This is a genomic window from Colwellia sp. TT2012, assembly GCF_001440345.1.
Classification (GTDB): domain Bacteria; phylum Pseudomonadota; class Gammaproteobacteria; order Enterobacterales; family Alteromonadaceae; genus Colwellia.
The window spans coordinates 230,686-288,356 of the sequence record NZ_LJYX01000006.1; the positions used below are offsets into that span (position 1 = coordinate 230,686).

General features: G+C 39.9%; 53 protein-coding genes and 1 pseudogene (1 of these 54 running past the window's edge). 19 read left to right on the forward strand and 35 right to left on the reverse strand.

Annotation, left to right across the window (positions count from 1 at the left end; all coding sequences use genetic code 11):
* Positions 1–1,001: 1,001 nt before the first annotated feature.
* The 6 genes from ASU03_RS02765 to ASU03_RS02790 all read right to left on the reverse strand — a co-directional run bounded on the left by ASU03_RS02765 (position 1,002) and on the right by ASU03_RS02790 (position 9,826).
* Positions 1,002–1,427: a GNAT family N-acetyltransferase gene (locus ASU03_RS02765; protein ID WP_197411181.1), complete on the reverse strand. Its 426-nt coding sequence runs from the start codon at positions 1,425–1,427 to the stop codon at positions 1,002–1,004.
* A 64-nt stretch (positions 1,428–1,491) separates the two neighbouring features.
* Positions 1,492–1,941, reverse strand: a complete 450-nt coding sequence (locus ASU03_RS02770; protein WP_057830369.1) for a hypothetical protein — start codon at positions 1,939–1,941, stop codon at positions 1,492–1,494.
* 93 nt (positions 1,942–2,034) lie between these two features.
* The gene (locus tag ASU03_RS02775; RefSeq protein ID WP_057830370.1) at positions 2,035–2,544 is read right to left on the reverse strand and encodes a hypothetical protein; all 510 of its coding nucleotides are present in this window, start codon (positions 2,542–2,544) and stop codon (positions 2,035–2,037) included.
* Between the two features lie 182 nt (positions 2,545–2,726).
* Positions 2,727–5,888 (reverse strand): ligand-binding sensor domain-containing protein, encoded by a 3,162-nt coding sequence (locus ASU03_RS02780; RefSeq protein ID WP_057830973.1) that lies wholly within the window; start codon positions 5,886–5,888, stop codon positions 2,727–2,729.
* Positions 5,889–5,979: 91 nt separating this feature from the next.
* A complete protein-coding gene (locus ASU03_RS02785) occupies positions 5,980–7,698 on the reverse strand; it encodes a S8 family peptidase (RefSeq protein ID WP_057830371.1) in 1,719 nt (572 codons plus the stop codon).
* Between the two features lie 289 nt (positions 7,699–7,987).
* A complete protein-coding gene (locus ASU03_RS02790) occupies positions 7,988–9,826 on the reverse strand; it encodes a S8 family serine peptidase (protein WP_057830372.1) in 1,839 nt (612 codons plus the stop codon).
* A 465-nt stretch (positions 9,827–10,291) separates the two neighbouring features.
* Here ASU03_RS02790 and ASU03_RS02795 point away from each other — a divergent pair, with 465 nt between their 5' ends.
* Positions 10,292–12,670: a S8 family serine peptidase gene (locus tag ASU03_RS02795; RefSeq protein ID WP_057830373.1), complete on the forward strand. Its 2,379-nt coding sequence runs from the start codon at positions 10,292–10,294 to the stop codon at positions 12,668–12,670.
* 220 nt (positions 12,671–12,890) lie between these two features.
* On the opposite strand, the gene ASU03_RS02800 is transcribed toward ASU03_RS02795, so the two are convergent.
* Positions 12,891–15,461, reverse strand: a complete 2,571-nt coding sequence (locus tag ASU03_RS02800; protein ID WP_057830374.1) for an LruC domain-containing protein — start codon at positions 15,459–15,461, stop codon at positions 12,891–12,893.
* Positions 15,462–15,466: 5 nt separating this feature from the next.
* Positions 15,467–15,952 carry a hypothetical protein gene (locus ASU03_RS02805; protein ID WP_057830375.1) on the reverse strand — a complete coding sequence of 162 codons (486 nt, stop codon included), beginning with the start codon at positions 15,950–15,952 and terminating at the stop codon, positions 15,467–15,469.
* A 501-nt stretch (positions 15,953–16,453) separates the two neighbouring features.
* Between ASU03_RS02805 and ASU03_RS02810 the strand changes: the two genes are divergently transcribed.
* Entirely contained in the window at positions 16,454–17,506 is a 1,053-nt protein-coding gene (locus tag ASU03_RS02810; RefSeq protein ID WP_057830376.1) for a hypothetical protein, read from the forward strand.
* A 77-nt stretch (positions 17,507–17,583) separates the two neighbouring features.
* Positions 17,584–18,642, forward strand: coding sequence for a hypothetical protein (locus ASU03_RS02815; RefSeq protein WP_057830377.1), 1,059 nt, complete (start codon positions 17,584–17,586; stop codon positions 18,640–18,642).
* A 181-nt stretch (positions 18,643–18,823) separates the two neighbouring features.
* Here ASU03_RS02815 and ASU03_RS02820 read toward each other — a convergent pair whose 3' ends face one another.
* On the reverse strand, positions 18,824–21,163 hold the full coding sequence (locus ASU03_RS02820) for an aminotransferase class V-fold PLP-dependent enzyme (protein WP_057830378.1): 2,340 nt from the start codon (positions 21,161–21,163) through the stop codon (positions 18,824–18,826).
* Positions 21,164–21,569: 406 nt separating this feature from the next.
* Between ASU03_RS02820 and ASU03_RS02825 the strand changes: the two genes are divergently transcribed.
* Positions 21,570–22,136, forward strand: a complete 567-nt coding sequence (locus tag ASU03_RS02825) for a YSC84-related protein (RefSeq protein WP_057830379.1) — start codon at positions 21,570–21,572, stop codon at positions 22,134–22,136.
* Between the two features lie 369 nt (positions 22,137–22,505).
* Here ASU03_RS02825 and ASU03_RS02830 read toward each other — a convergent pair whose 3' ends face one another.
* The 3 genes from ASU03_RS02830 to ASU03_RS02840 all read right to left on the reverse strand — a co-directional run bounded on the left by ASU03_RS02830 (position 22,506) and on the right by ASU03_RS02840 (position 24,625).
* Positions 22,506–22,895 (reverse strand): adenylyltransferase/cytidyltransferase family protein, encoded by a 390-nt coding sequence (locus tag ASU03_RS02830; protein ID WP_057830380.1) that lies wholly within the window; start codon positions 22,893–22,895, stop codon positions 22,506–22,508.
* 270 nt (positions 22,896–23,165) lie between these two features.
* Positions 23,166–23,819 carry a CDP-alcohol phosphatidyltransferase family protein gene (locus tag ASU03_RS02835; RefSeq protein ID WP_057830381.1) on the reverse strand — a complete coding sequence of 218 codons (654 nt, stop codon included), beginning with the start codon at positions 23,817–23,819 and terminating at the stop codon, positions 23,166–23,168.
* 524 nt (positions 23,820–24,343) lie between these two features.
* Entirely contained in the window at positions 24,344–24,625 is a 282-nt protein-coding gene (locus ASU03_RS02840) for an LrgB family protein (protein WP_057830382.1), read from the reverse strand.
* A gap of 70 nt (positions 24,626–24,695) precedes the next feature.
* On the opposite strand from ASU03_RS02840, the gene ASU03_RS02845 reads away from it, so the two are divergent.
* Positions 24,696–24,920 carry a hypothetical protein gene (locus ASU03_RS02845; RefSeq protein ID WP_057830383.1) on the forward strand — a complete coding sequence of 75 codons (225 nt, stop codon included), beginning with the start codon at positions 24,696–24,698 and terminating at the stop codon, positions 24,918–24,920.
* Between the two features lie 13 nt (positions 24,921–24,933).
* Positions 24,934–25,326, forward strand: coding sequence for a VOC family protein (locus tag ASU03_RS02850; protein ID WP_057830384.1), 393 nt, complete (start codon positions 24,934–24,936; stop codon positions 25,324–25,326).
* A 375-nt stretch (positions 25,327–25,701) separates the two neighbouring features.
* Here the strand turns inward: ASU03_RS02850 and ASU03_RS02855 are convergent, their stop codons facing one another.
* Positions 25,702–25,920: a hypothetical protein gene (locus tag ASU03_RS02855; protein ID WP_057179744.1), complete on the reverse strand. Its 219-nt coding sequence runs from the start codon at positions 25,918–25,920 to the stop codon at positions 25,702–25,704.
* Between the two features lie 140 nt (positions 25,921–26,060).
* Here ASU03_RS02855 and ASU03_RS02860 point away from each other — a divergent pair, with 140 nt between their 5' ends.
* Positions 26,061–26,273, forward strand: a complete 213-nt coding sequence (locus tag ASU03_RS02860; RefSeq protein WP_057179745.1) for a hypothetical protein — start codon at positions 26,061–26,063, stop codon at positions 26,271–26,273.
* A 108-nt stretch (positions 26,274–26,381) separates the two neighbouring features.
* On the opposite strand, the gene ppa is transcribed toward ASU03_RS02860, so the two are convergent.
* Positions 26,382–26,912 (reverse strand): inorganic diphosphatase, encoded by a 531-nt coding sequence (ppa, locus tag ASU03_RS02865; RefSeq protein WP_057830386.1) that lies wholly within the window; start codon positions 26,910–26,912, stop codon positions 26,382–26,384.
* A 1,335-nt stretch (positions 26,913–28,247) separates the two neighbouring features.
* Here ppa and ASU03_RS21030 point away from each other — a divergent pair.
* Together ASU03_RS21030 and ASU03_RS19705 are read left to right on the forward strand one after the other, a co-directional pair.
* A complete protein-coding gene (locus ASU03_RS21030) occupies positions 28,248–29,318 on the forward strand; it encodes a thrombospondin type 3 repeat-containing protein (RefSeq protein WP_057830387.1) in 1,071 nt (356 codons plus the stop codon).
* A gap of 799 nt (positions 29,319–30,117) precedes the next feature.
* Positions 30,118–30,363, forward strand: a pseudogene (locus ASU03_RS19705) (class 1 fructose-bisphosphatase); the annotation flags it as partial.
* 146 nt (positions 30,364–30,509) lie between these two features.
* On the opposite strand, the gene ASU03_RS02880 reads toward ASU03_RS19705, so the two are convergent.
* Positions 30,510–31,697, reverse strand: coding sequence for a hypothetical protein (locus ASU03_RS02880; RefSeq protein WP_057830389.1), 1,188 nt, complete (start codon positions 31,695–31,697; stop codon positions 30,510–30,512).
* A 672-nt stretch (positions 31,698–32,369) separates the two neighbouring features.
* Positions 32,370–32,513: a hypothetical protein gene (locus ASU03_RS20570; protein ID WP_197411182.1), complete on the reverse strand. Its 144-nt coding sequence runs from the start codon at positions 32,511–32,513 to the stop codon at positions 32,370–32,372.
* A gap of 265 nt (positions 32,514–32,778) precedes the next feature.
* Here ASU03_RS20570 and ASU03_RS02885 point away from each other — a divergent pair, with 265 nt between their 5' ends.
* Both ASU03_RS02885 and ASU03_RS21370 read left to right on the forward strand, forming a co-directional pair.
* Positions 32,779–33,387 (forward strand): hypothetical protein, encoded by a 609-nt coding sequence (locus tag ASU03_RS02885; RefSeq protein WP_231731470.1) that lies wholly within the window; start codon positions 32,779–32,781, stop codon positions 33,385–33,387.
* Between the two features lie 57 nt (positions 33,388–33,444).
* Positions 33,445–33,933, forward strand: a complete 489-nt coding sequence (locus ASU03_RS21370) for a transposase (protein WP_231731471.1) — start codon at positions 33,445–33,447, stop codon at positions 33,931–33,933.
* A 211-nt stretch (positions 33,934–34,144) separates the two neighbouring features.
* Here the strand turns inward: ASU03_RS21370 and hmpA are convergent, their stop codons facing one another.
* The 3 genes from hmpA to ASU03_RS02900 form a co-directional block, all read right to left on the reverse strand.
* The gene (hmpA, locus tag ASU03_RS02890) at positions 34,145–35,389 is read right to left on the reverse strand and encodes an NO-inducible flavohemoprotein (protein ID WP_331456659.1); all 1,245 of its coding nucleotides are present in this window, start codon (positions 35,387–35,389) and stop codon (positions 34,145–34,147) included.
* An 83-nt stretch (positions 35,390–35,472) separates the two neighbouring features.
* Positions 35,473–36,762 (reverse strand): NnrS family protein, encoded by a 1,290-nt coding sequence (locus tag ASU03_RS02895; RefSeq protein ID WP_057830391.1) that lies wholly within the window; start codon positions 36,760–36,762, stop codon positions 35,473–35,475.
* Position 36,763: 1 nt separating this feature from the next.
* Complete coding sequence (locus ASU03_RS02900) at positions 36,764–37,036, reverse strand: hypothetical protein (RefSeq protein WP_057830392.1); 273 nt, start codon at positions 37,034–37,036, stop codon at positions 36,764–36,766.
* A 223-nt stretch (positions 37,037–37,259) separates the two neighbouring features.
* Here ASU03_RS02900 and norR point away from each other — a divergent pair, with 223 nt between their 5' ends.
* Positions 37,260–38,846 (forward strand): nitric oxide reductase transcriptional regulator NorR, encoded by a 1,587-nt coding sequence (gene norR, locus ASU03_RS02905; RefSeq protein WP_057830393.1) that lies wholly within the window; start codon positions 37,260–37,262, stop codon positions 38,844–38,846.
* 158 nt (positions 38,847–39,004) lie between these two features.
* On the opposite strand, the gene ASU03_RS02910 is transcribed toward norR, so the two are convergent.
* The 14 genes from ASU03_RS02910 to ASU03_RS02975 all read right to left on the reverse strand — a co-directional run bounded on the left by ASU03_RS02910 (position 39,005) and on the right by ASU03_RS02975 (position 48,203).
* Positions 39,005–40,333, reverse strand: a complete 1,329-nt coding sequence (locus ASU03_RS02910; RefSeq protein ID WP_057830394.1) for an amidohydrolase — start codon at positions 40,331–40,333, stop codon at positions 39,005–39,007.
* Positions 40,334–40,574: 241 nt separating this feature from the next.
* Positions 40,575–40,826 (reverse strand): 30S ribosomal protein S17, encoded by a 252-nt coding sequence (gene rpsQ, locus ASU03_RS02915; protein WP_057830395.1) that lies wholly within the window; start codon positions 40,824–40,826, stop codon positions 40,575–40,577.
* Entirely contained in the window at positions 40,826–41,017 is a 192-nt protein-coding gene (gene rpmC / locus ASU03_RS02920; protein WP_019026504.1) for a 50S ribosomal protein L29, read from the reverse strand. Before rpmC ends, rpsQ begins: the two co-directional genes overlap by 1 nt.
* Positions 41,017–41,430 carry a 50S ribosomal protein L16 gene (gene rplP, locus ASU03_RS02925; protein WP_057179754.1) on the reverse strand — a complete coding sequence of 138 codons (414 nt, stop codon included), beginning with the start codon at positions 41,428–41,430 and terminating at the stop codon, positions 41,017–41,019. Before rplP ends, rpmC begins: the two co-directional genes overlap by 1 nt.
* A gap of 12 nt (positions 41,431–41,442) precedes the next feature.
* Positions 41,443–42,138, reverse strand: a complete 696-nt coding sequence (gene rpsC, locus ASU03_RS02930; RefSeq protein WP_057830396.1) for a 30S ribosomal protein S3 — start codon at positions 42,136–42,138, stop codon at positions 41,443–41,445.
* Positions 42,139–42,149: 11 nt separating this feature from the next.
* Entirely contained in the window at positions 42,150–42,482 is a 333-nt protein-coding gene (gene rplV / locus ASU03_RS02935) for a 50S ribosomal protein L22 (protein ID WP_057179756.1), read from the reverse strand.
* A gap of 10 nt (positions 42,483–42,492) precedes the next feature.
* Positions 42,493–42,768 (reverse strand): 30S ribosomal protein S19, encoded by a 276-nt coding sequence (gene rpsS / locus ASU03_RS02940; RefSeq protein WP_057179757.1) that lies wholly within the window; start codon positions 42,766–42,768, stop codon positions 42,493–42,495.
* Between the two features lie 83 nt (positions 42,769–42,851).
* Positions 42,852–43,676: a 50S ribosomal protein L2 gene (gene rplB, locus ASU03_RS02945; RefSeq protein ID WP_057830397.1), complete on the reverse strand. Its 825-nt coding sequence runs from the start codon at positions 43,674–43,676 to the stop codon at positions 42,852–42,854.
* Positions 43,677–43,688: 12 nt separating this feature from the next.
* On the reverse strand, positions 43,689–43,991 hold the full coding sequence (rplW, locus tag ASU03_RS02950) for a 50S ribosomal protein L23 (RefSeq protein ID WP_057830398.1): 303 nt from the start codon (positions 43,989–43,991) through the stop codon (positions 43,689–43,691).
* A complete protein-coding gene (gene rplD / locus ASU03_RS02955) occupies positions 43,988–44,593 on the reverse strand; it encodes a 50S ribosomal protein L4 (RefSeq protein WP_057830399.1) in 606 nt (201 codons plus the stop codon). Before rplD ends, rplW begins: the two co-directional genes overlap by 4 nt.
* A 16-nt stretch (positions 44,594–44,609) precedes the next feature.
* Positions 44,610–45,248: a 50S ribosomal protein L3 gene (rplC, locus tag ASU03_RS02960; RefSeq protein WP_057830400.1), complete on the reverse strand. Its 639-nt coding sequence runs from the start codon at positions 45,246–45,248 to the stop codon at positions 44,610–44,612.
* Positions 45,249–45,261: 13 nt separating this feature from the next.
* A complete protein-coding gene (rpsJ, locus tag ASU03_RS02965; RefSeq protein WP_057179762.1) occupies positions 45,262–45,573 on the reverse strand; it encodes a 30S ribosomal protein S10 in 312 nt (103 codons plus the stop codon).
* A 430-nt stretch (positions 45,574–46,003) separates the two neighbouring features.
* Positions 46,004–47,479, reverse strand: a complete 1,476-nt coding sequence (locus tag ASU03_RS02970; RefSeq protein WP_057830401.1) for a carbon starvation CstA family protein — start codon at positions 47,477–47,479, stop codon at positions 46,004–46,006.
* Between the two features lie 463 nt (positions 47,480–47,942).
* Positions 47,943–48,203, reverse strand: a complete 261-nt coding sequence (locus ASU03_RS02975) for an aldehyde dehydrogenase family protein (protein ID WP_057830402.1) — start codon at positions 48,201–48,203, stop codon at positions 47,943–47,945.
* 501 nt (positions 48,204–48,704) lie between these two features.
* Here ASU03_RS02975 and fusA point away from each other — a divergent pair.
* On the forward strand, positions 48,705–50,810 hold the full coding sequence (gene fusA / locus ASU03_RS02980; RefSeq protein WP_057830403.1) for an elongation factor G: 2,106 nt from the start codon (positions 48,705–48,707) through the stop codon (positions 50,808–50,810).
* A gap of 101 nt (positions 50,811–50,911) precedes the next feature.
* Here fusA and ASU03_RS02985 read toward each other — a convergent pair whose 3' ends face one another.
* Positions 50,912–51,673: a hypothetical protein gene (locus ASU03_RS02985; protein WP_057830404.1), complete on the reverse strand. Its 762-nt coding sequence runs from the start codon at positions 51,671–51,673 to the stop codon at positions 50,912–50,914.
* 40 nt (positions 51,674–51,713) lie between these two features.
* Between ASU03_RS02985 and ASU03_RS02990 the strand changes: the two genes are divergently transcribed.
* From ASU03_RS02990 to dusC, 5 genes are all read left to right on the forward strand, one after another.
* Positions 51,714–52,688, forward strand: a complete 975-nt coding sequence (locus tag ASU03_RS02990) for a bifunctional GNAT family N-acetyltransferase/hotdog fold thioesterase (protein ID WP_082627117.1) — start codon at positions 51,714–51,716, stop codon at positions 52,686–52,688.
* Between the two features lie 14 nt (positions 52,689–52,702).
* The gene (locus ASU03_RS02995) at positions 52,703–53,200 is read left to right on the forward strand and encodes a nuclear transport factor 2 family protein (RefSeq protein WP_057830405.1); all 498 of its coding nucleotides are present in this window, start codon (positions 52,703–52,705) and stop codon (positions 53,198–53,200) included.
* 65 nt (positions 53,201–53,265) lie between these two features.
* Positions 53,266–54,201 (forward strand): SDR family oxidoreductase, encoded by a 936-nt coding sequence (locus ASU03_RS03000; protein WP_082627118.1) that lies wholly within the window; start codon positions 53,266–53,268, stop codon positions 54,199–54,201.
* 155 nt (positions 54,202–54,356) lie between these two features.
* On the forward strand, positions 54,357–54,635 hold the full coding sequence (locus ASU03_RS03005) for a hypothetical protein (RefSeq protein WP_057830406.1): 279 nt from the start codon (positions 54,357–54,359) through the stop codon (positions 54,633–54,635).
* A complete protein-coding gene (dusC, locus tag ASU03_RS03010) occupies positions 54,635–55,567 on the forward strand; it encodes a tRNA dihydrouridine(16) synthase DusC (protein WP_057830407.1) in 933 nt (310 codons plus the stop codon). Before ASU03_RS03005 ends, dusC begins: the two co-directional genes overlap by 1 nt.
* On the opposite strand, the gene ASU03_RS03015 is transcribed toward dusC, so the two are convergent.
* Entirely contained in the window at positions 55,564–56,463 is a 900-nt protein-coding gene (locus tag ASU03_RS03015; RefSeq protein WP_057830408.1) for a LysR family transcriptional regulator, read from the reverse strand. The two genes, dusC and ASU03_RS03015, sit on opposite strands and share 4 nt — an antisense overlap.
* Before the next feature lie 135 nt (positions 56,464–56,598).
* On the opposite strand from ASU03_RS03015, the gene hutH reads away from it, so the two are divergent.
* A protein-coding gene (hutH, locus tag ASU03_RS03020) for a histidine ammonia-lyase (protein ID WP_057830409.1) crosses the window boundary here: on the forward strand, positions 56,599–57,671 show its 5' portion. The gene runs 445 nt beyond the window's last position; 1,073 of the gene's 1,518 nt are visible here — the first part of the coding sequence; it begins with the start codon at positions 56,599–56,601; its stop codon lies off the right edge, out of view.

A 57,671-nucleotide genomic window follows, 5' to 3' on the forward strand; every position in this document is an offset into this window, starting at 1 on the left:
AAATTGTAAGAGAAAATATATAGATCAAATGAGGTGAACCATTAAAATCACTATAATACGGCTGCAAAATAAACGGCTAGGGGGGATTAGGTTGATTATTATCCATTAGAAAATATATGGAAAAGTAATTAGAGCTAACGTCTCCAATGCGCACCAAGAAGTCATTAGCGCTGAGCGGTTTCTCATTGCTCATTGATTACGAACTAAGGCTCACTTTTACCACAAAGCCATCCTAATTATTAGAGCAAAAGACATTATAAGAATTTTTCTATGGCGCTTCCGCCCCAAAGCGAGATACCACTTACGATCACTAATACCACAGACCCATCTGTAGCATCAGCGTTCCTATCGAACTGTCTTTTGTACTTGTCGGCGAAAGTGAAATTTAATATTCAGATAGGATGTTATTTTCCAGAAATTTTATTGAAATCAGTCAGAACATTGTTTGCACTAAATTGTACGTAGAAAAAATGGTATAATCCCTGCAATTATTCAACAGAGATAGAGATAAGTAGTAATGCGGATCAAATTAACCCAAGACCTAATATGTGGCCATGACACTTTTTTAACTGGTGAAGAGTACGAGGCAGTCTTGATATTACCTCGATCAACAACTGTAGAGTTTGTTGCAAATTCGGGTAAAAAAATCAGAGCTTTTAGTTATGAATATGTGAAAGTAGTACCTGCAACAGACATCTAGCAAAATTAGTAATAGAATCTAAGCAAAACCACTGAAATTAATTTAGCTGATTAGTGAACTTCCCATAATATACTAGACATCTACAGTTTGACTTCTGTATCGATTTCCATTTATTGCTACATAAAAATCAGCTTGGTTTAATGTTGCTAACATTGAGCTCTGAGCCCCACAACGAATTAGAGCTAACCGTCAATTTTACCACATTGCGGACATTAGCATTTAATCAGTAGCGGTGATATGGATTAGATTTTGTATCGATAACGCCGCATTCAGTTGCGCAAAAATCGCGTAGCTTTTGGCATCAACTGGAATGCTTTGTTAAGTCTTTTGCTAGATAATAGCGCTGATGCTCACCTGAATAGTCGGCCAATGTTCCGACGACAGAATAACCTAGTTTTTGATAAAAATCAGGTGCCTGAAAACTAAATGTATCCAGTGTTGACCCAGTACAACCCCTATTTATAGCTTCGTTTTCGGCCGCGGCTATAAGTTGGCTTCCAAGTTTATTCCCACGTTGACTTTTGTGAACCCATAAATATTCAACATGCAGCCAATTCCAGAATGTTTTCCCGGTAAGACCAGCAATAATTTCTCCGCCTGAATCTCGCATATAAAGCGACATAAGCTTTACGTCTTTCTTGGCGAACTGAAGGTTATATTTCCGAGTTTCACTAATGATTTTCTCGTCATCAATTTCTTTCGGTGAGTCGGTAATTTCAATATTCATATTGGTACTGAGACTTAACACCCTGTTAAAAGCCAACTGTATTTTGTCCTTGTTTAACAGCTTGTTAGCCATTCATACCTCGAATACACGTACCTATATCACCATACGTTGTATTTTTAGTTACTAATTTTGATTTAGATATTTTAACAATTTTTGATATTACAACTTCATCTGGTTGCTGCATTTCAGATAATACGACAATAACCGCCTCTTTAGAATGAAAATCATCGTTTGAAACATACGTTACTTCTGTTTTGACAAGAGTCTCGGTTAAAATATCATTTTCGATTTTCCAAGGACCAGAGTAGTCAACAGAAAACCAAAAATCTTGAGGACCAGTAAACCGCCATATTTCGGTATCAATGGACGTACCATCTGATTTGTAATTGACCTTGTGAGTTACAGCAAACCCAAACTCAGTATCTCCTATGTCAAAAGGATCGCATGTCCAGACACCTAAAATTTCGTTTTCGCTTTCACTAGCAAATAAATTCAGCTGATTTAGTGCGTGCAACTAACGCCCCATTAAGAGGCTAAAATTGTTTGCTAAAATGTTGAGAAACGAAACAGCAAACTGTTTTTTGTCCTGCTTTAATGGCTTAAGTTACTAATACTCCAAACAATAAACACCTGATTCACTAGCCCATTGTTTGATTTTCGGTATGATTTTATCATCTTGAATGTAAAATATATTCGTATAATCCCAGCTTTCAAAATATACAGCAGAAAATTCGGGTAAAACTAACCTGCAAAATTTATCTGAGGAGCCATTATCACCGGCAGGATGTAAATAGTTATCCATAGATTCTTGAGAGCTGAACTTTCTAAAAGACGGGCAACAACGATCCCATTTACCTTTAAACTTAAAATTCAATATTTCAGTATTTTTAGACATAATCTTTGAAAAATCATGCAATAACTTGTTTCGGCGCAACCGCTCATTTTTATCAGGGCGATCATTTTGAAACTCTTCAAAAGTTAACCAGTGATCAAAAACAGTTATTTCCACTTTCTTATAGTGAGGAGTCTCATCTACACAATAAATTTTGAATAGATCAGGAAATTTAGCATTTAGCTCTATTTGCTTATTTTTACTTAAATTTATAAAATTACGCACATATTCCCCTAGTAACTTAACAGCTTATTATGGATACGTCTTAGTAACATTATGTGAATGATTCATTCATTAGCAAATATAGGGGGAAAAAATTATTGCTAATGTCGCCTTAGCGCACTTAGTTGTCAGTTTGGACTGCGCTTTATTATTTGACGGGTAAGATATAATACAGACTAATCCAACTAGCCCTGCTTTAATTTAACTAACTTGCTTAGCTCGCCAATATCTTGTTGTTGAATGACATCTAAGTAGTTGAAGGGTTGCACCTTAGGCGCATAAAAGCCTAACCAGCTTAATTTGTTATTGTGAGCAACTTTTAGGGCATGTTCGGTAAGAACACTCACTTGATCCCACGACAGTGCCATAGGTTGTTCAAAGTTGAAAGGGTAAAAGGCATAAGCCATGCCTGTTTTGATGTTGCTACCTAATACTTGTTCAAATTGACTGGTTAAGCGAGTTACTAGGTCACGGGTGTTATTATCTTTCTCATAACCAATAATAACAAAGGTATCATCAGCCCATCGAATAACTAAATCATCACTATTGCGGCTATAAAGTAATATGTCTGTAAGATTAACCAATTGGCTATTGCTTACTTGTGCTCTATTTTCTAGTTTTATCATCACCAGAGATAAACGTGGCAGTAAGCTGCGTTGCACGGGCAGAATATTCTCATGAATTTGAGACATTAAGCGGCTAGCTTGCTCGATATAAATATCTAAATAACGACGGCTTTTAACACCCGTCACTTTATCCACAGTAGCGGCATCTTCTAACTGCTGATTAGCCTGCTCAAGCTCAATATTTTTCAAATGAAACTCTTGTGTTTTCTCTTGGATTTGTTGTTCTAAATATTCTTTTTGTTGCTGTTCAACTAGTAGTTTTCGGTTTAAAAAACGCGAATAAGCCAGTAATAACAGTGCAATCAATGCCGCATAAAGTACATACGCCCACCAAGTATTCCATGGCGCGGGTTGTACTACTATATTAAGTGACAGACCAGGCTCACTCCAAATATTATCGCTATTACTCGCAATGATTTGTAGCTGATAACTACCTGAAGGTAAGTTGGTATAAGTGGCGCGTCGTGACTTACCGGCATCAATCCACTCTTCCTCAAAGCCTTTTAAGCGATATTTATAACGCGTTGACTCAGGAGCTGTATAGTTTAAACCGACATATTCGAATGAAATGATTTGATCCGTATATTCTAGCGTCAACTCAGTTAAATCTGATAACGTTGTGCCTAAAGCCATAGGTTCGTTAAGCTTTAAAATATTGGTCAAACGGACCTGTGGTGCATTGAAGTGACTATTTGATTTTTCAGGCGCTATACTGTTAAAACCTTTCCCTGCACCAAAATATAGGGTGTTATTCATTGAGCGAAACACAGAAGAATGGGTGTATTCTAGATCTACTAGGCCATGGCTAAGGTTGAAATGCTTAAAGGTTTTTTCACTCATAGAGTAACGAGAGATTCCTTTGTTAGTACTAAACCAAATATCTCCATAAGCATCTTGAGTAATACCATATATGGTCATGCTTTTCATACCATCTTTAGCACCAAGATGAGTAAATGAAAAGTTATTACTCTGACGATTTTCTCGGCTTAATATACTTAATCCGGCATCTTGAGTACCAAACCACAGGTTTTTGTTATTGTCTAGAAACATGATCCAGGAAAAGTCATCAGAGATACCGTTAGGGTTATTTTCTTCATGACGAAGATGAGTGAATTTTTCCTGCTCAGGGTCAAAACGACTAAGGCCACCACCAAAAGTAGCCAACCAAATAAAACCTTGATCGTCCTCCAGCAACTGTAAAATATTATTACTGCTGGGCCCTTTTTCACTGTTTGACTTATTCTTGATGAAACGTTTAAAAGTGCCATCTGTATTAAGGCGGTTTAGTCCTTGATGGAAAGTAGCAACCCAAATGTTACCGTGGCGATCTTTAATTATATCGGTAACACTATTTGCTGAAATAGAATTTTCATCAGTCATGTCGTGTTGGTAGGTAGTGATTTCATGGCTAATCATATTTACTGCATACAAACCAGATGCCCGAGTACCCACCCAAAGGGTATTGCCATCACTTAATAAGCTCATGATCCTGAGTTCAGTAAAAAAGTGATCGAACTCTATTGGGCTAATTTGTTTATCTATTGTCGATAATTGATAAATACCACCAGTATAGGTACTAAAAATCACTGAGTTTTCATCAAATTGAGTAAAACTGGTAATATTATTATTCTTCAGTTTAGGACTGGTATGAGAACTATACTGGCGAAATGTGGCCATATTAGGATCCCAACGATTAACTCCGGTAAATGTGCCGACCCACATTATGTTATTTGTATCTTCAAAAAACGTTAAAATGTAATCATTACTTAAGCTATAAGGGTTACTCGTTGAGTGGTTATATCGGCTAAAATTATTCGTCGCATAGTTATAGATTGATAAACCATTATCCGTTGCAATCCATATGTGACTGTCAGAATCTTGATAAATTTGAGAAATAGAATTGCTACTAATGGTTGATGGGATGTCGGCATTAAATAAATAGTGAGTAAATTTATCAGCAGAGGGGCTATATTTAATTAAACCATTATCTACTGTGCCTATCCAAATATTTTCATTATCATCCATATATAAGCTGTTAATAAACTTGTTAATATAGTTAGAGGTATTATTGTCGCCAAATTTAATTAACTTAATAAAGTTTCCGTCTAGATCAAAAACAGAAATACCACCACCGTTAGTACCAATCCAAATACGCTGATTTTTAGTTTCAATAATCGACTGTACGGTGTTGTGGCTTAAACTTTCAGGGTTGCCTAATTCTTGTTTTATTCGTGTTATTGACCACTGTTTTTCTTTAGCACTTATGATATTTAAACCATTTTCTGTACCAATCCAAATTTTACCTTCACTATCTTCAAATAAGGCATTAACGGTATTATTGGTCAGAGAAGCTTGCTTAGTGTTAGTGGTAAAGTGTATGAAATCTTGGCTGCTTTCTCTAAAAAGGTTTAGTCCACCGCCAAATGTACCTACCCATAAGCGTTGTTTTTTATCAATAAGAATTTGGCTAATCACATTAGAACTTAATGAATTTGGCAAAGACGCATCATGATGAAAACTTAAAGACTGATGGCCATCAAAACGATCTAATCCTTCAGATGAGCCAAACCATATAAAGCCATCTTTGTCTTGGGCAATAGTTCGTACAAAGTTATACGACATGGGATTATCAATACCAAAATTTTTAAAGCGTTTGACCTCTTGAGCGAAGGCATTGAAGTTCAAGATGACGAATAACAAGAAGAGTAATTTTTTTTTCACAGAAGCCGTTCTTATTAAGGTGTTAAGTACAGGAAATAAGTAAGTAAATAAAAAAGCCACTGTAAAAAACAGTGGCTTCATATTGGGTAAATTATTGAGGCTCTACCCAGTTATTGACATTAATGTTGGCAACTTTATTGCTTTCAAAATTCAACCGCCAGATAAGGGCGTCAGTTTCAAAGTTTAATCGCCAGATAAGTGCATCTGTTTCAAAGTCTAGGCGCCAAATTAATGCATCTGTCGATGCGGTATTATGCCAACCTTGAGTATTTCCAGTATAATTTAAACGCCAAATTAAGGCATTGCCATTTAGCGAATTATCACCTAATCGCCAAACATATTCCTCACCCAGTCCTTCAACATAAAAGTTACCGTCATCATTAATATTAGCAGGTCCATAGAAATGCTTTGCACCTGATAAATCCTGCGCTATATCCAGTGCCTGATTTGCACATCCAGTCGTGGTACTTGCCAATGCATCTTCCGCATTAACCATACCCGAACCTTGTTGGAATACACTATAGGCTAATTTACCCTCAGTAGTCATCGCAGCATGAGCGCTATCCATTAAACGACATTTTACTTCATCAGGGGTAAGAGAGGGGTCTTGTGTTAACATCAGAGCTACGATGCCAGAAACAACGGCAGCAGCTTGAGAGGTGCCCGACATTTCAAAATATTTCCCGCCATCATGGTATTCGGGGTGCTCGGCTACAATTTGGGTATTATAAGCCATCAAACCCGTTAAATGCCCACCTGGAGCTACAATTTCTGGTTTGACAAAACCAGCAGGTGTAGGTCCTGCCGCGCTAAAAGTTGCTAATTTGTCATCGCTTGCATCAGACTCAGTATAATTGTCTGTCATTGCACCTACGGTAATAATATAGGGGACATTCCCTGGTACACCAATAGTCATAGGATCAGGTCCGGTATTACCAGCAGAAGCCACGACAACAATACCTGCTTGCCACGCTTTCATGACTGCCTGGTTTAAAGGATCTTCCCAGTAATAAGAACGTTGCTGACCACCAAAGGACATATTTAACACTCTTAAATTAATCTGATCTTTAATTTTAAGCGCCCAATCAATGCCACGGATAACATCAGCGTAAGTTGCCTTACCTTCAGCATCAAAGGCTTTAATCCCTACCAATGCAGCATTTGGCGCAACACCATAAACTTTTCCGTACACGTCATAGTCGGCATTGCCGGCAATACTGGCGACATGAGTACCATGGCCACTTTCATCATTGCTATAATTACTGAGGGTGTTATTTATCGCGTCATAAGTTCCCCAGAACTTATCTCGACCATACAAATCCGTCGATAAACCTAAGCCTTTAGATGTGCCTTGTAACTGATCTAAGCCGGTATCCAGAAAACCAATGGTTACGCCATCGCCAAAATTTTGTGCTGCATGAGCGGAGGAGGCACCAATCAAGTCATTAACAACGGATTTAGGTTGCCATTTGCGTTTTCCCCAGGCACGACCCCCAGACAATGTTACTTTATGGTTTTTAGTAATAGTAAAATTAAGCTCTTGCTGTAATTGAGCTAGCTGAGCTTGATTTAAATCAACCGCGATGGCATTAATAATAGCGAGTTGATGGGACGGCACTAGGTTCAGCGCTTTGATTTTTTCTTTTAACAACGGGTAATTTGCTGAGCTGATAATATAAGACTCAGTGTAAGACTGAGTTTGAGCATTAGTTGTGCTGTTTACTGAGATACTGATAAGCCAAACTGATAAACTAATAAAGCCTAACAATGATAGTGGTTTGATTATTTTTTTTACTGAGTTGTTCAACATTTTATTCCCCTATGTCCAATACATCTTTAAAAAATTCATCTACATTTTTTAAAGCATTAGGGTGTTCTTGCTTACATCTTGTCGCGTCCATTCTTACTTAAATTACAATAATTACAATTATAAAAAAGAAGTTACAAAAAACACATTGTTACAAAACATAGACTAAACACGGCCCAACCACAATCATTTTTTATTTATAGAACTATCAAAATTAAAAGTTAAAGCGGCTTAAACGAAAATATCCAGCCCACATAATGAGCTGGATATTAAGTACTAAACTCAGTTTAAATTAGAAGTTTACCGTTACTTCAGTTGAACAATTATTGCTACCATCTTCACATATTTTATATGTATATGAACCACCACCTTTACGGTTGATGTTATCAGTATAAGCACCATCATTATCTGTGGTAGTTACCATATTACCGTTTCTAAAAATATCAACAGTTGTGCTGGTAGCGCCTGCCCAAGATAAATCTACCTTTTGACTTCCTTTTTGCTTATAACCGTTAGCCGTTAAAGTGAAATCGCCACCTACTGGAGGAGGAGTTACACCGCCGCCACAACCGTTAGCTGTTAAGTAATCATTAGCAGCTTTTGCTTTTACGATACCGTAACCGAAGTAGTCATCGTGACCTACCGCGCCATTATCTTCTGCCGTTGCTTTTAATGCTTCACGAATTTCTGTACCAGTACAACCGTTATGGTTAGACCAAACTAGAGCCGCCATACCCGATACCGCTGGTGTCGCCATAGAAGTACCGCTCATGAAACCATAATCGCTAGTACCAATGGTCACATCAGCAGTAGTCGCAGCTAATAGCGACGCTCTGTCTTCAAACGTTGCACCCACAGCAGGGATAGATGTTGCGTTGCTATCACCTAGTGTGCCGTATAACATACCCGCTTCATTGTTAATGATAATTGCGCCGATACCACCAGATTGTTCACAGTTTTGTACTTTATCGTGGAAAGAGATATTACCACGGTCAATCATACAGATATTACCGTTTGCACCAGAGTCTGTTGCTTCGGCTGTGCCCATATAATAAGTATTGCCTGCAGCATTACCGGCATTCTCCATTGAAGAAGAAAGAAATGCTACGCCATCAGCAGTCATTGAAGCACTAGTCGCCATGCCTGCAGGATATGTAGATAGTGTATCAACACCACCAGCAGTTACTTCTACACAGATAGCTTCATTGGTTGTTGTAGTACGTTTCTTACCACGGCCTGTAGTTTCATCACAGCTTGGGAATTGTGAGAAGTCGGCAATGTTATTATTGTTGTCGTTTGCGCCAATCATCATTACTGATGGATAACCAGCAGGGAATGAACGCACATCGTTACCATCGTTACCTGCAGCAGCTAAAACTAAGCCACCATTATCAGTAAAGGCTTGAAAGGCATTTTCTTCAGTGCTGTTGGCACCACCACCACCAAGACTCATGCTAATAATGTTAGCGCCAGCTTCTGCACATTTTTCAGCAGCATAAGCTAAATCAGAAGAGTAACCCCAACCATCAGTATTGAATACTTTAACAATGTGCATAGCAACACCAGGAGCCATACCAACAACACCAACGTTATTGTCTGCAGCACCAATAGTACCGGCAACGTGGGTACCGTGAGGACCACCATTTTCATCCCAGTTACCTGTGCCAGAGTCATTATCACCAGTGATATTGTTCCAAACGAAATCTTGGTTAGAGCGATCTAAACCAGAATCAATAATACAAACTTTCATGCCAGCATTAGCATTGAAGCTAACTTGGTCTGCTTGAGATTGTACAACCGCATAAGGCGTTAACTGTTCAGTCATAGCATTACCAACATCATCACTATAGATAGATAGCGGCATACGACGCTGATCTTCTTCAATCATTTGAATATGTGGGTTATTCAGTAAACCTTTTACTTCGCTTAAGCTTTTCCCTGAAAATGATGCCGCAAAAAAACCATTACCATCAACTTTTAAATCAGCACCAAGTTTTTTCGCTAAGGCTTTTACTATGCCTTTTTTGCTTTCATCTACTTTAATAATGTATCTATCATCAGCTGCTTGGGCTGAGAATGCTGCGGTTACTGCTAAGGCTAGAACTGAGGTGGTAAATTTAGAAACTTTCATAGGTATTTAACTCTCTCTTTGATGTTAAGTCGTCTTATTCTTATTATTAATGACGCTAGTTTTATTGTTTAGTTTAACTGTTTAGATGAACTGTCTGTTCTGCTTTTATATGTTGCTCTTGCTATATATATTTGCTTAACTCGGCTCCCTGCCTCTTGCATCAATCGATAGTAACAGCTAGTCAAACTGCCCCTAGTAAAATTACGACAGCTTTTCGTACAAAAACGACATACCAATAACATATTGTTAATTTTCAATACTTTATCTAAATTAAATAAAAGTAACTGTCGGTTTTTTATTAATATCTGTCGATAATTTGCTAGTTAAAAAACGGATAAAGACGCAATCTGATAAGTGTTGGTTTTATGTTAACTATTAACGCAACCCATAAAAATAATGCGCAAGGCATTAGTCAAATCGACTTTTGTCTTAAGCGTAAAATAACAATGATGGAGTTAATGTCAGATGAAAAAAAATAGAAAAATTGCCCTAAGTGCTATCGCCTTATCGGTTTTTACCGCAACCAGTATTGCCAGTAATGCAGCCCCTCAGGCTAAACTTAATAAAGTAAAAGCAGTTGCCACGGTAACTCAATCGGCAACGCTTAGTTTTGCCGAGTGGCAAGCACAGCAAAAGCATAAACGTAATGATTATACCGACCGTTTAATTATTACCTTTAGGGATAAGCACCAAGGTAAAGTTATTCCTCCTGGTCTAGCTAAAAAAATCGGCTTAAATTTAAAACATGTAAAAATCTTAAAAAATAATAGCCATGTAATAGCTCTTGATGACATGCATTCGCTGAAAGATGTGGAAAAATTCATGGAAAAATTACGTAAGCATCCAGCTATTGAATCTATTGAGCCTGATTATCAACGTTTTTTATTTTCACAAAGCCAACCTTGGGGTATAGCTAAGACACAAGCAGATCAATTAGCAGACACAGATGCAGCTAACATGACCGTTTGTATTATTGATTCAGGTTATGAGCAAGCTAACCCTGATTTGAATGCCAATAATGCTTCTGGCACTAATAACTCAGGTACGGGTAACTGGTATCAGCACGGTGGTTCGCACGGCACACATGTAGCAGGTACTATTGCTGGGGTAAATAACAGTGAAGGTGTCGTGGGTATTTTACCTAGCACTAACGTGAATCTGCATATTGTCAAAGTCTTTAACGAAAGTGGTTGGGGTTACTCTGGCGATTTATCTGACGCAGTAGATACTTGTGTAAATAATGGCGCTAAAGTTATCAATATGAGTCTAGGTGGCTCTGGCTCATCAAATGCAGAAAAAAATGCCCTACAAGCTGCGGCTGATACAGGGGTATTGTTAATTGCCGCTTCTGGTAACGATGGTAACTCAACCTTGTCTTACCCGGCATCTTACGACGTGGTCATGGCTGTCGGCGCGTTAGATAATAACAACCAACATGCTGAATTTTCTCAATATACCAGTCAAGTTGAAATATCTGCGCCAGGCGAAGCTATATTATCAACCGTTGCTGGTGATGGCCGTTTAGGTTTTATTACTGTTGGCTCAACCACTTATGGTAATGACAGTGTGGTACCGCAAACACATTACATTCAAAGTGGCGGTAACTATGTGGTTAGCAATGTTGATGGCAGTGCTAACGGTGTCTTAGCCAGTTGTACCATTTCTGCTAGCAGTTATAGCTGTAGTAATGTTAATGGTAACATTTGTTTAGCCGAGCGTAATGATAACCAAAAGGGCAGTAACTATCCTGAAATAAACCCAGCTAAAGCGTGTGCTGATGCCGGTGCCTCTGCGGTTATTGTTTATAGTGACAGTACGCGCCCTGGGTTACAAAATCCTTTCCTTGTTGATGCCAACACTGACGTAACTGTGCCGACAGTGTCTGTTAGTCGTGTTTTAGGCCTGCAACTCATGTCTCAATTAGGCACTAACGCTAGCTTAACGGTCAATGGCTCACAAGATTATGCCTATTACAATGGTACTTCAATGGCTACACCACATGTTACCGGTGTTGCCGCATTGGTGTGGAGCAATAACCCCAATTGTAGTGCCGATGATGTCCGCAGTGCCTTGAAAAACACCGCGATTGACCTAGGTGTAGCAGGTCGTGATGACAAAACAGGTTTTGGTTTAGTGCAAGCAAAAGCTGCCTCAGATGCCTTGGCAGCTAGCTGTGGTGGTGGCACTACACCGCCGCCAATACCACCTACCACAGGTAATGTCCTTGAAAATGGTGTTGCTACAGCTAATCTTGGCTCAAGTACTGAGCTGAGCTTTACTATGGAAGTTCCTGCTGGTGCCACTGAGTTAAACTTCGATATGAGTGGCGGCACGGGTGATGCTGATCTTTACGTTAAATTCGGCTCAGCACCAACCAGTAGCAACTATGATTGTCGTCCATATAAAGGCGGGAACAGTGAAAGTTGTGCTATCGCTAGTGTCCAAGCGGGCACCTACTTTGTTAAAGTCGTTGCTTACTCGACCTTTAGTGGTGTTAGCTTAACCGGTAGCTTTACCGAGCCTAACACTGGTGGTGCTACTGGCGGTAGTGCCTCAGTGACAGACATTAGCGTTGCTCGTCGTGCTTGGGCCTACTACACCATTGATGTGCCTGTAGGCATGGCTACTTTAGACTTTGTCATGAGCGGTGGCAGCGGTGATGCGGATATGTATATTAGACGAGGTTCTCAACCGACTTCTGCTACTTATGACTGTCGTCCATATAAGAGTGGCAACAATGAAGCTTGTGCATTTACCAATCCGGCCGCGGATACTTGGCACATAGGTGTGTATGGTTACTCGGCTGCAAGCGGTGTTCGCTTAGACGTAGCGTATAACCCCTAGGTAAAGTGATTGCTAGGTAAAAAAGTGCCTAGATTAGTAAAACCTTAATACGCGATGCAAGTAATTTGTATCGCGTATCTTTATTTAAATTAGGGGGCACTCTTTGACATATCACTAGCCATTGCCGGTTTGCTTACTGACTATTACTGCTATAACAATAGCTTTTGCATATAAAGGCTGGCATTTAAGTGAGTTACGGACTTAGTGGTAATCTCTGCTATCAAATGTCAGTAACGTCTTCAAAAACAAATTTCGAATTACGTTTACTCTTATACCAACCTTTTTTACTTTTTCCTTTACTTGCCGCCCATTGCAAAATATCAGGGTAGCCATTAGATAGATCTACACGCTCTTTAGTGTGATGCCACTTGGTTGGAATAAGCATAGCCCAAGGTAAATTCCCCTCAGTTTGATAATACCTATCTTGGCTTTTATCTGAGTCATCTTGTCCTTGGCCAAACTTTCTTTTAGAAGCCTTTGTTGAGGGGAAATGGCCAGGAAAGTGTACTTCGATCTGCTCGCCACTAGCTAATACTCTCGAGATGAAACTATTATAGGGTGCCGTGCCTAGCGTTTGAGATGATATAGGGTAATTGAAGTTAATGGTTAAGGTATAAAGATTGCCATTAACCTTAGGGCTACCGGAAAAGGTATTCGACATCTTATATCCTGGAGGCGGTGGTAAGGCATCTGTTATTTTATCTATGATAATAAATAGGGATTGATTACCGTCTGCTATCGGACTTAGCTCGGTTGTTACGCCTTTTAACTGCATGCTCACTTGACCAATATTAGTAATGGGCGTGTTAATGAGTAATCGTAAGGAGTTTTCATAAATGGCACCGCGAGCCACAGGTAGTATTTTAAGAACAATGCGATGAACAAGGCCATTGACCTTATTTTCTTCAACGTTGTAATCAAACACGGCATCATTAAAGTCGTAGTCCCCTGTTAATGGCCACTCATCTTCAAATGCCATGGTGCCAAATTGGTTGTTTGCCGGAGAATATGAGGTGCTGGTGGTTGATATAGTTGGTGTATCATTACTATCCAAGGGCGAGGTTTCATAAAAGTTTACTTCGTTGCCATCACTAAAGCCGTCATTATCACTATCAGGATTATGGGGGTCGGTATTAAATAAATTAAGCTCTTCATTATCGGTTAAACCGTCGCCGTCACTATCCGCGAGCGTTGGGTCGGTATTGGTTTCCAGCAGCTCTTGCTGATCGGATAAGCCATCATGGTCTGAGTCAATTAAAGAGGGATCTGTTTTAGTAACCATGACTTCCTCATAATCACTTGCACCATCGCCATCGGTATCCACCATGGTAGGATCTGAATTATAAATAACTACTTCGTCGAAGTCAGATAAACCATCTTCGTCACTATCCGCCATCAGTGGATTTGATTGATAAATGATCACTTCTTCTTTATCCGTCAAACCATCACCATCGCTATCACTGAGGTTTGGGTCAGTACCTAAAATATTAATTTCATCCCAATCATTCAAGCCATCATTGTCGCTATCGATTGCCTCTGAGTCATAAGCTAGTTGAGTTTGCACTTCGGTGAGTGCTTGCTCTCTTGCTGATGGGCTAGTGTCACGATTCAGGTAATAAAGGTAACTAACACCTTGTGTGTTGCTGGTGACAGTTTTGTTATGTGCACCAATGACTATATAATCCTGTGCAATAGCGATAGCATGGCCAAAATTATCTTGTTGCATAGCATCATCAGGCTCAAAGTTAAATACTTCAGTCCAAACTTCGTTTATATTTTGAAATAGGTAAGTTGAGCCTCTAGCGTTATTTTTATTTTCGGCGCCGATAATTAGGTAATCCCCTGAGATAGCAACACTAGAGCCAAAGTTATCTCCTTGTGCAGCATCATTTGCTATTAGTTTTGCTTGATTACTCCATAACTTACCCGTTCTTTTATAGACATAGACAGCGCCACTTTTTTTATTCTTTTTAATTAAAGGGTCATTTTCTAATTTTGCCCCTAAAACTGCATGATTGTTCGAAATTGCTACGCTGGTGGCAAAACTGGCGCTTTTAGTGATATCGCCACCTTTTAAACTAGCCTGGAGACTCCAAATACCGTCTTCTCGTCGGTAAATATAGGCACTACCTTCATGGGTACGACCATGATCATCATCCCCTATGATGAGGTATTCACCGGATAACCTCAGTGCTGAGCCAAAATGAGCACTTTTAAATGATGAAGCGGGCGTGAAAACGATATCTTCAATCCAGCCGGAATCCGTACTTTTAAAAATATAAACAGTACCCTCATGACTCGCGGAAACACCGGGTGAACCAATCGCTATATAGTTTTGTGAGATACTCAGCGTGCTGGCGAACTTATCATTAGCGGATGAATTTGGACTGATTAATTCAGCTTCTAGTATCCATGAGTCACCTTGGCGTTGATAAATATAGGCAATACCATTGGTACCATTTTGTTTTTTTTCTGCGCCGATAACTAGCTGTTCCCCAGAGAGTGCAACAGTTTTACCAAACTGTTGCACTACCAAGCTGTCAGTATTAGGGCTAAGGCAACTTAATAGGCTCCAGCTTTCACCTGAACGTTGATAGAGGCAAGCTTGCCCTATATCGCCACTTGCGCCAGGAGCTCCTATAACGGCAATATCACCAGAAATAGCGACGGATGAACCAAGTTTTTTATACTCCACGGGGGTTAAATCTAGTGTTATGGCCTGCAGTACTGGGTCTGCATTGGCCGCAAATATGGATAAGCAAGTTAGTATGCTAAGCAACACTATTTTCATCTTAATTACTCCTGAAAAGTATGAGTAAGTAGGTCATGGTTATTGATTTTAACCGTCACTAAGGTTGAAAAGTCATCATTTCTAACCACAATTAAAGCGTTTATTGCGGTGGCCACGGTCAACATGCTTTTATAGCTATTTGATTGATAGATTGTGCCTTGCTCTAGCAAATTTACTGGGGTAATTGAATTGGCATCTATAGTTGAATAAATTGAAATTTTTTCTTGGAACTGCGTTGTTAAAAAATGTAAATCAACAGTGACCATCCTTAGGGTTGCAAAGTTAAAGTTGCCTTCCATGGTGATGCTGTTAAGGGACTCTACTGCTTCTTGCTCTATTTTTATTTGCTCTGCTATGTTGATTGTCATAGTGTTTTCTGGGGGAGCGGGTTGGATTTTTGCAACTTCTTTCTCTTCTTCATCACCGCAGGCATAAAGTAGCGGAACTAAAATAAGAAGAAAAAATACCCATTTATATTGAGATAAAGTCATATTTACTCCTTAAATAAAACTTAGTTTATTATCGTGATAAAGGTTTAAGTTAATAGCATGACTGTAACTTTAACTAACAGAGCAAAGCGCATGCCACAAAATAAAAATAATAGTTTTTACTTTAATAACAGAGTATTAGCTTGTTGTGGCTAACATATTAATATTTTATGAGCACGGCATATTGTCGGTTTTTCAATATGGTTTGCATTTTACGATTGATATTTATCCATGCCAGTTAATAACGAAGCTAGCTTATATTTACTTCACTGCAATAATATTCAGTAATTCGAATTAATCACTCAGAGTAATCTATTGTCTATTTTTTAGTGATGGCTATAACTATTGTTTATTCTGATTATTTCCATTATAAATAATTCGCATCTGGATAAAAAACGAGCGATATTCTATGGTCAATGCAACTGGTCCAACGTCCGATCAGTTTAAATGATAATAATAAAAACATGACGAAATAAAAAAATTATAAAAAAATATGGGGATAATATGAATATAATCAAGATCTCAGCTGCTTTTGTAGCTCTCTGTTTCGCGCTCTACTCAACAGCCGCATACAGCAAAGAATATAAAATAGTGCTTATCCATGGCTTGCAACCACAACAATTAATATCCGACGGTAATGTCAGTGAAAGTGGCCAAAACTATTGGCAAGGTTATTGGGCCGATTTAAGTGATGCCCGTATTGACTGGCCTTCATATGAGCGAATAGAAGAAAAAATCGCTACTGATTATCTTTGGCCAAAGTTAAAAAGTTTTTCTGAAAGTAACTTTTGCTCACCTGGCTGTATCTTTGTCACGCACTCTACCGGTGATTTAGTGGCTCGCTATATTATTGATAACCAAGCGACTTGGTTAGAAAATGCTGGCTTAGCACCACTTAATATCGTTGCTACTTTTGATATTGCCGGTGCTGGCGGTGGCAGTGAACTTGCCGATTTAGCGGTCAGTGTTGCTCAAGCTACCGAAAGCTGGACCTTTATTATAGAGGCGGCTTTAGAAGCCTGGCTGGGTGGTCAACTTAGTGATGAAATGGGGGTACTCCATGACCTAAAAGTCAATAATGCTAGACATTTGTCACCATTACCCGATGCAAGAATACCTCGTTTGCGCTTTGTTGGTGATGCAAGTGAATACTTAGGTGTTACTAGCCTATTCATTCAAGGTCATGATGACGGTGTTGTTGGCAGCCATTCCTCATGTGGTGGTAATCGCCAAGGACATTTTGGTAGTTGTAGTACACAAGTAGCCTTTAACGGTAAAATATCAAATCAAAGCAATGCTGTTTCAGGCTTTATGCCGTATCATTATCCTATGCTTATGGGAGAAGATTATAGCCATGGTTCACTACTTGAGCCAAAGCAGCAAGGTAAAGTTACACCAGCAAGTAACCAGCAAAATATGTTATCGGGTGAGGCTATTCATTTTGATACCTACACTCAAACCAGTGGCTGGTGGCTTTGGAAAAGCAATTATCTTTATGTGCAAAATTCCAAAAATGACAGCATGTCAACGCTGATTTATGACGCGATCCCTAACTAAAAAATATGCATAGCTGTTCATCGTTGCTACTAATATTGGCAAAGGTTAACAGCTGATAAATCAGGAAAAAATGAGTTATGAAAAATACCCAGTTCTTAAAGCGAATGGTGGTGATGAGTATTGTTGTTGTCACTGTTTGGCTTTTTTGGCCATCAATGCCACAACAACAACAACAAATAATGGTGAATGACGCTCTGATAAAAAGACTGCAAATAGAAGCCATAAATCTGCCAGCAGCCGCCGTTCAGAAAAAAACTACGCTTGCGCTAACGCCAGAAAAAATAACCTTAAGCGATTCGGCAACATTAGTCGCTAAAGTGTATGCCGCGACATTAAAATTTCCAATATACTCTCAACCGCTGACCGATAAAGATTTTGACCGTTTGCAACCAAACCATTTCAATCCACAATCGATTCCTGTTGATGATGCTGGCAGTCAAGTCACTGCTGCCTTATCACAATATCGTTACACCTATCCTGAGCCTGTTTTCGCGACCCTTACCGGCGTAAATATCGATAATGCCGAGCTTCAGCTCGTTGACATAGCTACTGGCAAGGTGTTGTTAACCAGTAAGTTTGAACAGGATGAAGATAACTGGTATGCACAATTTGAAGGTAGGCGAAACTTGCCAAGGCAACTGCAAGTTACCATAACAGCATTGATTAATGGTAAGTATATTACTATTGCTCTGGCACTCAAGTATGTTGATTCAATCGCCACACTCGAAGGGTTCAATGCACCATTTCATCAAGATGCAGATATGGTGCTGCAAGCCAACTTAACCACAAGAGAGCAAGGTCTTTATAGAATACGCGCAAACTTATTTGATGCCAACAATCAACCTATCGCCCACTTAGTTGCTAAAGAAAAGCTTAGTAAAGGCAGTAGTCATATAAACCTAAAAGTTCATCAATCAGTATTAAAAGGCAAACAAGCGCCATTCTATTTAGCTACTTTCTCAATCGAGTTAATGTCGCCAGCAGCCGGTAAACCGACAAAATATGGCAACAGCGCGATTAAGAAATATGAAATTAAAGATTTTGCAATATCTAGCTTAAGTGATATTCCTTATCAACCTTCTGCTCAGGAAAAACAACGATTGCAGCTATTGCAGAATATGGCGGCGGGGAGGTAAATAAATGAAATTTGGTGATATTAATGAAAACTAAGTTTGCTCAATTTACTCAAACTTAGTTTGCCATAATATTTAAAGGGGGCTAAGGCAGCCAAACATTGCTGCTTTAGTCAATACAGCTTGCTCGGCAAGGCTCAAGTCACTTGGATTGTCATGGTAACAATGGTCTTTGCATGAGCGACTAATATTGATGAAAAGCGTAACCACCGGTTAAATGCCCAACTTGTTCAAAGCCCAGACGCCCTAATGCCTGCGCGGCCAAATGAGAGCGACTACCACTGCGACAAATCAGTACCAATGGTACTTGTTTATCATCTTGGTGCTCTTGCACAAACTGCACTAGTCGAGTTAAAGGTACATTGTAGGTGAACTTTTCATCGTGTTGTAGTGCGTATTCGTGAGGCTCACGGATATCAATTAACTTAATCGTATTCGAGAGTTTCATTGCCTCAGTTAAGCTGGCGCTATCATATTCACGCACAGAAACTTTATCTCCAGCACAGATCAAAGCACCACACATAATTTCACTGCCAGTTTGGTCGGTAATATGGGCATCCAGGATGACTTTTTTCTGGCTAAATTCTTCGCAATTTATCTTATTGTTAAGTACATCGCTAAGTAGCGGGTTACGTGACATTTCCGCGGCCATGTTGGTGGTAAATTCATTGTTATAATCGTGACTAGGGCAAATAAGACTCTTTGTACCGATAAGGGTATTTAACAATTGTAAACTGGTAAACATCGCGGCGGCACTACTGGTGTCGAAGTTTGTGCGGCCAAGGCTGTTCATTAAAATTAAGTCACCGCAAAAAGCATAGAGCACAACTAATTTATCGCTTGAATCAGTAACTGGCTCGCATAGTAATAAGCTTATGCTGTCCTCGGTATGCCCAGGTGTAGCGACTTTAAGCAACCACTTATCGCCCAGCGTGAGGTACTGGTATTCATTACCATTAATGTTTGTTGTTGGCGTGTTTTCTGGCCAGCCTAGTGTGTCAGCTTGTTGCTCGGCTAAGCACGCTTTGGCGATACTGGCACGACAAGAGACATGATCGGCATGGCCATGGCTATCAATAATAGCGACTAACGTAAGGCCTTGACAAGTCAGCATGGTTTGCAAGCGATCGGCTACTTCCGGTAAGGGATCGATAACGAGTGCTGACTTGGTTTTGTGATCGACATATAGCCAGCTACAACTGCCCGCTACTTTGAATTGCACTAAACCCTCTAATGCCTTGTTATCGGTTATTACCTTGCTACCCATGGTCTTTATGTCAATGCTATTGGTATCAATAGTCAGGCAACTTTGCCGTAATGCTTGCGCCACAGAGACAATTCGACTACAGGTCTGGTCAACTAGCTCTTGCGTCATGGCGGGTCCAAACGACATTCTAATTGCCGCCTCACTTTGCCAGGAGGGCAGCCCCATTGCATCTAAGACAAAACTGCGCGTTACCTTAGAGCTACAAGCTGATCCTGAACTAACTCGGACATTGGCTGCATCAAATAAATCCATAATTTCTTTCGAGCTAAAGCCAGGGATAGCGAAATTAATGGTGGTTGGCACTGAGTTTTCAAAACTATGATTAAAAACGATATTAGGGAATGCTTGAATCAATGTTGCCACTATCTGTTGATGGAATAAGTGCAGCGATTTCACTGGCGTAAAGCTATGTTCACTTTCGCCGGTGAGCATATCAAATATAACGCTTAAGGCCGCTAACCCAGGTAAATTTTCCGTGCCCGAGCGTAAGCCGCCTTCTTGGCCCCCACCAGCAATAACGGGCGTGAATGGCGCGTTGTCTTTAATATAGATAAAACCTATGCCTTTAGGCGCATAAAGTTTGTGGCCACTAAAGGGCGCATAATCAATACTGGTTTGCGCTAAATTCAAGTCTTGTTTACCTAAAGCTTGCACACAATCTACCATCCAAGCAATATTGGTATTATTAGCACGTATGGTTTTGTCTAATAGGTTAAGGTCTTGATAGACCCCCGTTTCGTTGTTAACGGCCATGGTACAAATCATCAGGGCGTTAGGGACTTCTTTAGCGATAAAATCCATATCAAGGCGGCCCATTTTATCTACCGGGATTGCTGTCACTTCGGCGTTAATCTCAAGAATTTCATTCCAATGCTTGAGTGACTCTGGTACCGCCTTATGCTCGGTGGCACCGTACAAAAGACAATATTTTTTACTTCTGTTAGCGGTTATCTCAAGGGTCTTTTTGGCCGCAATCAAGGCGGATAGAATTGCTGTTTGAATCCCTTCGGTAGCGCCACTGGTAAATATAATTTCACCCTCGCCAGCACCAACAATCTGTTTAGCTTGTTGCCTTGCTTTTACCATTATTTGCTGCGCTTGCAGGCCGGTAATATGACTACTGCTTGGATTGCCAAAAAAAGTTTCCATGGTGGCTAAAGCTGCCGCCGCTGCTTGCGGTAAAACTTGCGTGGTCGCATTGGCATCAAGATAAATTAAGCTCAGTGGTTGTTTTACATTGGTAGGTAAATTAGTCATAAAATTCTCTGGAGTTATGCAGTTAGCTTTCACTGCTTACTAGTCGACTTAACGGTGGCGTTGATAGAGAAATTATTTCACGTATTGCTTGGTATATTTTTGCTTACTTAACCTTAATAGAGTAATAATTTGGTGTTCTATTTTGATTTATATCAATAAAGGGGAAAACAATTCCTAAAGACCTTAAAGTGAAGGGTAGTCAGTCTAACTAAATGCTTATTTAGGAAATTGAATTCCCAAAGCGAATTATGTTATAGCGACTTTAACCGTAACAAATTTATAAACAATTTAGCGTGTTTAGTACTTGGGTAAATGATAAAAACAGTCATGCAATGGCTATAACATTGGTTCGTTTTTAGTGATCTAGTAACGGGCTTTTATAAAATTTTAATACTATGGAGAAAATATGAAAAAATTACTTTTATCGTTAATCACTGTGCTCGTTTTAGTTGTGGGCTTTACTGTGCAAGCAGATGACTACAGTCAAACTATTGATAATTTCAAATCATCACCAGCGACTAAAGACTTTTTTAGCAAGGCTTACGGCTATGCGGTTTATCCCACTATTGCTAAGGCAGGGATAGGTATTGGGGCTGCTCATGGTAAGGGTCTAGTTTATTTGCATCATAAAAAGGTCGGAAAAAGTAGTATGACGCAACTATCTATTGGTTTTCAATTAGGTGGTCAGGTATATAGTCAAATAGTGTTCTTCCAAGATAAACGTTCATTTGATGAGTTTACTTCCGGAAATTTTGAATTTTCTGCCAATGCTTCAGCGGTCGCCTTAACAGCGGCGGCTCAAGCGCAAGTAGGCTCTTCAGGGATAAGCTCAAGCAAAGGTGCTGATTCGAGTTCGACTAAACAAAACAAAGCTATCTATCACAAAGGCATGGCGGTGATGACTTTAACAAAAGGCGGCTTTATGTATGAAGCGGTATTAGCAGGGCAAAAATATAGTTATATAGCGCTGTAATTTTTATCTTTAATAGACATGCCAACGGCTAAAAGCTGAGGTATGCACTTTGTTTATGGCTCAAGAGGTATTATTTATGAAGCCACCGGCAGTACCTTGTAACAACTCAATGGCAGCGGCTCAACTTTACCCTGAGCCATTGAGGTCATAACGTTGGCCTGAGCGAGAAATTAATTAGCTTAGTAAGCACCACATTATTGATTTTTTGATATAAAAAAACAGTCCATAAGGGACTGTTTTTAGGCAGACTGTGCATCAAAGGGAGTAAAAACTCCGCTTACTGCGTATAAGCCCGTTACCATTCAAAGTGCTCAAGCACTCTGAAACATGCATATTGAATGGTAACGGGTATAAGCCGCTTTAAAGGGATTAATCTTTAAGTTTTTTTATGATTGATGATGAATCAATTAGAGGGTTTCTCGGTACATAGCGCATAATACCCATTTTGTGCGGTAACTTGTACATATGTTCCATGTTATCACCGGCAACATGAATATCAATCTTATGTTTTTGGTAAAAACTTGCATCATTATCCGGGGTAAGTGGGGCAACAATTACCTCATCAACACCCTTAATGTTCCGAATTATTTCACAGCGTTGTTCACAAGAAATAATAGGTGAACGCTTATAAGATTTAACGTCTTCGTCTGAATGTACGCCAACAATAAGGTAGTCGCCAAACTCTTTTGCTTTTTGTATAACCGATAAATGTCCTACGTGAAACAAATCAAATACGCCACTGGTATATACTCTTTTCATCTTTATTACTCCTATACATATCGAACATATAACAGATATTTTTGCTATATGTTTTATTAAAATCGTCCGCGCTGCAAACTCACTCTGTGGTGAAAATGTCGGGGGATAGCGAATAGTTCGCTGTTAAAGATCCATCTCAGTACCTAAACCGTGTTTACTAACTACGGTAACTAAGGGTACTTATTTATTGAATAGCTATGGCTTTAGGCACCACGCATCATTATCCTTACCTGAGTGATAGTTAAAAATTATCACTCAGGTGCAAATATTCTAGACTAGTAACCGGCCATAAGCCACAGTGATAAATAAAGTGTATAGAGCAAGAACATAATACCAACTACCACTGAGTTTTGGTGTTCTTATCGAGGCTACATTGAGAGCGGCTATTACCAGGATGGTAATATAAAGGACGATAGTGAACGCCGAAGTCGTGATAAAACTCTCTAACAGAAAAACAAAAACAAGAATGATAGCATTATTATCAGAGGCAAGACCTTGATAGGTCGATTTTCCATCTAAGCCATAAACATTAAAATAACTTAGTCGTAAGACACAAGCGGCAACAATAATAAAAGCACCGGGGAAAAATATAGGATCATAATTGCCATAGCTCAATAAGATAACGGCCGGGCAAACTCCAAAGCTGACAAGGTCGATGAGTGAATCTACTTGTCCACCCACTTGACCTTGTTTAGCCGTTCTATTCTTCATTTTTCGAGCAATTTTACCATCATTCCAATCAAAAAATACTGCCCAAATTAATCCTATCATCGCGGCAGGGTATATGCCGATCAAGGCAAAGTATAGTGCTAATAATGCTGAAAAAAGACCAACCAAAGAACAAATGTTAGGTAAGTCAAAGGCAAGTGATAATATCGAAGGAGGTGTTGTCGACGGATTACTATCTGTTTTTACTGATGGCATGAATCACTCTCATTGTGAATTAATAATATTTTTGGGATATTTAATCTAAAGAGTGAACAACTAGTGGGTATTGTTATCGATACGAGTTTTTTAATGCAGTTAATTTTCTTACGGGAAGTTTTTATAACATTAAATTACTTTGTCTATAAAATATTTGTCATCAATAGATAATTTGGCATGAATATAGCATATTTTTCATACTCAATCTTGTTTATTTCTACTTATCTTTATATTAGCTAAGATAAAAAGGTAGCTATCATTCTCGTTTTTTTACTAATTATTCTGTAAGTAAATGTTTATATTATATTTTAGTATATTCGGCGACATGAGATAAAGCCTGCTTTGACTTAAAGGTAATATTTATGGCAAATATTACCCACTAATACCATTCAGCATAAAGAACTCTCGCTAAGTGATCACTTTCTTATACTGATTGCTATAAAGTATTCACTACGCACTAGGCCAATTGAGCTATTTATCCACGGGCTAGTCGAGTTTTGTTGTTTTTGATGGTAATAGGCTTATTAAAGCATTGAAAATAAAACAATAACGACAGTTGTTAATAAGCCGTTTAAGCACATAGCTAATACTGAAAATGCGGCACATTGCTCACTAATTTGTACCGCAGAGGATGTTCCTATAGCGTGTGAGGCAATACCCAGTGATAAGCCCTTACTTATATCGTGTTTTATTGCTAGCAAGGAAAATAGTGGCGTTGCTAATGCGGCGCCAATAATGCCACCAACGAGCTTAGTAATATCAATAGCAATAGGCGAGGAATAAATTGGGTGTTGAGTAAGTGCCACTTATTCATAGTTCAGGTTATCTGGCTATACTAAGGTTAGTCGTTAATTAATTGCTAAATAGGATGCTACTATGCATGTACAACTTCTAGTAACACAAACTGATTTTTGTTTGCCTAACCTTATGCGTGAACTTGAAGATGTCGGCATAAATTATAGTGTTGAATATATTGAAGATAATCCTGAATTAGTTGCCAGTCACCATATACGACATTCACCCAATATACTGATTAATGGCAGCTTGATCTTTAGATCTCAGCCGAGCATAGGAGAGCTGCGGACATTCTTTTTGGGTTAATGGTGTAATTATTATGGCTTGTTTAACTCATATTGCTTTGCATGTTAAAGATGTAGCTAGTTGTGTCACTTTCTACCAAGACTATGCCGACATGCAGTTAGTACGCGATCGACACGTTAATGGTAAACACATTATTTGGTTAGCTGAGCCAGGTAAAGCCGCGCAATTTATTTTTGTCATATTACCTGATGGACCAGGACATCAACAATCCTCAATGGATTTTTCTCATTTTGGTTTTGCCTTGGCAAGTCAGCAACAAGTAGATGCGATAGCTTATAAAGCTGAAAAAGAGGGCCGACTATTGTGGCCGGTAAGGCAAGAGCCATACCCTGTTGGCTATTATTGTGGTGTGTTAGATCCTGATGGTAATCGAGTAGAGTTTAGTTATGGTCAGCCATTAGGATAGCCTTGCTTCATTTTGTTAAGCAAAGCGTTAAATCCCTTCGGCTGTATATTTTTCGGAGTGTTAGATCCTGATGGCAATAGAGTAGAGTTTAGTTATGGTCAGCCATTAGAATAGCCTTGCTTCATTTTGTTAAGCAGAGCGTTAAATCCTTTCGGTAGTATATTATTGTGGAGTGTTAGATCCTGATGGTAATCGAGTAGAGTTTAGTTATGGTCAGCCATTAGGATAGGCTTGCTTCATTTTGTTAAGCAAAGCGTTAAATCCTTTCGGCTGTATATTTCTGCGGTGTGTTAGATCCTGATGGCAATAGAGTAAAGTTTAGTTATGGTCAGCCATTAGGATAGCCTCTTCACTTTGCCAATATAGAGATAAACTCTACAGGGTGTAAACCTCTGAGTCTGAACGTTTATGCATTTCGCCTCGATTAAGCAAGCCATCTACAGCCGTTTGTACTTGGGCAATATTGTGGAGATATTTTTCATTGCTAAGCCATTGATTACAAATCCCTTGAACCGATGCTGAAGCATTAGGGTGGGCTGAAAGGTAATTGATAATACCCGTTTGAATTTCACTGTGAATGTCTTTCATTTTCATTATGAGTGCCCTTAATGTATCGTGTTTCATATACAAGCTTAGTGTATTATGGACTTTTTTTCCTGCCCTGATCTTAGTGAAAATATACACTCTTATTATTGTTTTTTCACTTAAGCGACTATTATTAAATGGGGGGCTCTATGAAATATGACCGAAATAAAATAGAGATTGGCCATTATTTGTCTAAGACCAATATTCATTTACGTGATGACAATGTGAAAATAGCTTTTGGTGATGAATTTGATATAACCGATGTGTTAAAAAACAATCAAGTTGAAATTTTATATCATCATAAAAACTACACTTTTGATAAGGATATTTTAGAGAACGCTATTATTGCCTTAAGTCACTAGCTGCTTTAAGCCACTAGCTGCTTGAAGTCACTGGCGAGTTGATCATTTCTGAGGCTGACTAGTTCCATGGATGGTTATGGCTAAATTTCACCAAGGTTTTATAGCGCTTTATTTAGCTAATGCTCTGTCATAACTCGTGAGTATTTCTTTACGGGCATGTTCAATGCCTTGCCAGCCTTCTATTTTTACCCATTTGTTTTCTTCAAGATCTTTATAACATTCGAAAAACAAAGTGATTTGTGCCGTTAATAGTTTAGGTAAGTCGCCAACATCGCCTATATTTTCGTATTCACTACTAAGGGTATTATGGGGCACAGCAATTATCTTGGCATCTTCACCCGATTCATCCGTCATTTTTAATACCGCTACCGGGCGACAACGAATCACACAACCTGGCTGTAAAGGGAAGGGCGTAGGCACTAAAACATCAAGAGGGTCGCCATCGAGTGACAGGGTATGATTTATATAACCATAGTTACAAGGGTTATACATAGGTGCCGACATAAACCGGTCGACAAACAATACGCCAGTATCTTTGTCTACTTCATATTTTATTGGTAAGGCATTAGCGGATATTTCAATAATGACATTAATATCATCAGGCAACTGCCTCCCTGCGGGCACAGTATTTAAACTCATATTTATCACCTATTATTCAGTTAAAAAGAAACTTAATAAGTAAAATAATAGCCTACAATTGGCCGCTGCATACACCCTAGTCATTGTAAATAGCCAGACACTAATCAAATAAAAAACAGTTATTGTTGAAATTTATTGTGGATAGCCACTGTTTTCATTTTATGACAGTGACATCCCATTGATAAATTTAAATTAACTCGAACTAGATATCAATAAATAACATTTGCTCTGTTGCCACTTACTTTGTTCTACCTTATTTAGAGTTATTTGTTTAATTACCATGCAAATTCAGTGGTTTACTCGGACATTTCCGACTAAAGCCATGCCCGTTTTTGCCTGTTAACTAGGCATTAACTGTTCCATAAGTTGCCAATAGAGTAATACAATCTATTGGGCGAGTTTAGGAAAGAAAACAGTCTATAAGTCAATGCTAGCCTATGTTGTTTAGTCTGATGGAACTTGCCATACTTTTGTGAATTTTCTTTCATCCACATAATATGAGTCACCTGTGGTTTTTGAAAAACACTTTCTGAACTACAAACTGTCTAGTGGAATCTGAGAGTCAACTTTTACCACATAGCTGACATTCTTTAGGTACTTAAAAAGCGACGAATAAATAGCTAAGCAATAACCTATAAAGCCCTATCCGACGAAAGTCGCTAGGGATTTTTCATCTTTTAGCTTTATTTTTAATCATCATGTTTTCGGCTGACTCAGCAATATTAAAGCTTGCCTTGGGCGTTAAGCGGCAGTAATTATTTGATAGTGTCAGTTTTTTTTACAGTGTATTTTGCTTAAGTAAGGGGATTATTGTATTACATTCCATCTCTAAACTCACAGGTGAAATTTTTTGCTCAGCAAAGTGCGGAGAAAACAGTATTTCGCTTGCTTCGCTACGCTCTAGCTAGAAAGAAGAGTAACCATGCCGTAAATAATGGTCATATGAAATATATGATTAAGCTTAAAATTAAACTATCGAATAATTTTACACTTTTAACTTTACATCATCTGTCAATTATTGCTTGCTAAGTTAACAACATGAAAATTCTTGTGAATATGATTATTGCACAAATTATGCCTGAAATTATGAATAAAATTTAGCTGCTATTTTATTTTTCTTTACATTGCTTGGTATGGTGAATCTATTCATATTTGTACTTAATTAACATAGAAAGTTATTTAACCAAAGACATTAGCAGCGAGTATGAAATAACAGGTTGCACGGTGATAACATTAAACATTAATGCTTAATGCTTAATGTTTAATGGTAAAAAGTATATTGAAAATCCGTAAGTGCCTGTTTAATGATATTTAACTCTAAACTGGCGATTTAATATGAAAAAATTCACTATGTTTTCTATATTTGCAGTTGTCATTAGCTTGATTGCAAATTCTTTTTTTTCCGCACCTCCTGCGGGTAAAGGAAAAAACAAAAATGTGGCCATTACCGTGTTTGGAGACTCGCCAGTTGCCTGCGAGACAGGCACTGTTGTCGCAACAGTAGACGGAACTATTATGGTCGGCTCAACTATGCCTCAGTGTTATAAATACTCCCTTATGATTCCGTCTGGATATAAAATGGGTACAAAAATTTTAGAGCAACTGACTTCTACTTTTAATCTCTCACCGGGCGCCGAAGACGCTGCGACACCATCGATTACAGGTTGTCCTGATGATGCTGGATTTGTGTGCGACGCCGTAACAAGCTCTAATAGCGCGATTTGCAAAGTTTATACCTCACGTCCCGATAGTGCCGTTAAACTAATTAGCGGTAATAGCGGTAATAGTGGCAATATACCCGCCCATCAGGATGAACTGGTCGTTATCTCTGTATTGGAAACTGGAATTGGCTGTGACGTAACCATCTATGCCATTACCGATGGTGCTCAGGAGGGATTCTATGAGGATGAAGACGAGACTGGTTATGACTTGTTCCTACCCACCAGCTGCACGCCACTACGCATGCATACCCGCTATGATATCGATGGCGATGGTATGGCTGAATTAGCAGGAGATACTAATAATGATGGATCCGTAGATGAGTTAGACAAATTAGTCGGCATTATAGCCAATGGCGCTGGTTTACCTTTTGTTGAGTATATCCCACTGACTACTGGCAGCCGCGTTTTCCCTGATACTACTTTCTTGCACCTCACTGGCGGAAACAGAAACGGAACCGGTGGCTTTGCTATGTTCCGTTCTTTGCAGTTACAACCCATCGGATGTGATACTGATGGAGATGGCCTGACAGACGCTGAGGAAAGGGTGTTAGAGACAGACCCATTGAATCCTGACACCGATGATGACGGCCTGTCAGATGGTGAAGAAGTCAATAATGGTACAGATCCGAATGATAGCGAGGATCCATGCGACGAGAATCCGATACCTGGGTGTATTTTTTTATAGCCAGAGATAATCTGTCGGCTAAAGCAGGTTAACAACAGAGCCGCAGGGAACTTCTTTGCCGCGGCTCTTTTATATCAGGTGTGGATAACTAAAAAAATCCGCTGCTAACGATTACTTTAAACGACCAGTTGACGGATTAGTCATAAGCAACTATTGTATTTTCTGCGTAACAATACCGCTAATTTGTTGGTAGTTGAATGTACACCCCTAAAATTTAAGTATGCCTTAATATTTTTAAACGCTTACGTAAACTGTACAACTTTCTTGAGAACCATTTATGCCAAACAGATCTCAATATTGCTTCTAAACTAATGAGTCTGCTTACTAGTCTAAAGCAGACTGTAAAAAAAGTTGACACTATCAAAGAGCTACTTCTGCTTTGCGCACCACAATGTCATTAACTTAAGGATTTAATACATACGTTTATAATTCATTGGGTACTTATTTGTCTTGTTTCTACGGTCTTGTCGAACAAACTTACGATTAGGTCGAATAACACTTAAACTCTTTGATATTTTACTTATCAATAATTCATATAGCTCATGATCAGCTAGTTTCATGGTGAAGCGAACAATATTATCTTTGAGCAGATTTGTCGCAAAAGTGAAGTTGATCTTATAATCATAGAGCCTATGCTTTGTAGGCTTCTTTATTTTTCGTTTTGCATCATGGATTGCAGAAGCAGCAAGGTTTTTAGTCAATAGCTAACTATTGTAAGTAAAAACAACACTGATAGGCACTTAAATAGCGTTATTGAGAGAATTCGCTTATCCGCAGCTCAGGTTAATTAATAAATGGGCGTGTTTTATCTCGCGGTGGCATTTTCACTTACCCTGCCGACAGCAGAAAAGCCGAGCAACCTTACAAATTACGCTTGATGTATGAAGCCAACCCTATGTCCTTCTTAATTGAACAAGCGGGCGGTTTAGCAATGACCAGTGAAGGCCGTATTATGGACATTGAACCCGATAGCATTCACCAGCGTGTCGAAGTGATCATGGGCTCTAAAAATGAAGTAGAGAAATGTTTGAATTATTATAAGTAACTTGCCTTTATGACTGCCTGTACAATAAATCCTTACACAAAAAAGCCTTACATAAGTAAGGCTTTATTAAAGATGCTAAGCTTAGTTTAGCTGCGCTAGGCCATAAGCCTCTGCTGCACGATTAGCTATCAATTTATCATCGGCCATCACCTTACTACGAGACCGCCGCCGTCATCGTCATCGTCATCGGGCTCATCACCACACCAACCATTGTCACCTGATCCATCACTGAAAATCAACTGATCATCATCTAAAAATAGAAAGTTCATTAAACCATCAAATACTTTGACACCACTGTTTAACTCTACATCGCAAGAAGTCGGCGTGGCACTTTTTTTATGATCCGCCTTATCGGTTACGACATAAACTGTTATGGTACATGAATCATCAGCAGCTAGCGTAGTAGTGATATTCAATAATTCAGGCTCTAGTTTTTTACCAGCATTTTTACCTTTCATCGCGCCGTTAGTTCGACTTGCTTCTACATCGCAAGTGGGAACGTCGCCACTGACAGTGTCGTCAGTGACAACAATAACAATGCCATTGCATTTTGCCCCATCATCACAGTCTTCTTCGTCATCAAAATCACCATCATTATCATTATCAGTAACACCATCCATAAAGGCTTCCGCAGCAGCATCTAAATCAAATTCTGCCGGTACTGCATCGGTAAAAATCAAACCAGCCCACGCATCCCCCAGACCTGAATTATTTGCAATGGTGATAGAGAAGGCTTTGTGTTGAAGGGTGTCATCATCTTTTTCTCTGATATAGATATTTTTCATCTCAGTATTATCATTGCCATCCAGTGGGTTATAAACAAACATTTTGCTGATATCTCCGGTGATATCTGAGGCAACAAAAGAGGATAGGCACTCCACCGCATCAAGTTCAAGGCCTGGTACTACTCCACCGTTAGAGGTACTAATGATCATAGCCTGATTAAATATCGCTCCCGACGCAACAGCACTTAAGTCAACCATTTCACCATTATTACCGTAACCAGCAACAGGGTCAGATAAAGACCCTCCCTGCATGCCGACTGCAACGGTAAAAGGCTCAGTACCCAAATATTCGTACACCGTTATATCGGCAGGCCCGTCACCCGTTTCAAAACAATAGTGATCAAAATTTACCGTCACCCAACTATCCAGTGGAAGATTGACATAGCCGGCATTCGTATCATCTGGCTCACCAAGTGCATTTGTTACATCACCGACTGTGCCAGCTGAGCCGGCAATCGCAGCGGCATAGTCGTCGGTGGCATAGGCATAAGGCATGGTTAGTGCTAGACCCACCAGTAGTATTTTTAAAAAATTTTTGCTTGAATCCATCTTAATTCTCCAATTATAAATTAAAGATAATAAAATCTGCAGGAAAAAAGCTGCATATTTAGCGCCAATTTTAAAAGCTGATTATAATCAGTGACCTTGATAAGCTAGGTAATTACTGGCCAACTAAAGTGTAAAAAAAACCGACACTTTAACCGAGAGCAAGCGCTTATAGTGTCAGTTGTATTTACACATCTTCCCAGCAAGGCATATGCCTTTATAAGCACAACCGAGCTAATTTACTTAGCTGGCACTTTGCTTAGCAGAGACGTTATCCGCACATGCTGGTTTGTACAATGCTAGCCTTGAAAAATGCATGTTACCGAGTTTGCCGAGTTGCTATCGTTTGAAGGGTTTGAAAAATTTGCAGAGTTTCAATAGTTTGCGAGGCTTCAAGATCAGGGCAGTACTTGCCGCCCATAGTCTTTTCGTTATGGCTTAAGTTTACGCCAAGCTACTAAAAATTCCGTGTGCTGTGCACCGCCATTATTTGCATCCATGCAGACAACATCAAGCGCATTTCCACGTCAAAATGCACAAGATAAGCCAAATCACAAGCAGCTTCTATGTACTAAAAGCTTAAAGGGTAAAGGAATTTCTTTACTTTCACCCTGAGCAGCTAGCTAAGCTTTGATTTGCTAAAATATCGAATTATCAATGGTTCAACTATAACGATTATAATTGATAGCTCAGACCAAACTTAATGGTTCTGGGTTTGCCAATATTCACTTCACCGTTTTCACCGCCACCGAAATAATCGACATCAAATATATTTTCAACATTTAATCTCAGTTGTAAATCATTACCGCCTAGTGCCACACATAATTAATACCGACATCTATGCGCAGATCAATGTCATTAACTTAAGGGTAAATTATGCATTTACAATGGTTTAGCTAGTTGCTAACCTGCCTATGAATTAAAAATAGTGAGAATTAACCAATGAGCTGTTCAGTATTTAATTCAAATAGTACAAAAATTAACCAATAAAATTCATTCAACTGAGTTTTTAGAAAATCACCGTAAAAAACCTACCGATTTCACCCGAAATCGCACCCTTACTTTCCCTCGTTTAATGAGTTTTATGTTGAATGCGCTCAATGGTTCAATTCAGGCTGAACTCGTTCGGTTTTTTAATGTTATTGATGATAGCTACTTGTCAACAAAGTCAGTTAGCACCGCTGCTTTTTGTAAAGCCAGAATGAAACTCTCTCATCAAGCATTTATTGAGCTAAACGATGATTTAGTTCGAGCGTTCTATGAAGTTGCAACCATTGATAAATGGCAAGGCCATAGACTGTTAGCTGTTGATGGCTCAGTCACACAATTACCTATATCGGACGAACTACTTAAGCATTTTGGTAAAGCTCGTTCACATGCTGCTATGCCTGCCGTTCGTCTTTCTCAACTTTATGATGTTAAGAATAATATTACCCTAGATTTACAGGGTGAAAGCCATTCAACAGGAGAGCGTGAAATGGCGCTAAAGCATTTAAATAAAACCCAAACAGGTGACTTAGTTGTTTATGACAGAGGTTACCCTGCCGTTTGGTTTTATAAATACCATCTGCTAAAAAATGTTGATTTTTGCATGCGTATTGTTAAAAGCTCTAATGTTGTTAAAGCCTTTTTAGAAAGTGGTAAATATAGTGATATCGTTGATTTTCCTGGTACTGAGAAGTCTCTTCAATGATGTAGAAAAGATAAAATATCGACCGAATCACTACGGTTAAGATTAGTGCGAGTTGACTTGCCATTAGGTGAACCAGAGGTTTTGGTTTCATCATTAACAGACTTGAAAGCTTATCCTACTTCTATTTTCGCTAATCTATATCACCAACGCTGGGGAGTTGAAGAAGATTACAAAGTATTAAAAAGTCGCCTCAATATTGAGAATTATTCTAGTGTTTCTGTTGAAGGTATTTTACAAGACTTACACGCTAAGCTGTTGACTAAAAACCTTACTGCTTCTGCAATCCATGATGCAAAACGGAAAATAAAGCAGCCTAAAAAGAATAGGCTATATGATTATAAAATCAACTTCACCTTTGCGATAAATCAGCTCAAAGATAATATTGTTCGCTTCACAATGAAGCTAGCTGATCTTGAGCTATATGAATTACTGATAAGTAAAATATCAAAGAGTTTAAGTGTTATTCGACCCAATCGTAAGTTTGTTCGCCAAGACCGTAGAAACAAGACAAATAAGTATCCAATGAATTATAAACGTATGTGTTAAACCCTTAAGTTAATGACATTGTTGCGCACCAAGAAGTCCTTAGCAGTGACCTGTTTTTAGCTGGTCATTTGATTACGAGTTAAGGCTCACTGTTACCACTATAGAGGCATGGCATCAGTCTATACTTTAACAATAATGCCAGTCAGCTCATCACTGACTGGCATTAATTTTTCAGTGCCTTATATGGTAAAAGTTGAGGGTTTAACTGTTGCTACAAGTCAGCATGTGGACCAAATATTTCATAATGAATATTTGTCGCCACTACTCCTAGATTTAGTAATTGTTGCTTGGCAAATTGCATAAAAGCAATCGGGCCGCAAAGGTAAAAATTGCCTTGTTCAACGGGTAAGTCTAGCTGCGATAAATCCATCATGCCGTGATGAATATGCGCTTGTGCTACCACTTCATTACGATACCAAATGTTTTGCTGCCAGTTATTTTCTTCAATAAGCTTGGTAGTTCTGGCTGCGAAAGAATGTTGCTCGCTATTTTCACAGGCATGTAAATAATGCACTGACTCGTTATAACCTTGCTGGGCTAGTGTCTCTAGCATGGCTTGCATGGGGGTTATACCTACTCCCGCAGAGAGTAGCACCACAGGTTTTTGGCGGTCAGTAAAGAAAAAATCTCCTGCGGGTGCGTACAAATTAATTTCATCACCAATATGTATTTGGTCATGTAAATAATTAGAGACTATGCCAGTGGCAATTGTGCCGGCAACTTCAGTAGTTTCTCGCTTTACTGAAATTCGATAAGTCTTATGATTAGCTTTATCAGATAAAGAATATTGACGTATTTCTTTAAACTGCCAGTTTTCATCAGTCAGTTCTATACCTAAGTACTGGCCTGGTTGATAGCCAATGACTGACTTTTTATCTAGAGGAGCAAAAATAAAGCTGGTGACTAATTCCGATTCAACTTTCTTTTCTATGACAGTGAATGCTCTAGCGTCGCGCCAACCGCCTAATGTTTCGGCGCGCGCTTGGTATAACTCCGCTTCTCTATCAATAAAAATTTGCGCTAAAAATTGATAGGCTGCTGTCCACGCTTCTTCAACATCAGCAGTAAAATCTTCGGCGGCTAACTCACGCAGTGTCTCAATCAGATGGTGGCCAACAATGGCGTAGTGCGGTGCTTTAATATTAAAGCTGGTATGCTTTTGGGCAATTCGCTCTATCGCCGTGGTTAACGCCGCTAAATTGTCGATGTTTTTAGCATAGGCGGCTATGGCTTCAAACAAAGCCACTTGCTGCCTACCTGAGCGTTGATTGGCCATATTGAAGATATCTTTCAGCTCAGGGTTATGGGTAAAGAGTCGTTGATAGAAGTGCTCCGTTAAAGCGGGGCCAGCATTCTCTAGCAGGGGAACGGTACTTTTTATAATGTCGATATGTTTATCAGTTAACATAATTACTCCTAAGGTAAACTGAAATGAAAAATGAGTCCTAGGAAAAATGACCTAGGATGTTTTTAATGTTTTTTTTTGCTTTTTCTTTGGTTTTTCTTGGCGTTGCTTAGTAATGTTTTGTGTTGATATTTCTAGCGGTTAAAGTGCTTGTCAATTTTTTTAGTGGTCAAAATAGGCAGATAAACCTTTAAGAATAAAACCCCGGCGATTAGCCAGGCTAAGGCACTAATATTCCAAGCAACTAGTGTTTGATTCATTAATATTGGTAAAAATGACAGTGATGGCAGAATCACTCGCGCCAGTGCTGAAATCATAATAAGAAAAAATATCCAAGAGACTAACTTACTCGGTGTTAATGTTCTGCCGGTGTGGCCAAGAGATACTCGGCTCATCATGGCAAAGATCATTAAGCCCATTGCCGCTATGGTGATCATATGTAGCGCATCGCCAAAGGGTATTGTCAGCTGAATAAAGCCAGTAGCACCTGTAGGCAGATAGCTCATGCCCATTAATATCAGCCCTAAGCCAAGCGAAAAATAGGATAAGTGTAAGGACCACAATAAAGCGATATTTCTGGTGGCAAAGCTACGCCAGTAACATTGTCTAATAAGGTGCAGTAGTCCGGCCGTTATCATTAAGCCAGCCGGACTAAAGGGCAAATCAATAAATGCCGAACTAAAAAATACCAGTACAGCTAAAATTGCAGTGATAGTGAGTAATGGTGTCAGCCAACTTGGTACTTTGATAGCCTCTAGCTTAGCGCCAGAGACAGTAAAGAAGGGAATAACTCGGCCTGCTAAAATCCCCATCAACAAGCAAAACATTAAAACACTGGTGCTAGCAATATGACGGGTTAACTGGTGTTCTCCGTAAAAGTCCAACAGCAATAGCGCAATATTGAGTAGCATTAACACTGCTAGCAGCGGAATAAATAGGTAATTGCGGCGGTTGCTACTTTTCACGACTAAACCAGTAAAGACAAATATTGCCCCCAGCCACCAAAAGCTTTGTAATACTATGGCGATGATAATGGTGCTAGGTAAGTTAATGACTAAGGCTACTCGTACCAGCAACCATAAGGCAATAAAGGCCAATATCGGCAAACCTTTTATGCTGGGCTGGCCGGTCCAAGTTTGTGCGGCAGTGAGAATAAAACCAACGGCTACGGTGGCGCCAAAACCAAAAATCATTTCATGAATATGCCAAGTCAGCGGAGTAATGCCATTACCGGTAAACGTGAAATAGCCATTTAAATAGGCTAGCCATATGCCAAGCGCGAACATCGAACAAGCAACCGCGAGTAAAAAGAAGCTTCTAAAAGGTAAGTCTAAGACCGGATGTTGTTTTAAATAGTTGAGTGGGCTAGCACCTTGTTGATCATAAGTTAGTTGAGCTATCTCTGGATCTTGAATCTGTAGCATGTTAGAAATTCCTTTGGCCAAAACCATGTAAAGCAACACAACGCAAAACATAACCAATTTTGAGTAAAGCAGCGAAAACAATAGTGGCAATATGTGCCGATATTTGCGTTGCCATGGTAAAGTTTTCGTCATAGCCGAAGGTGATAAATATGCAGCCAGTTACCACTAAAAAAGAGGTCAGCATTAGGTAATTGCCAATAAGTAAACATTTTTGCAAGCTTAAAGCGTGACTAATGTTAGGTAGTTGACGAGCGATAAAAAATTGCGAATACATGCTGGTCTCTGTTCTGACTGATTTATTTACCTTCTATATAGCAAAGCAAGTGCCAACTATTTTTACTGTTAAAATTCATATGGTTATATTTTTTATATGTTTAGTGTAGTCTTAATGACTCAGTATTATTGTGGTCAATATGACACTTTCGTGTTATTTTATCTTATGCGTAGGGCTATTTGGCGCTGGGCTATATTAGTTAAGCGTATTACCAGGACGAACCATGAAACAAATATCATCCACGGCAATTATTGAGCTAGCACTGAATCTTGCGACTAGCTTAAATAGCAAAGATAGGTTTGATCGGTTATTAGATACGGTAAGAAAGACGATTACTTGTGATGCGGTGGCATTACTCTCCTATCATGGCGATGTACTGAAACCCATCGCGCTACAAGGCTTAAGTCGAGACACCTTAGGGCGACGTTTTCATATTGCTGAGCACCCAAGATTTCTCGCTATTTGTCAGTCAAAATCGCCCATTCGTTTTGCCGCTGACTCACCGTTACCCGATCCCTATGATGGCCTATTGATAGACCGTGCTGGTGATTTACCGGTACATTCATGCATGGGCTTGCCCTTGTATTATGATGATAAGTTGTTGGGTTTATTAACCATAGATAGCTTGACGCCACATGACTTTGAAGATATTGAAGTGCGTACCCTTGAGGTTATATCGGCCATGGCAGCAGCAACGCTTCATACCGCATTGCTACTAGAGCAACTTGAAAGTAGAGCTGATCATTCACAACGTGTGGTCGCAGAGTTAACCGAAGGAGCGTGGAAACGAGATGGTGGGGAACTCATTGGTGATAGTCCCGTCATGGCTCAGCTCAAACAGGAAGTAGACATAGTCGCCAGCTCTGATTTTAATATCTTAATCTATGGCGATACTGGCGTAGGTAAAGAGTTAGTTGCCCGCACCTTACACCAAAAATCACACCGTCGACATGGCCCAATGGTTTATGTAAATTGCGCTGCCTTACCGGAGAACTTGATTGAAAGTGAGCTATTTGGTCATGTAAAAGGCGCTTTTACTGGCGCTGATAGAAACCGTGCCGGTAAATTTTTACTCGCTGACGGTGGCACTTTATTTTTAGATGAAATTGGCGAGTTGCCCCTAGCCGCTCAGAGCAAGATATTAAGAGCGATACAAAGTAATGAAATTCAGCCCGTCGGCCAAGACCATGTTGAAGAAGTGAATGTTCGTATTATTGCTGCCACCAATAGAGACTTAAAAGAAGAAGTGGCGCAAGGGCGTTTTCGTGCCGACTTGTATCATAGGTTAAGTGTCTACCCCATTAGGGTACCAAGTCTTTATGAACGAGTTGGCGATGTGCAATTGTTGGCAGGATATTTTATCGAACAAACACGACGCAAGCTCGGCATTACTCAGTTAAAAATTACCGAACCAGCGATTGCGCATTTAACACAATATGACTGGCCAGGTAACGTCCGTGAATTAGAGCATGTTGTTAGTCGGGCAACGCTAAAGGCGCGTGCCCGTCAGCGTGGTAAGGTAATAATCGTAATCGAGCCAGAGGATTGTGGTGCACTTAATGCTAGTGGAGTTGCTCTGCCGATAGATCTTATTGCTGAAAATGGCTTGTCATTGTCAGTAGATAAGCAGACTAATCAATTGCCGTTAAAAGTGGAAACAGAAAACTTTCAACGACAATTGATTAGTCGAGTGCTTAAAGAAGAAGAGGGTAATTGGGCCGCAGCGGCACGGCGATTATCAACCGATAGGGCGAATTTAAATCGTATTGCCAAACGTTTAAATATTAAGGTGGTGAAGTCAGTAGTTTAAGTTCCATAGAATAGAATGCAGACGGTACAGGAGTCCCTATTAGATAATGCAAGAGCAATTATCCTGAGCTTATTCTCCTGGATATAGCTGTTAAAACATGGATTGCCGACAAGGCACCTCGGCAATGACTGGGTGAAAGTCTAGGCTTAGCTTTGGACTTAGTTAGCCAAAATAGTTAACACGGCACTGTTCATCGCTCGTGTTGCCGTGCTAATAACTTTTTCAGCATCAGGCGCCCAATATGGGCTATGCAAGGAGGGTAAAGCTTCGCCAGTTTCTTGGGCTGCTTGCCACTTATCGTGCGGTACACCACCTACCCAAAATATCATACTTTTTATGCTGGTATCAGCGCGATAATAACGGCCAAAATCTTCACCCGCCATTACCGCTGGAACTTCAATAACGCGATTTTTACCTAGCTCGGCAGTAAATACCGCGGCCATTTTTTTTGTGAACTCAGGTGCATTATAAGTCGCTGGGGTGAATTCATCTTTCACCGTCACTACCGGCAGTAATTTTTCCGGTAAACCCATGGCGATACCTTCGCCTTTAGCTATTCTAGCTATGCCATCAAGCAAGGTTTGACGTGTTTCATCTGAGTAGCTGCGCACGGTTAATAACAATAACGCCTGATCAGAAATAATATTGTGCTTAGTGCCTGATTGAAAACTTCCGACGGTGACTACTGCAGGGTCTTGCGGATTTAATTCTCGACTAACTAAAGTTTGTAAAGCGCCAACAATGCGCGCACCCAAAACAATGGGATCTTTAGTTGTGTGTGGATAAGCGCCATGACCACCAACGCCTTTAACAAGGATATTGACACTATCGACATTAGCAAAAGTATAACCTGGGGTATAACCAATAATACCGGCTTTTAAGCTGGCTGAATTATGAAAGGCTAAAGCATAGTCAGGTTTGGGAAAACGTTTATATAAACCGTCAGCCAACATATCCTTTGCACCACGGCCACGCTCTTCAGCAGGCTGTAAAATCATCACTAAAGTACCGGACCATTTTTCTTTGTTTTCACTGAGTAATTTCGCCGTACCCAACCAGCTAGTCATATGGGTATCGTGGCCACAGGCATGCATAACATGGGCTGATAAGCCTTCCTCAGTAGTAGTGATAACTTGGGAAGCAAAGGCTAAACCGGTTTGCTCTTTTACCGGCAGTGCATCCATATCAGCGCGAATTAATACCGTCGGGCCTTTACCATTTTTTAATACGGCAACAACACCGGTACCACCGACATTTTCCGTGACGGCAAAGCCTAACTCACGGGCTTTTATGGCAAGCTTTTTTGCGGTGTTAAATTCGACACTCGACAGCTCAGGGCTTTGATGTAAATCTTTATATAGCATCATCAACTCAGGCATGACAGCTTGCACTAACTTAGCATTAGTACTAGCAGTATTCGTGGCAGCATAAGCTAATGAGCTGCTGGCAAGGCATAAAACAGAGGTTATAAATGTTATATACTTCATGGTATTACTCAGTGAGATATTAAAAAATTATCTTAGCTGAATAGAAAGAAGGCTTCAATGGCTATATTTTCCAGTTAAGCTGGTGTTGTTAAGTTGTTCGATGAATATTGCATCATAGCTAATTAGCTCAACTAACTATCGCCATTTCTTTTACTTTCTTTCACACATAAAAAAAGACCTTAACAAATAAATGTTAAGGTCTTTTGGTAACTATTTAAAGTTAATTAAGTATAAATACTAATTAAGCTTTAGTAATTACGTCAACTAATTTCCAGTTTTTAGACTTAGAAATTGGCGCAACTTCAGTAATCGTTACGATATCACCTTCGTTACATACGTTAGTTTCATCATGAGCTTTCAACTTAGTTGAACGCGTGATGTATTTACCGTACATAGGGTGCTTAACGCGACGTTCGATCATTACAACGATAGACTTATCCATCTTGTTACTGATAACAACGCCTTGTACTGTGCGGATTCTAACTTCGCTCATTACTTACCTGCCTTTTCAGTGATGATAGTCTTAACACGTGCAATATTGCGACGTACGATTTTTAGCAAATGAGTTTGTGCTAATTGACCAGTGCTTGCTTGCATGCGGTAGTTAAACTGCTCGCGAAGAAGTTCTAGTAATTCAGCATTAAGCTCTTCAATGCTTTTTGCTTTAAGTTCGCTTACTTTCATTACAATGCCGTCCTAGTTACGAAGGTAGTTTTGAACGGAAGTTTAGCAGCGGCTAAAGCAAATGCTTCACGTGCTAATTCTTCAGAAACACCTTCCATTTCATAAAGAACACGACCAGGAAGAACTTGGCAAACCCAATATTCTACAGAACCCTTACCTTTACCCATACGAACCTCAAGAGGTTTTTTAGTAATTGGCTTATCAGGGAATACGCGTATCCAGATTTTACCTTGACGTTTAACATGACGAGTCATGGCACGACGAGCGGCTTCAATTTGGCGCGCAGTCATACGACCACGTTCAAGTGATTTTAAACCGAAAGTACCGAAGCTAACTGAGCTACCGACGTGTGCAAGACCACGGTTGCGCATTTTAAATTGCTTACGGAATTTAGTACGTTTTGGTTGTAACATTACTTATTCCTCTTACTTCGCTTTGCGGTTGTTTTTTCTTTTAGGTTTAGCAGCTGGTTGCTCTGCTTGCAATGGCATTGGGCCAATGATTTCACCTTTAAAGATCCAAACTTTCACACCAATTACACCATAAGTCGTGTTGCCACGCGCAATCGCGTAGTCGATATCAGCACGTAAAGTATGTAAAGGTACACGACCTTCACGATACCATTCTGCACGTGCAATATCAGCGCCGCCTAAACGACCACTAACTTGAACTTTGATGCCTTTAGCGCCAAGACGCATAGCGTTTTGAACGGCACGCTTCATAGCGCGACGGAACATAACACGACGCTCTAATTGACTAGCGATACTGTCAGCAACAAGCTGCGCATCCATTTCTGGCTTACGTACTTCAGCAATGTTGATTTGAGCAGGAACACCAGCAATTTTAGTAATCGCTAAACGTAATTTCTCAACATCTTCGCCTTTCTTACCGATAACAACACCTGGACGAGCCGTGTGAATTGTTACGCGGATAGATTTAGCTGGACGTTCGATAACTACTTTCGATAGTGAAGCGCGCTTAAGCTTTTCTTTTAAATATTCGCGAACCTTGTGGTCGCCGTCTAAGTTGCTAGCAAAATCTTTGCTGGTAGCAAACCAAGTAGATGCGAAAGGTTTCGTGATCCCTAGGCGTATACCGATAGGATGTACTTTTTGACCCATACTAATATCTCCTAAGAATCAGACACAATCACAGTAATGTGACTAGTGCGCTTAATGATGCGATCGGCACGGCCTTTCGCACGAGGTCTAATACGCTTCATTGTTGGACCATCGTCAACCAATATGATTTTAACGAATAATTCATCAATATCTGCACCTTCGTTATGCTCGGCATTTGCGATAGCTGAGTTAAGTACTTTTTTAACTAATTCAGCAGCTTTCTTGTTGCTGTAAGTTAAAATTTCAAGTGCTTTCTCAACATTTACGCCACGGATTTGATCCGCAACTAAACGCGCTTTTTGAGCAGAACCACGGGCAAATTTATGTATAGCTATTGCTTGCATTTAATTTCCCCTATTTCTTCGCTTTCTTATCAGCGACATGACCGCGAAAAGTACGAGTTGGTGCAAATTCTCCTAATTTGTGACCGATCATTTCTTCGGTTACAAATACAGGGACGTGTTGACGGCCATTATGGACAGCGATGGTCAATCCGATCATTGTAGGAATGATCATTGAACGACGGGACCAAGTTTTAATTGGCTTTTTATTCCCGCTTTCCACCGCTTTCTCTACCTTCGTCAACAAGTGTAGGTCAATAAATGGACCTTTCTTGAGGGAACGTGGCATGGTGAATCCTTATATATTCAATTCTTCATGTTGAACTCAGCAAGCTAAGTCCAGCAATCAGAATATTAATTTAATGTACTAAATTACTTAGTACGACGACGTACGATAAATTTATCAGTACGTTTGTTCGAACGAGTTTTGTAACCCTTAGTTGGTACACCCCAAGGTGATACCGGGTGACGACCGCCAGATGTTTTACCTTCACCACCACCGTGTGGGTGATCAACTGGGTTCATGGCAACACCACGAACAGTTGGGCGAACACCGCGCCAGCGTGCAGCACCAGCTTTACCAAGTTGGCGAAGCATGTGTTCAGCGTTGCCGATCTCACCTAAAGTAGCACGACAATCTGCTTCAACTTTGCGCATTTCGCCAGAGCGAAGACGTAAAGTAACGTAAGCACCTTCTTTCGCAACTAATTGTGCGTAAGTACCAGCAGCACGTGCGATTTGCGCACCTTTACCTGGTTTAAGTTCGATTGCATGAATAACACTACCTAAAGGTAGGTTACGCAACGGCATAGTGTTACCAGCTTTGATTGGAGCATCTACACCAGACTGGATAGTATCACCAGCACTTAAGCCTTTAGGGGCTAAGATGTAACGACGTTCACCATCTGCATATAAAACTAATGCGATGTTAGCGCTTCGGTTTGGATCGTATTCTAAACGTTCTATTTTGGCTGGAATGCCATCTTTATTACGTTTAAAGTCAATAATACGATAATGTTGCTTATGACCACCACCAATGTGACGAACCGTAATGCGACCATTATTGTTACGACCACCACTCTTAGACTTAGTGTCTAATAATGGTGCATAAGGCTTACCTGTATGAAGCTCTTTGTTTACCACTTTAACTAGGTGACGACGACCCGGAGAAGTAGGTTTACATTTTACTATAGCCATTTTAACTGCTCCTTATGATTCCGCGCCAACGAAGTCGATGTCACTACCTTCTGCAAGAGTAACGTAGGCTTTTTTCCAGTCGTTACGACGACCAAAACGAGATCCAGTACGTTTTACTTTACCCTTAACATTAAGTGTGCGAACACCTTCAACAGAAACTTCGAAAAGTTTCTCTACTGCCGCTTTGATTTCAGCTTTAGTCGCATCTGTAGCTACTTTGAAAACAACAGTGTTGTTTGCTTCAGCAGCGGTAGTTGCTTTTTCAGAAATATTTGGTGCTAAAAGCACTTTCAACAAACGTTCTTCGTTTATCATGCTAAAATCCCCTCAATTTCTTTAACTGCATCCGCAGTGATTAAAACTTTTTCGAAGCCAACTAAGCTTACTGGGTCGATTGCTGCAACGTCACGAACGTCAACTTTGTACAAGTTGCGTGCTGATAAGAATAAGTTCTCATCAACTTCTTTCGTTACAATCAATACGTCTTTAAGCTCTAAACCTTTTAGCTTTGCAACTAATTCTTTAGTTTTAGGCGTTTCTACCGTGAATTCATTTACCACGATCAAACGATCTTGACGAACTAATTCAGAAAGGATGCTTCTAATTGCACCACGATACATTTTACGGTTAACTTTTTGGCTATGATCTTGAGGTTTAGCAGCGAATGTTACGCCACCAGAACGCCAGATTGGACCACGAGTAGTACCAGCACGTGCACGGCCTGTACCTTTTTGACGCCATGGTTTTGCACCACCGCCACTAACTTCTGAGCGAGTTTTCTGAGCACGAGTACCTTGACGAGCACCAGCTGCATAAGCAACTACTACTTGGTGTACTAACGCTTCATTAAACTCACGTCCAAAAGTTGCTTCGGATACTTCAAGAGTACCTGATGCGTCTTTTAATGATAATTCCATCACAAAATCTCCTGGACTAAGCTTTAACAGCTGGTTTGATGATTACATTGCCATTGATAGCACCCGGAACTGCACCTTTAACAAGTAGCAAGTTACGTTCGGTATCAACGCGAACCAATTCAAGGTTTTGTGTAGTCACGCGCACAGCACCCATATGACCAGACATTTTTTTGCCTTTGAAAACGCGACCTGGTGTTTGACATTGACCTAACGAACCGTTAGATCTATGTGCTAACGAAACACCATGCGTTGCATGTTGCATAGTAAAGTTCCAGCGTTTAATACCGCCTTGGAAACCTTTACCTTTCGATGTACCAGTTACGTCTACTAATTTAATGTCATTGAAAATCTCAACAGTGATTTCACTGCCGGCTTTAATGTCGCTACCTTCATTTTCGTCTAAACGGAATTCCCACAAGCCGCGGCCTGCTTCGATACCTGCTTTAGCGAAATGTCCCGCTGCTGGTTTTGTTACACGGCTTGCTCTACGCTTGCCAGTAGTAACTTGTAGCGCTGAATAACCATCGTTAGCTACAGTTTTAACCTGAGCAACACGGTTCGCTTCAACTTCTAGAACGGTTACAGGAACTGATACGCCATCTTCTGTGAAGATGCGAGTCATACCCACTTTACGTCCAACTAGACCTATAGTCATGTTAAAACTCCTCTTAGCCCAAGCTGATTTGAACATCAACGCCAGCTGCAAGATCTAAACGCATTAATGCGTCTACAGTCTTTTCAGTTGGCTCTACGATATCAATCAAACGCTTGTGAGTACGAATTTCGTATTGATCACGAGCATCTTTGTTAACGTGTGGAGAAATCAAGATAGTGAAACGTTCTTTGCGAGTAGGAAGTGGAATTGGACCACGAACCTGTGCGCCAGTACGCTTTGCAGTATCAACGATTTCTGCTGTAGATTGATCAATCAAACGATGATCGAACGCTTTCAAACGAATGCGAATTCTTTGATTTGACATGAAGACAAATCCCCTTTTTAAAGAACAAAAAAATACATCCCTCTACTTCCTCATATGATGGAAGGGGGTGTATTAACTAAAAAACATTCAACTCAAAATTAGAGCTGCTGTGAAACAAACAAGAATCTAGTTCTTCTCTATTTAGTGCTATAAGGCATTACTATGAGTAAAGTCTTTAGCAAGACACACTCAATTTGGCTGAATGCGAGCGCGTATTATACAAGGAAGTAGGTTATGTGCAAGCTATTTGTCGCTTGTTATTGAATGGTTTTTCTGGCAGGGGATAAACACGGTCTGACTTTCGCGGTGAGTGAATGGCACGCCATTATTAATACTAGGTAAACATCACGGTTTTTCAGTTTTGCTATTTTTGTTCTTACTCTATTAGCCATCTGTTTAGATTTTATTTTAACAGATGGCTTCATCCTAGCTAAATGCTAGCCGGTACCCTAGACTGTCGTTTAATATGTAAAAAGCTTAAGGTTGTTAACAGTAATATTGCCACGCCAATACCTATATATTGGCTATAGTTGGCGGGCAAATTAAAACCAATGCCAGTGGTCATGATATACGATACCGTAACACTGGTACCAATGACTGCCGGGATACTGACTATCCAATGAAAGGTGCCACGGTCAAATAAGTACTTAGTCGCCAGCCATAGTACGCTGGTTGAAAGTAACATATTTGAAAAAGCAAAGTAGCGCCAAATGAGTGAGAAATCTATTTTAGTCATAAAGTAAGCAATCACTAAAATGGGTACCGCTAACAACAGTCTGTTACGCATGTTTTGTGGGATGTCAAAAGCATCAACAATGGTTAAGCGCAAAGCTCTAAAAGCGGTATCACCTGAGGTTATAGGGAACACCGCAACAGCAATAATGGCCATAATACCACCTAAAGCACCGAGGTAACTGGTGGCAATATGATTAACGACTTGGCCTGGTCCACCTTGATCTAACATGGCTTTAAGTTCAGTGTAGCCATCAGGGAAAGCGGCAATACCAGCAAGTGCCCAAACACAACCCACTATACCTTCACACATCATAGCGCCATAATAAACAGGGCGAACATACTTTTCATTGGTTAAACAGCGCGCCATAATAGGGGCTTGAGTCGAGTGAAAGCCACTAATAGCTCCACAAGTGATGGTAACAAAGAGTAACGGCCACACGGGTAAACCATCAGGATTTGGCTCTAAGAAATCATGACTAAAGTGATCATGATTAAAGTAACCGAGAAAATCACCCATAACAGGTAAATTCGGCGCGTTGAATAATAATGACACTGCAATTAGCGTCGTCATTATTATCATGAGTGCGCCAAAAAACGGATAGAGCTTAGTAATTATTTTATCAATAGGCAGTAGTGTCGCGAGGAAGTAATAACCTAATATAACCAGTACCCAAAAAGTGTTGCCAGCAAGAAAAGTTCCTTCAAAATAGCTTAAACTACTCAGTAAACCTGCAGGACTCATAATAAAAACAACGCCAACAAAAAATAGCAACATGGCAGTAAAAATTAGCATGATGCCTTTGAAGAATATATTAAAATACTTCCCCGCTATTTCAGGCAGGCTCTTACCATCTTCTTTGATACTCATGACACCAGAGAAATAATCATGGACGGCGCCGCCAAGAATATTACCCACTACAATCCAAACTAGGGCTATAGGGCCATACATAGCACCAAGAATTGGCCCAAAAATAGGCCCAACCCCAGCAATATTTAAAAATTGGATGAGAAAGGCTTTCACCGGGTGTATGGCGACATAATCTACGCCTTCTTCAAAGCGTACTTGCGGGGTTTTTACGTCAGGATCTATACCTGCTTGCTTTTCAACAAAGGGACTGTAAAATTTATACCCTAAAATTAACAGCGTTATACATATAAAAAAAATAATCATCTCAAGTTGTCCTGATGTTAAGTTGAATTACTACTTTATTGGTAGCGAAACATAGTTTTCCGATTGTATGGTAAACATTATGGATTACTGAAAACAATACAATGTGAAGGTTAAATAATGCTATAGCTGATTATGAAACTCTAAAAGATGTTTCGATATTAGACCTTTAGCTAAGCTAGGGGGTGTCGATCTTTAGAGATTGTTTTAATCGCGACTTGTTCGGTATTTATATCAGGCAGAGCCTTGGTAATGTCTGCCACATAAAAAGCGAGAACGCAGTAAAAATTCCTAACAAGCACTGCCTGAAAAGCTTGGCTAAGAACGCTTTACTTTTTGTTAAGCATGATTTTTTAGAGTGACTAGGCTACACACCATTAGCCACGATTAACAGGTTTTTAGCTCGAACAAAATGCAACCGCGAAAGTTAAACAACGCTAAGTTAAATTGCCAAAGGCCAAATACTTTACCGATAGATATCTTCTAAACCATACTTATGAGCCTCTCGGCGATAACCTGACTGTTTAATGCCAGCAAAGGGAGCAGCCGAATTAGCAATAAAGCCGTCGTTTATACCGACCATGCCAAAAGCTAACTGTTGCGAAACACGGCAAATACGGTTGCTATTTTGACTATAAATAAGCGGATAGGCCATAGTTAGTACCATTGGCCATAGCAATAACCTCACTTTTATTCGCTGTTTTTGCTGAGCAAAGGGCCAGGACATTTGGTGCACTATATATAGCAAGAGTAACTTCTTTTGTTCCCGCATCGAAGATTTGCGCAATGACCTAATTTGAGGCGGGGTTGCTTACCGGAAATTTTTTTCATCTAACTGCCAAATGTCATTGTTGAAACTACGGGGTATTTAACCAATCGTTATCAGTTAATTTATCTATAGACGGATTTTACCACTGCGGTGATTTAAATTTATCTTTATAAAAGTCTTTTGTTTGAGCATCCACTTGCTCTATATAATAAATAGAAGTTTAGGAGGGGGAAATATTCAGACTGAAAAACAATGTGCAAGGTCGAGTATCCTAAGATTAGATAATAATAAATTCAACAGCTTTAATAATTTATTTATCAATCTTCTATGGGTTTGCTTTTGTTAATGGTATACTCGCGCGCAAATTTTCAACAGTTCTGCTTTCTTATATTTATTATTTTGATAGCACTATATAAGTATAAGAAAGCAGAATAGACATTAACTAAATAGAGTAAAGTAATGGCAGATTTATCCAAATACAGAAACATTGGTATCTTCGCTCACGTTGATGCGGGTAAAACCACAACAACTGAACGTATCCTTAAATTAACCGGTCAGATCCATAAAACTGGTGAAGTACATGATGGCGAGTCAACCACCGACTTCATGGTACAAGAAGCTGAGCGCGGTATTACTATCCAGTCTGCTGCTGTTACTTGTTTCTGGAAAGGTCACCGCTTTAACGTTATCGATACTCCTGGTCACGTTGATTTCACTGTTGAAGTTTACCGTTCATTAAAAGTACTTGATGGCGGCATCGGTGTATTCTGTGGTAGCGGTGGTGTTGAGCCACAATCAGAAACTAACTGGCGTTACGCGAACGACTCTGAAGTTGCACGTATCATCATGGTAAACAAGTTAGACCGTTTAGGCGCTGATTTTTACCGTGTTTGTAAGCAAATTAAAGAAGTACTAGGTGCTACCCCATTAATCATGACCTTACCAATTGGTGAAGAAGATGATTTCGTTGGTTTAGTTGATTTATTATCTGAAAAAGCTTACATCTGGGATGAGTCTGGCGAGCCAGAAAACTATGAAATCGTGGATATTCCAGCAGACATGGTAGAAAAAACTGCTGAATACCGTGAGCTATTAATAGAAACAGCTTTAGAAGTTGATGAAGACATGTTGATGGAGTTCTTAGAAGGGGAAATGGTTCCTACTATAGAGCAAATCAAAAAATGTATCCGTGCTGGTACACGTGATATGACTTTCTTCCCAACTTACGGCGCATCAGCATTTAAAAACAAAGGTATTCAATTAATTCTTGATGCAGTTGTTGATTACTTGCCTTCACCTACCGATGTTGATCCACAACCACTTACTGATGAAGCAGGTGAGCCTAATGGTGAGTACGCAATCGTTTCTACAGATGAAACATTCAAAGCGTTAGCATTCAAAATCACGGATGACCGTTTTGGTACATTAACTTTCGTACGTATCTATTCAGGTACATTGAAGAAAGGCGATACCATCCTTAACTCGTTCACAGGTAAAACTGAGCGTGTTGGTCGTATGTGTGAAATGCAAGCTGATGATCGTACTGAACTTACTTCAGCACAAGCTGGTGATATCATCGCAATTGTTGGTATGAAAGGTAATGTTCAGACAGGTCACACCTTATGTGATCCTAAGAACCCAATTATCCTAGAAGCTATGGTATTCCCTAAGCCGGTAATTTCAATTTCTGTAACACCAAAAGATAAAGGTTCAACGGAAAAAATGGGTATTGCTATCGGTAAAATGGTTGCAGAAGATCCTACCTTTAAAGTTGAAACTGACCAAGATTCAGGTGAAACGATTCTATCTGGTATGGGTGAGCTTCACCTAGATATCAAAGTAGATATTCTAAAACGTACCTACGGTGTTGAATTAGAAGTTGGCAAACCTCAAGTTGCTTACCGTGAAACTATCACCAAAGAAATTGATGATTCTTATACCCATAAGAAACAATCTGGTGGTTCTGGTCAGTTCGGTAAAATTGATTACATCATTAAGCCCGGCGAACCTGGTTCTGGTTTCGTTTTCACCTCAAAAGTTGTTGGTGGTAATGTACCTAAAGAATTCTTCCCGGCAATCGAGAAAGGCTTCAAAGGCATGATGGAGACTGGTGTTCTTGCTGGCTTCCCGGTATTAGACGTTGAAATTGAATTATATGATGGTGGCTTCCATGCGGTCGATTCATCTGCTGTTGCCTTTGAACTTGCAGCTCGTGGTGCTTTCCGTCAGTCAATTCCAAAAGCGGGTGCTCAGTTAATCGAACCTATCATGAAAGTTGATGTGTTTACGCCTGATGATCACGTTGGTGATGTTATTGGTGATTTAAACCGTCGTCGTGGCATGATCAAAGATCAAGTCCCAGGTGTTTCTGGTGTGCGTATTAAAGCAGACGTACCGCTTTCAGAAATGTTCGGTTACATCGGAACATTACGTACAATGACATCAGGTCGTGGTCAATTCTCTATGGAATTCTCTCATTACCTGCCTTGTCCTAATAACGTAGCTGAAGAAGTTATTGCTGAAGTTAAAGCGGCAAAAGCGGTTAAAGACGCTGCTAGAAAGTAGAAAATAGTTAACGTCTTTTAATTAAGATAAGCGTTAATACAAAAAAGGATGCTTCGGCATCCTTTTTTATTGCTTGAAATAAAGCGGTCACTAGAACGTTATTAATTGAGCTGTTGACCATGGCGCCAAAATTTTCGCCAGCGTTGTAATTTCACTTGAGGCAGGTAACTGTGTTTATTGCGCTTGATCAACCGATGCAGTTGCCAATGTTTAGGCGTTAACTGAATAACTATATTAAGATAATTTGGGATATTAAAGTAAGTGATATGGTGGTCTGGTTGTAACTGCTGCAATATGGTTAGGCACAAGTTAATATCGCTATCGCTAAGGTCAGGTAAATTAATCGACAAACATGCTTGTAAGTCTAGCTTGCTGGTTAGCGTTTCAAGTTGCTTGACGATAGTATCAAAACCAAATTCCTGCGACTGGTAAACATCACAAATAATCCAATCAAGTTCAGCAGAATTTTTCTCTGTTAACCAGGTCATGCCATCCGCACAGACTATGTCTAGTTCAGCATGTTCAGGGTTAAAATATTGCGCAAAGCTGTCAATGACACCTTGACTATGATCTATGGTAGTCAATATTATATCGGGTGATAAATTCTGTAAAAACCGAGTGAGGTTACCACCACCTAAACCCAATTCAATGATACGGGTTGGCCGAAAAAAAAGTAGCGGTAAAAGCAGGGCAATTTGGTGGGGTAGGGTTAATTGCCAAGGTTTACGTTTGTGCATCACACTTTGCACTACGTCACTAAATGCCATCCAACGGTAATGGTCGTTTTCACTGACCGTTATTGCATCTTGTTGTTGGCTTAAATACACTAAGCGACCTTGGGCTAAATGTTTTGCTAACTGCATAAGCCATCCTAAATTTAATCAATAAGCGTAAGAATAGCCAATGAACGTCTGTAGGTCACCAAAAAGTTCTGTAGAGTTTGAGCAATATTATCAACTGCGCTGGCAAGTACTGCGCCAACCTTGGGGGCAAACCTTAGGCAGTGAACGAGATAAGCTAGAGCAAGAAAGTATTCATCGTATGGTTATCGATGAAAATAATAAGGTGCTAGCCGTTGGCCGGCTAGAAAAGTCTAGCCAGTTCAGTGGTCAAATTCGCTTTATGGCAGTAAGCCCAGCAGCGCAAGGACAAGGCTTAGGTAGGCAAATTATCAAAGCGCTAGAGCTGCAAGCGCAAAAACTCGGTATTACTAACTTGACTTTAAATGCTAGAGAAAGTGCTTTGGCTTTTTATCAAAAGCTTGGTTACCAGTCACACGGTTTCTCGCATCTATTGTTTGATGAAATTAAGCACTTTGCCATGAGTAAAACGTTAACCCCTGCTCACAACCATCAGCTAACATCCTCAAAGGCACTGCAAGATGTTTGGCATGATACTATTCCGCTCAGTAAAGCGATGAACATTCAAATCAGTTATTTTGATGGTCAACAACTTATTACTCATTGTGATAAAAGCTTTAATAAAAACTTACATAACACTATGTTTGCCGGCAGTATTTATACCTTGGCTACTTTATCGGGTTGGGGCTGGGTGTACCTGCAGTTACAGCAACTAGAGCTTAAAGGTGACATTGTCCTAGCCAAGGCTAATATTGACTACCATGCCCCGATAACCGGGCTTGCTTATGCAAAAGTTTCTGCTGAGTCTGTCTCGGCTGACTTCTCTCGATTAGATGAGGGGAAAAATGCTCGTATTCATTTAACGGTACATATTTATAGTGGCGAGAACGTTGCCGCGACCTTTACCGCTAGTTATGCGGTTTTAGCACCTAGACCCAAGCCAGAGCTTAAAACAGAAGCCAAACTTAAAGCCGCAGCCAAACTTAAAGCCGCAGCCAAAGCTAATTTTGAAAGTTAACAAGTGAGTAAATCATGAAAAAGTATTATTACCTCGTTATAGCGCTATTTTGGGGCTTAACTTGTGGATTGTTGAGTGTTAACGCCTTTGCCACAACGGATGAGCAAAGCATAGCTAAGGTGTTAAATAACTTTCATCATGCGGCGGCTAATGCCCAGACCAAGGTCTATTTCAATCTATTAAGTAAGGATGCTATTTTTTTGGGTACTGATGCTAGCGAGCGCTGGAGCAAAGAAGAGTTTAAGGCTTTTGTGGTACCCTACTTTGCAAAAGGAACTGGCTGGTTATATACCCCGACAGAGCGGAATATCAGTGTTATTCAAGCGGGGCAAGTAGCCTTTTTTGATGAGTTACTGCTTAGCGAAAGTTATGGTACTTGTCGTGGCTCAGGAGTATTAATAAAGACAGAGCAGGGTTGGAAAATCTCTCAATATAACTTATCAATCCCTATGCCTAATGGTCTAGCTAAAGCGCTAGTTAAACAAATAAAAGCTTTTGAGCAGCCTAAGTAGTCGCTTGGTTACTCAGTAACACTAAACAAAAACAGAGTCTAAGCACAGTAACGAGAATAGTAACGATGAATAAAGCAGTGAGCAATAAAGTAACTTCTTCAGTCGACATTTCAGTGGGTCTTTCTGTCGGTATTGTCGGTTGTGGATGGTTGGGCAGCGCGTTAGCACAGCAACTAATAAAAAAAGGGGTAAAGGTACTTGCTACGCGTAGCAATACGGATAATGCCGAGCAGTTAAATAGCCAAGGTATTGCAGCGCAAGTATTATCCTTACCGACAGAGCAAGCGCAGTTAAATAGCCATGCTATTTTTAACCAGCGCTGTTTAGTCATCGCTATTACGCCACAATTTAGACAAGGTCGTGTTGATTACGCTGAAAAAGTACAGCAGCTAGTTACCGCAGCTAAAGAGAGTGGTAGCGTTGAAAAAATTATTTTATTGAGCAGCAGCGCCATATATAACGGCTTATCAGGAAAAGTTGATGAAAGTATCACCTTAGATTTATCCGCTGATAAAGTCGCGCTATTAAACCAAGCTGAGCAAGCCGTACTTAATTTTAATCAGGCATATAGTAATGAGCACGGCTTTAATGATTCAAAGCAGCAAGCCGGTAAGAGTCGTGGCTATGTACTACGTTTAACAGGCTTAGTTGGGCCAAACCGCCACCCAGGTAAGTTTTTGCTCAATGGTCGACTGCTCAAAAGTCCACAAGCCATTGTTAACTTGATTCATCAACAAGATGCCGTTGGTCTAATTCAAGCATTACTCGCAAGTGAGCTTGATGGCGCTATTTTTAATGGTGTTAGTCCAACACAGGTAACAAAACAGCAATATTATCAAGCCGCAGCAACAGCCTTAAAACTACCAGCTCCTGTTTTTGAAGAAGAAGCGATGTTGTCAGGGGATAAGCCCAAGATCGTTTCAGCTACAAAAACACAAGCAGCATTGAACTATCGCTTTGTTTATGCCGATTTACTTAGCTGGCTTACAGACGGTGAATAGTTTAGCTTTCCTTGGTGGAATGATTGTTATAGCCAAGCGATATATTTCCTTTTAAGTGATTTAAATCGCAACTGAATCAATTAGTCCCATTGCTATGATACGGTCAGCCGGTACTTTTGTTATACTAGCGCCGTTATTTATTAAAGAGCCTACTTTTGAATTTACTGCCAATAAACTTTATTACTCGCCATCAAGCTAAACTGCTGTTTCTTGTGTTTTGGGGTCATGTCACTATTTTGGATCTTTTTTACGTTAGTTATGCGGGGCCGATATTTTTTTGGCAAGAAAATTTCCAAGCCTTCACCATACTTATTCACTTAACAGTCGCCTCGTTAACCTTAGTTTTTTACTTTATGCTGATTAAACTAATGACTCGCTTTCGGGCAAGTAACAGCGCCAAGCAAATGCAATCTAACAATAGCTCCCCCTACTAATGCGTGTCGTACTAGCGCCTATGGAAGGTGTACTGGATTACAGAATGCGTGACTTACTTACCCAAGTCGGTAGTTATGATCTTTGTGTCACTGAGTTTATTCGTGTGGTTGACCAAGTACTTCCCGAGCGTGTTTTTCATCGTTACTGCCCAGAGTTAATTGATGCTGGTGTTTACGGTAGCTGCACTAAAGCGGGCACACCTGTTCGTGTGCAGTTATTGGGTCAACACCCGGAGTATATGGCTGAAAATGCCGCTAAAGTGATTGAGCTTGGTTCCAGTGGCATCGATTTAAACTTTGGCTGCCCCTCTAAAACGGTGAATAAAAGTCGTGGCGGCTCTATTTTATTGAAAGATCCCGAAAATCTTTATCAAATAATAAAAGCCGTTAAAGACGCTGTACCTAGTGACACCATTGTCAGTGCTAAAATTCGTTTGGGTTATGAAGATAAGGCCCTTGCCATAGAAAATGGTCAAGCGGTTGAGGCTGCTGGAGCTCATGAACTGACCGTGCATGCCCGTACTAAAGTAGAAGGTTACAAACCCCCTGCACATTGGCACTGGATTGCTAAAATTAAAAATGCCATTAATATTCCCGTTATCGCCAATGGTGAGATTTGGAATTTAGCCGATGCCATTAAGTGTCGAGAAATTTCTGGCTGTACTGATATTATGGTTGGCCGTGGTGCGTTAACTATTCCTAATTTAGGACAGGTCATTAAACAAGAAAGCAATATTATGCCGTGGTCCGATGTACTGGCTATATTATCTGCCTATACAGAATTTGAAACTCACGGCGACAAAAGTAAGTATTACTGTAATCGTATCAAGCAGTGGCTGAAATATTTAAAAAATCATTATCAAGAAGCGGATGCCTTATTTGTCGAAATAAGAAGGTTAAAAACGGCAGAAGAGATTAGAGCTGCGTTTTAGCCAAAAGAATGACAGCGCTTAATTTCTTCTATCAGCGCATTTGCCAGCGGTGAAAGGATGTTGTTTTTTGTAGAAATTAACATTATTGGAATTTGATAAGAATATTTTTTAGGCAGAATCGACTTAAATAAGCCCTTATCAAGCCAATAGTTCGCATAGTGTTCAGGTAAATAACCGATAAACGCACCCGATAATATTAGATGAGCTATGCCTTCGTCATGGTAGGCAGTTGCACTGTTTTGATAATTTAAGCCATCGTTTCGTACTTCTTTATCACGCATATAGTTACTGGTGATCACTTCAGCTACTTCAAGTCGTTTATTTACTTCTGCCGGCTTACAGTCGAACAACGGGTGGCCTTGCCCGCAATATAAATAGTTAGTTTCATTGTGTAAGGGGTAATAATCTAAGCCGCGTAGATGATGACGACTAACCCCTAGGCCAACTAGTGAACGACCATTAGCCACGGATGTTTCTACTTCACGTGCTTCACAGACATTAATATCAAATTGAATATTACCGCCTTTTGCCTTTAATGCCGAAATAACACGGGCGACACCACAACGAGGATCACTCACTAAAGTACCTATAGTGGCAATCGTTACCCTGCCTGAAAGTTCATTTTTAGAGCTGGCGACAGTACTGGCAAAAGCTTCGCATTGTTGTAGTAATTCTAGTGATGCTTGATAGGTCACGCGCCCAGACTCTGTTATCTCAAAACCACTCCGGCCGCGTTTACATAATTTAATGCCTAAACGAACTTCTAAGTCGGATAAATGGGAACTAATGGTAGAGCGGCCTATATTTAAACGGGACTCTGCCGCGGACAAACCGCCACATTCAACAATAGCGACGAATATTCTGAGTAAACGTAAATCAACGTCATGAACTTGCATTTTTTAGCCTTAGTTCGATAAAACCGGAATGAATTACGATTATTATGTATTTATAAAACATTAAGAGCAAGTTAAAATCACTATATAAATAGCTATTATGCTACACAAAAAAACCAAATAATTAGGAGCATTAAGATGACATTTAAATATGGTGTTGACCGCCTGAATCTTGATATTGTCAATGGTATTGCTGATGGCAGTATCAAAGCCGAGCTTTGCCAAGAAGCTTTAGATAAAATCAATATAAGTCGCCAAAGAGTAGAGAAAATGGCTGCTTCAGATAAAGCCGTATACGGCATCAATACCGGTTTTGGCCCGTTATGCGATACACAAATTTCACCTGAAGATACTAATTTATTACAAAAGAATCTACTCATCACTCATGCCGTCGGTGTGGGCGAGCCAATCGCTAAATCTATTTCCAAGCTGATGTTGATCACTAAGGTGCATGCTTTAAGTCAAGGTTTTTCGGGTATTCGCCTGGAAGTGATAGAACGCATGTTGGCCTTTATCAAACTTGATTTGATCCCCGTGGTACCAGAGCAAGGCTCGGTAGGTGCATCGGGTGATTTAGCACCACTTTCTCACTTATTTTTACCTTTACTTGATGAAGGTGAGTTTTGGCAAAGTAAAGAGGGGCAAGACGACAAAATTGTCGCGGCAGCACCGCTACTTCGCCAACATGGTTTAGATATTATGGAGCTGCAGGCAAAGGAAGGCTTGGCATTAATTAACGGCACCCAATTTATATTATCTCATGGCATCACCGCGTTAACTAAAATGCGTTACTTATTAGACCTAGCCGATATGACGGGTGCCATGAGTATCGAAGGCATGCAAGGCAGCCAATCGCCCTTTAGAGACGAGCTACATCAATTACGTGCCTTTAAAGGTAACCTTGTCGTTGCCGCACGCATGAGAAGACTTTTTAAAGATTCTGAAAACATGGCGGATCATGCAGAATGTGACCGTGTACAAGACCCTTATTCATTACGATGTATTCCACAAGTGCATGGCGCATCACGTAATGCCTATTATCACTTAGAAGAGTTAGTTGAAATTGAAATGAACTCTGTCACTGATAATCCCATTATTATCAGTAGCGAAGAAGCGATTTCTGGCGGTAATTTCCATGGTCAACCACTGGCTATGGTGCTTGATTATACTTCGATTGCCGCATCAGAATTGGGTAATATTTCCGATCGCCG

What these genes read in the sequence shown, in the direction of transcription:
- ASU03_RS02810 (WP_057830376.1), top strand. Translation starts at nt 16,454, where the DNA reads ATGAATATAATCAAGATCTCAGCTGCTTTTGTAGCTCTCTGTTTCGCG.
- rplB (WP_057830397.1), bottom strand. Translation starts at nt 43,676, where the DNA reads ATGGCTATAGTAAAATGTAAACCTACTTCTCCGGGTCGTCGTCACCTA.
- rpsS (WP_057179757.1), bottom strand. Translation starts at nt 42,768, where the DNA reads ATGCCACGTTCCCTCAAGAAAGGTCCATTTATTGACCTACACTTGTTG.
- ASU03_RS02820 (WP_057830378.1), bottom strand. Translation starts at nt 21,163, where the DNA reads ATGACTAATTTACCTACCAATGTAAAACAACCACTGAGCTTAATTTAT.
- ASU03_RS02880 (WP_057830389.1), bottom strand. Translation starts at nt 31,697, where the DNA reads ATGGATTCAAGCAAAAATTTTTTAAAAATACTACTGGTGGGTCTAGCA.
- ASU03_RS02835 (WP_057830381.1), bottom strand. Translation starts at nt 23,819, where the DNA reads ATGCCATCAGTAAAAACAGATAGTAATCCGTCGACAACACCTCCTTCG.
- ASU03_RS02910 (WP_057830394.1), bottom strand. Translation starts at nt 40,333, where the DNA reads ATGAAGTATATAACATTTATAACCTCTGTTTTATGCCTTGCCAGCAGC.
- rplV (WP_057179756.1), bottom strand. Translation starts at nt 42,482, where the DNA reads ATGCAAGCAATAGCTATACATAAATTTGCCCGTGGTTCTGCTCAAAAA.
- ASU03_RS02895 (WP_057830391.1), bottom strand. Translation starts at nt 36,762, where the DNA reads ATGCTACAGATTCAAGATCCAGAGATAGCTCAACTAACTTATGATCAA.
- rpsC (WP_057830396.1), bottom strand. Translation starts at nt 42,138, where the DNA reads ATGGGTCAAAAAGTACATCCTATCGGTATACGCCTAGGGATCACGAAA.
- ASU03_RS02800 (WP_057830374.1), bottom strand. Translation starts at nt 15,461, where the DNA reads ATGAAAATAGTGTTGCTTAGCATACTAACTTGCTTATCCATATTTGCG.
- ASU03_RS03015 (WP_057830408.1), bottom strand. Translation starts at nt 56,463, where the DNA reads ATGCAAGTTCATGACGTTGATTTACGTTTACTCAGAATATTCGTCGCT.
- rplW (WP_057830398.1), bottom strand. Translation starts at nt 43,991, where the DNA reads ATGATAAACGAAGAACGTTTGTTGAAAGTGCTTTTAGCACCAAATATT.
- ASU03_RS02985 (WP_057830404.1), bottom strand. Translation starts at nt 51,673, where the DNA reads ATGCAGTTAGCAAAACATTTAGCCCAAGGTCGCTTAGTGTATTTAAGC.
- ASU03_RS02805 (WP_057830375.1), bottom strand. Translation starts at nt 15,952, where the DNA reads ATGACTTTATCTCAATATAAATGGGTATTTTTTCTTCTTATTTTAGTT.
- norR (WP_057830393.1), top strand. Translation starts at nt 37,260, where the DNA reads ATGAAACAAATATCATCCACGGCAATTATTGAGCTAGCACTGAATCTT.
- rplP (WP_057179754.1), bottom strand. Translation starts at nt 41,430, where the DNA reads ATGTTACAACCAAAACGTACTAAATTCCGTAAGCAATTTAAAATGCGC.
- ASU03_RS02970 (WP_057830401.1), bottom strand. Translation starts at nt 47,479, where the DNA reads ATGATTATTTTTTTTATATGTATAACGCTGTTAATTTTAGGGTATAAA.
- dusC (WP_057830407.1), top strand. Translation starts at nt 54,635, where the DNA reads ATGCGTGTCGTACTAGCGCCTATGGAAGGTGTACTGGATTACAGAATG.
- ppa (WP_057830386.1), bottom strand. Translation starts at nt 26,912, where the DNA reads ATGAGTTTAAATACTGTGCCCGCAGGGAGGCAGTTGCCTGATGATATT.
- ASU03_RS02860 (WP_057179745.1), top strand. Translation starts at nt 26,061, where the DNA reads ATGAAATATGACCGAAATAAAATAGAGATTGGCCATTATTTGTCTAAG.
- rplC (WP_057830400.1), bottom strand. Translation starts at nt 45,248, where the DNA reads ATGACTATAGGTCTAGTTGGACGTAAAGTGGGTATGACTCGCATCTTC.
- ASU03_RS02795 (WP_057830373.1), top strand. Translation starts at nt 10,292, where the DNA reads ATGAAAAAAAATAGAAAAATTGCCCTAAGTGCTATCGCCTTATCGGTT.
- ASU03_RS02785 (WP_057830371.1), bottom strand. Translation starts at nt 7,698, where the DNA reads ATGTTGAACAACTCAGTAAAAAAAATAATCAAACCACTATCATTGTTA.
- rpsQ (WP_057830395.1), bottom strand. Translation starts at nt 40,826, where the DNA reads ATGAGCGAAGTTAGAATCCGCACAGTACAAGGCGTTGTTATCAGTAAC.
- ASU03_RS21030 (WP_057830387.1), top strand. Translation starts at nt 28,248, where the DNA reads ATGAAAAAATTCACTATGTTTTCTATATTTGCAGTTGTCATTAGCTTG.
- ASU03_RS02975 (WP_057830402.1), bottom strand. Translation starts at nt 48,203, where the DNA reads ATGTCCTGGCCCTTTGCTCAGCAAAAACAGCGAATAAAAGTGAGGTTA.
- rplD (WP_057830399.1), bottom strand. Translation starts at nt 44,593, where the DNA reads ATGGAATTATCATTAAAAGACGCATCAGGTACTCTTGAAGTATCCGAA.
- rpmC (WP_019026504.1), bottom strand. Translation starts at nt 41,017, where the DNA reads ATGAAAGTAAGCGAACTTAAAGCAAAAAGCATTGAAGAGCTTAATGCT.
- ASU03_RS02830 (WP_057830380.1), bottom strand. Translation starts at nt 22,895, where the DNA reads ATGAAAAGAGTATATACCAGTGGCGTATTTGATTTGTTTCACGTAGGA.
- ASU03_RS02850 (WP_057830384.1), top strand. Translation starts at nt 24,934, where the DNA reads ATGGCTTGTTTAACTCATATTGCTTTGCATGTTAAAGATGTAGCTAGT.
- ASU03_RS02995 (WP_057830405.1), top strand. Translation starts at nt 52,703, where the DNA reads ATGAAAAAGTATTATTACCTCGTTATAGCGCTATTTTGGGGCTTAACT.
- ASU03_RS03000 (WP_082627118.1), top strand. Translation starts at nt 53,266, where the DNA reads ATGAATAAAGCAGTGAGCAATAAAGTAACTTCTTCAGTCGACATTTCA.
- ASU03_RS02845 (WP_057830383.1), top strand. Translation starts at nt 24,696, where the DNA reads ATGCATGTACAACTTCTAGTAACACAAACTGATTTTTGTTTGCCTAAC.
- rpsJ (WP_057179762.1), bottom strand. Translation starts at nt 45,573, where the DNA reads ATGTCAAATCAAAGAATTCGCATTCGTTTGAAAGCGTTCGATCATCGT.
- ASU03_RS02765 (WP_197411181.1), bottom strand. Translation starts at nt 1,427, where the DNA reads ATGAATATTGAAATTACCGACTCACCGAAAGAAATTGATGACGAGAAA.
- ASU03_RS02825 (WP_057830379.1), top strand. Translation starts at nt 21,570, where the DNA reads ATGAAAAAATTACTTTTATCGTTAATCACTGTGCTCGTTTTAGTTGTG.
- fusA (WP_057830403.1), top strand. Translation starts at nt 48,705, where the DNA reads ATGGCAGATTTATCCAAATACAGAAACATTGGTATCTTCGCTCACGTT.
- ASU03_RS02900 (WP_057830392.1), bottom strand. Translation starts at nt 37,036, where the DNA reads ATGTATTCGCAATTTTTTATCGCTCGTCAACTACCTAACATTAGTCAC.
- ASU03_RS02790 (WP_057830372.1), bottom strand. Translation starts at nt 9,826, where the DNA reads ATGAAAGTTTCTAAATTTACCACCTCAGTTCTAGCCTTAGCAGTAACC.
- ASU03_RS02855 (WP_057179744.1), bottom strand. Translation starts at nt 25,920, where the DNA reads ATGAAAATGAAAGACATTCACAGTGAAATTCAAACGGGTATTATCAAT.
- ASU03_RS02990 (WP_082627117.1), top strand. Translation starts at nt 51,714, where the DNA reads ATGAACGTCTGTAGGTCACCAAAAAGTTCTGTAGAGTTTGAGCAATAT.
- ASU03_RS02815 (WP_057830377.1), top strand. Translation starts at nt 17,584, where the DNA reads ATGAAAAATACCCAGTTCTTAAAGCGAATGGTGGTGATGAGTATTGTT.
- ASU03_RS02885 (WP_231731470.1), top strand. Translation starts at nt 32,779, where the DNA reads ATGTTGAATGCGCTCAATGGTTCAATTCAGGCTGAACTCGTTCGGTTT.